47 protein-coding genes and 2 pseudogenes (1 of these 49 running past the window's edge) are annotated in these 57,512 nt (G+C 70.7%); 34 read left to right on the forward strand and 15 right to left on the reverse strand.

Annotated features, from left to right (window positions below; translation table 11 throughout):
• Window positions 1-207: 207 nt before the first annotated feature.
• From AB5J53_RS14605 to sucB, 3 genes are all read left to right on the forward strand, one after another.
• On the forward strand, window positions 208-1,728 hold the full coding sequence (locus AB5J53_RS14605) for a leucyl aminopeptidase (protein WP_369246072.1): 1,521 nt from the start codon (window positions 208-210) through the stop codon (window positions 1,726-1,728).
• A gap of 294 nt (window positions 1,729-2,022) precedes the next feature.
• On the forward strand, window positions 2,023-3,411 hold the full coding sequence (gene lpdA / locus AB5J53_RS14610; RefSeq protein WP_369246073.1) for a dihydrolipoyl dehydrogenase: 1,389 nt from the start codon (window positions 2,023-2,025) through the stop codon (window positions 3,409-3,411).
• 90 nt (window positions 3,412-3,501) lie between these two features.
• Window positions 3,502-5,307: a 2-oxoglutarate dehydrogenase, E2 component, dihydrolipoamide succinyltransferase gene (gene sucB / locus AB5J53_RS14615; RefSeq protein WP_369246074.1), complete on the forward strand. Its 1,806-nt coding sequence runs from the start codon at window positions 3,502-3,504 to the stop codon at window positions 5,305-5,307.
• A gap of 70 nt (window positions 5,308-5,377) precedes the next feature.
• Here the strand turns inward: sucB and AB5J53_RS14620 are convergent, their stop codons facing one another.
• The gene (locus AB5J53_RS14620) at window positions 5,378-6,106 is read right to left on the reverse strand and encodes a hypothetical protein (protein WP_369246075.1); all 729 of its coding nucleotides are present in this window, start codon (window positions 6,104-6,106) and stop codon (window positions 5,378-5,380) included.
• Window positions 6,107-6,384: 278 nt separating this feature from the next.
• Between AB5J53_RS14620 and AB5J53_RS14625 the strand changes: the two genes are divergently transcribed.
• From AB5J53_RS14625 to AB5J53_RS14640, 4 genes are all read left to right on the forward strand, one after another.
• The gene (locus AB5J53_RS14625; protein WP_189190486.1) at window positions 6,385-7,008 is read left to right on the forward strand and encodes a GntR family transcriptional regulator; all 624 of its coding nucleotides are present in this window, start codon (window positions 6,385-6,387) and stop codon (window positions 7,006-7,008) included.
• Window positions 7,009-7,308: 300 nt separating this feature from the next.
• Entirely contained in the window at window positions 7,309-10,011 is a 2,703-nt protein-coding gene (aceE, locus tag AB5J53_RS14630; RefSeq protein ID WP_369246076.1) for a pyruvate dehydrogenase (acetyl-transferring), homodimeric type, read from the forward strand.
• A 171-nt stretch (window positions 10,012-10,182) separates the two neighbouring features.
• Window positions 10,183-11,154: a helix-turn-helix transcriptional regulator gene (locus tag AB5J53_RS14635; protein WP_369246077.1), complete on the forward strand. Its 972-nt coding sequence runs from the start codon at window positions 10,183-10,185 to the stop codon at window positions 11,152-11,154.
• 182 nt (window positions 11,155-11,336) lie between these two features.
• Window positions 11,337-11,855 carry a DUF4240 domain-containing protein gene (locus AB5J53_RS14640; RefSeq protein ID WP_369252229.1) on the forward strand — a complete coding sequence of 173 codons (519 nt, stop codon included), beginning with the start codon at window positions 11,337-11,339 and terminating at the stop codon, window positions 11,853-11,855.
• A 144-nt stretch (window positions 11,856-11,999) separates the two neighbouring features.
• Here the strand turns inward: AB5J53_RS14640 and AB5J53_RS14645 are convergent, their stop codons facing one another.
• Window positions 12,000-12,215 (reverse strand): hypothetical protein, encoded by a 216-nt coding sequence (locus tag AB5J53_RS14645; RefSeq protein WP_369246078.1) that lies wholly within the window; start codon window positions 12,213-12,215, stop codon window positions 12,000-12,002.
• Between the two features lie 205 nt (window positions 12,216-12,420).
• Between AB5J53_RS14645 and AB5J53_RS14650 the strand changes: the two genes are divergently transcribed.
• Window positions 12,421-12,960, forward strand: a complete 540-nt coding sequence (locus AB5J53_RS14650) for a carboxymuconolactone decarboxylase family protein (RefSeq protein WP_369246079.1) — start codon at window positions 12,421-12,423, stop codon at window positions 12,958-12,960.
• Window positions 12,961-13,117: 157 nt separating this feature from the next.
• Here the strand turns inward: AB5J53_RS14650 and AB5J53_RS14655 are convergent, their stop codons facing one another.
• Window positions 13,118-13,870, reverse strand: a complete 753-nt coding sequence (locus AB5J53_RS14655) for a peptidoglycan recognition protein (protein WP_369246080.1) — start codon at window positions 13,868-13,870, stop codon at window positions 13,118-13,120.
• A 509-nt stretch (window positions 13,871-14,379) separates the two neighbouring features.
• Between AB5J53_RS14655 and AB5J53_RS14660 the strand changes: the two genes are divergently transcribed.
• Entirely contained in the window at window positions 14,380-15,564 is a 1,185-nt protein-coding gene (locus tag AB5J53_RS14660; RefSeq protein ID WP_369246081.1) for a MarP family serine protease, read from the forward strand.
• 45 nt (window positions 15,565-15,609) lie between these two features.
• Here AB5J53_RS14660 and AB5J53_RS14665 read toward each other — a convergent pair whose 3' ends face one another.
• A complete protein-coding gene (locus AB5J53_RS14665; protein ID WP_369246082.1) occupies window positions 15,610-16,098 on the reverse strand; it encodes an N-acetyltransferase family protein in 489 nt (162 codons plus the stop codon).
• A 72-nt stretch (window positions 16,099-16,170) separates the two neighbouring features.
• On the opposite strand from AB5J53_RS14665, the gene AB5J53_RS14670 reads away from it, so the two are divergent.
• Window positions 16,171-17,088 carry a TIGR01777 family oxidoreductase gene (locus AB5J53_RS14670; protein ID WP_369246083.1) on the forward strand — a complete coding sequence of 306 codons (918 nt, stop codon included), beginning with the start codon at window positions 16,171-16,173 and terminating at the stop codon, window positions 17,086-17,088.
• Between the two features lie 289 nt (window positions 17,089-17,377).
• Window positions 17,378-18,769 carry an FAD-dependent oxidoreductase gene (locus AB5J53_RS14675; protein WP_369246084.1) on the forward strand — a complete coding sequence of 464 codons (1,392 nt, stop codon included), beginning with the start codon at window positions 17,378-17,380 and terminating at the stop codon, window positions 18,767-18,769.
• A 14-nt stretch (window positions 18,770-18,783) separates the two neighbouring features.
• Here AB5J53_RS14675 and AB5J53_RS14680 read toward each other — a convergent pair whose 3' ends face one another.
• Window positions 18,784-20,223: a regulator gene (locus AB5J53_RS14680; RefSeq protein WP_369246085.1), complete on the reverse strand. Its 1,440-nt coding sequence runs from the start codon at window positions 20,221-20,223 to the stop codon at window positions 18,784-18,786.
• 348 nt (window positions 20,224-20,571) lie between these two features.
• Here AB5J53_RS14680 and lipB point away from each other — a divergent pair, with 348 nt between their 5' ends.
• The 4 genes from lipB to AB5J53_RS14700 all read left to right on the forward strand — a co-directional run bounded on the left by lipB (window position 20,572) and on the right by AB5J53_RS14700 (window position 23,875).
• A complete protein-coding gene (gene lipB, locus AB5J53_RS14685; protein ID WP_369246086.1) occupies window positions 20,572-21,369 on the forward strand; it encodes a lipoyl(octanoyl) transferase LipB in 798 nt (265 codons plus the stop codon).
• 220 nt (window positions 21,370-21,589) lie between these two features.
• Window positions 21,590-22,555 carry a lipoyl synthase gene (gene lipA, locus AB5J53_RS14690; protein WP_369246087.1) on the forward strand — a complete coding sequence of 322 codons (966 nt, stop codon included), beginning with the start codon at window positions 21,590-21,592 and terminating at the stop codon, window positions 22,553-22,555.
• Between the two features lie 336 nt (window positions 22,556-22,891).
• The gene (locus AB5J53_RS14695; protein WP_189190500.1) at window positions 22,892-23,089 is read left to right on the forward strand and encodes a hypothetical protein; all 198 of its coding nucleotides are present in this window, start codon (window positions 22,892-22,894) and stop codon (window positions 23,087-23,089) included.
• An 81-nt stretch (window positions 23,090-23,170) separates the two neighbouring features.
• Window positions 23,171-23,875 (forward strand): DUF4191 domain-containing protein, encoded by a 705-nt coding sequence (locus AB5J53_RS14700; RefSeq protein ID WP_369246088.1) that lies wholly within the window; start codon window positions 23,171-23,173, stop codon window positions 23,873-23,875.
• Between the two features lie 65 nt (window positions 23,876-23,940).
• Here the strand turns inward: AB5J53_RS14700 and AB5J53_RS14705 are convergent, their stop codons facing one another.
• Window positions 23,941-24,408, reverse strand: coding sequence for an RDD family protein (locus AB5J53_RS14705; RefSeq protein ID WP_369246089.1), 468 nt, complete (start codon window positions 24,406-24,408; stop codon window positions 23,941-23,943).
• A gap of 198 nt (window positions 24,409-24,606) precedes the next feature.
• Here AB5J53_RS14705 and glnA point away from each other — a divergent pair, with 198 nt between their 5' ends.
• From glnA to AB5J53_RS14720, 3 genes are all read left to right on the forward strand, one after another.
• Complete coding sequence (gene glnA / locus AB5J53_RS14710; RefSeq protein ID WP_369246090.1) at window positions 24,607-26,016, forward strand: type I glutamate--ammonia ligase; 1,410 nt, start codon at window positions 24,607-24,609, stop codon at window positions 26,014-26,016.
• Window positions 26,017-26,280: 264 nt separating this feature from the next.
• On the forward strand, window positions 26,281-27,201 hold the full coding sequence (gene htpX, locus AB5J53_RS14715; protein ID WP_369252231.1) for a zinc metalloprotease HtpX: 921 nt from the start codon (window positions 26,281-26,283) through the stop codon (window positions 27,199-27,201).
• Window positions 27,202-27,223: 22 nt separating this feature from the next.
• On the forward strand, window positions 27,224-27,811 hold the full coding sequence (locus tag AB5J53_RS14720) for a hypothetical protein (RefSeq protein ID WP_369246091.1): 588 nt from the start codon (window positions 27,224-27,226) through the stop codon (window positions 27,809-27,811).
• A gap of 15 nt (window positions 27,812-27,826) precedes the next feature.
• On the opposite strand, the gene AB5J53_RS14725 is transcribed toward AB5J53_RS14720, so the two are convergent.
• Window positions 27,827-28,120, reverse strand: coding sequence for a hypothetical protein (locus tag AB5J53_RS14725; protein ID WP_369246092.1), 294 nt, complete (start codon window positions 28,118-28,120; stop codon window positions 27,827-27,829).
• 270 nt (window positions 28,121-28,390) lie between these two features.
• Between AB5J53_RS14725 and AB5J53_RS14730 the strand changes: the two are divergent.
• Window positions 28,391-30,025: pseudogene (locus AB5J53_RS14730) on the forward strand (alpha/beta fold hydrolase); the annotation flags it as partial.
• 18 nt (window positions 30,026-30,043) lie between these two features.
• On the opposite strand, the gene AB5J53_RS14735 reads toward AB5J53_RS14730, so the two are convergent.
• Both AB5J53_RS14735 and AB5J53_RS14740 read right to left on the reverse strand, forming a co-directional pair.
• Entirely contained in the window at window positions 30,044-31,402 is a 1,359-nt protein-coding gene (locus tag AB5J53_RS14735; protein ID WP_369246093.1) for a DUF2252 domain-containing protein, read from the reverse strand.
• 5 nt (window positions 31,403-31,407) lie between these two features.
• On the reverse strand, window positions 31,408-31,893 hold the full coding sequence (locus AB5J53_RS14740) for an FxLYD domain-containing protein (RefSeq protein WP_369246094.1): 486 nt from the start codon (window positions 31,891-31,893) through the stop codon (window positions 31,408-31,410).
• Between the two features lie 156 nt (window positions 31,894-32,049).
• On the opposite strand from AB5J53_RS14740, the gene AB5J53_RS14745 reads away from it, so the two are divergent.
• Window positions 32,050-33,267 (forward strand): winged helix DNA-binding domain-containing protein, encoded by a 1,218-nt coding sequence (locus tag AB5J53_RS14745; protein WP_369246095.1) that lies wholly within the window; start codon window positions 32,050-32,052, stop codon window positions 33,265-33,267.
• A 174-nt stretch (window positions 33,268-33,441) separates the two neighbouring features.
• Here AB5J53_RS14745 and AB5J53_RS14750 read toward each other — a convergent pair whose 3' ends face one another.
• Complete coding sequence (locus AB5J53_RS14750) at window positions 33,442-33,750, reverse strand: hypothetical protein (RefSeq protein ID WP_369246096.1); 309 nt, start codon at window positions 33,748-33,750, stop codon at window positions 33,442-33,444.
• Between the two features lie 164 nt (window positions 33,751-33,914).
• On the opposite strand from AB5J53_RS14750, the gene AB5J53_RS14755 reads away from it, so the two are divergent.
• From AB5J53_RS14755 to AB5J53_RS14795, 9 genes are all read left to right on the forward strand, one after another.
• On the forward strand, window positions 33,915-34,274 hold the full coding sequence (locus AB5J53_RS14755) for an arsenate reductase family protein (protein WP_369246097.1): 360 nt from the start codon (window positions 33,915-33,917) through the stop codon (window positions 34,272-34,274).
• A 147-nt stretch (window positions 34,275-34,421) separates the two neighbouring features.
• On the forward strand, window positions 34,422-35,093 hold the full coding sequence (locus AB5J53_RS14760; RefSeq protein WP_369246098.1) for a hypothetical protein: 672 nt from the start codon (window positions 34,422-34,424) through the stop codon (window positions 35,091-35,093).
• A gap of 372 nt (window positions 35,094-35,465) precedes the next feature.
• Window positions 35,466-36,494: a glutamine synthetase gene (glnII, locus tag AB5J53_RS14765; protein ID WP_369246099.1), complete on the forward strand. Its 1,029-nt coding sequence runs from the start codon at window positions 35,466-35,468 to the stop codon at window positions 36,492-36,494.
• A gap of 82 nt (window positions 36,495-36,576) precedes the next feature.
• On the forward strand, window positions 36,577-37,497 hold the full coding sequence (locus tag AB5J53_RS14770) for a hypothetical protein (protein ID WP_369246100.1): 921 nt from the start codon (window positions 36,577-36,579) through the stop codon (window positions 37,495-37,497).
• Window positions 37,498-37,826: 329 nt separating this feature from the next.
• A complete protein-coding gene (locus AB5J53_RS14775; RefSeq protein WP_369246101.1) occupies window positions 37,827-38,405 on the forward strand; it encodes a winged helix-turn-helix domain-containing protein in 579 nt (192 codons plus the stop codon).
• 108 nt (window positions 38,406-38,513) lie between these two features.
• Window positions 38,514-39,494, forward strand: coding sequence for an SDR family oxidoreductase (locus tag AB5J53_RS14780; RefSeq protein ID WP_369252233.1), 981 nt, complete (start codon window positions 38,514-38,516; stop codon window positions 39,492-39,494).
• Window positions 39,495-39,749: 255 nt separating this feature from the next.
• A complete protein-coding gene (locus AB5J53_RS14785; RefSeq protein WP_369246102.1) occupies window positions 39,750-41,021 on the forward strand; it encodes a sensor histidine kinase in 1,272 nt (423 codons plus the stop codon).
• Entirely contained in the window at window positions 41,006-41,662 is a 657-nt protein-coding gene (locus AB5J53_RS14790; RefSeq protein WP_369246103.1) for a LuxR C-terminal-related transcriptional regulator, read from the forward strand. Before AB5J53_RS14785 ends, AB5J53_RS14790 begins: the two co-directional genes overlap by 16 nt.
• A 258-nt stretch (window positions 41,663-41,920) precedes the next feature.
• Window positions 41,921-43,474: a DUF1996 domain-containing protein gene (locus tag AB5J53_RS14795; protein ID WP_369246104.1), complete on the forward strand. Its 1,554-nt coding sequence runs from the start codon at window positions 41,921-41,923 to the stop codon at window positions 43,472-43,474.
• 84 nt (window positions 43,475-43,558) lie between these two features.
• On the opposite strand, the gene AB5J53_RS14800 is transcribed toward AB5J53_RS14795, so the two are convergent.
• Window positions 43,559-44,017 (reverse strand): hypothetical protein, encoded by a 459-nt coding sequence (locus AB5J53_RS14800; protein ID WP_369246105.1) that lies wholly within the window; start codon window positions 44,015-44,017, stop codon window positions 43,559-43,561.
• Window positions 44,018-44,173: 156 nt separating this feature from the next.
• On the opposite strand from AB5J53_RS14800, the gene AB5J53_RS14805 reads away from it, so the two are divergent.
• Complete coding sequence (locus AB5J53_RS14805; protein ID WP_369246106.1) at window positions 44,174-44,674, forward strand: tetratricopeptide repeat protein; 501 nt, start codon at window positions 44,174-44,176, stop codon at window positions 44,672-44,674.
• A 50-nt stretch (window positions 44,675-44,724) separates the two neighbouring features.
• A complete protein-coding gene (locus tag AB5J53_RS14810) occupies window positions 44,725-46,656 on the forward strand; it encodes a hypothetical protein (RefSeq protein WP_369246107.1) in 1,932 nt (643 codons plus the stop codon).
• Window positions 46,657-46,692: 36 nt separating this feature from the next.
• On the opposite strand, the gene AB5J53_RS14815 is transcribed toward AB5J53_RS14810, so the two are convergent.
• Window positions 46,693-48,204, reverse strand: a complete 1,512-nt coding sequence (locus AB5J53_RS14815; protein WP_369246108.1) for an FG-GAP-like repeat-containing protein — start codon at window positions 48,202-48,204, stop codon at window positions 46,693-46,695.
• Between the two features lie 171 nt (window positions 48,205-48,375).
• Between AB5J53_RS14815 and AB5J53_RS14820 the strand changes: the two genes are divergently transcribed.
• From AB5J53_RS14820 to AB5J53_RS14830, 3 genes and pseudogenes are all read left to right on the forward strand, one after another.
• Complete coding sequence (locus AB5J53_RS14820) at window positions 48,376-49,281, forward strand: metal-dependent hydrolase (RefSeq protein WP_369246109.1); 906 nt, start codon at window positions 48,376-48,378, stop codon at window positions 49,279-49,281.
• Window positions 49,281-50,333 (forward strand): annotated as a pseudogene (locus tag AB5J53_RS14825) (2Fe-2S iron-sulfur cluster-binding protein); the annotation flags it as partial. The gene AB5J53_RS14820 and the pseudogene AB5J53_RS14825, both read left to right, overlap by 1 nt.
• 56 nt (window positions 50,334-50,389) lie before the next feature.
• A complete protein-coding gene (locus AB5J53_RS14830) occupies window positions 50,390-51,091 on the forward strand; it encodes a TetR/AcrR family transcriptional regulator (RefSeq protein ID WP_369246110.1) in 702 nt (233 codons plus the stop codon).
• Window positions 51,092-51,094: 3 nt separating this feature from the next.
• On the opposite strand, the gene AB5J53_RS14835 is transcribed toward AB5J53_RS14830, so the two are convergent.
• From AB5J53_RS14835 to pulA, 3 genes are all read right to left on the reverse strand, one after another.
• Complete coding sequence (locus tag AB5J53_RS14835; protein ID WP_369246111.1) at window positions 51,095-51,448, reverse strand: 5-carboxymethyl-2-hydroxymuconate Delta-isomerase; 354 nt, start codon at window positions 51,446-51,448, stop codon at window positions 51,095-51,097.
• 79 nt (window positions 51,449-51,527) lie between these two features.
• On the reverse strand, window positions 51,528-53,141 hold the full coding sequence (locus tag AB5J53_RS14840; RefSeq protein ID WP_369246112.1) for a SpoIIE family protein phosphatase: 1,614 nt from the start codon (window positions 53,139-53,141) through the stop codon (window positions 51,528-51,530).
• Between the two features lie 77 nt (window positions 53,142-53,218).
• Window positions 53,219-57,512, reverse strand: partial view of a pullulanase-type alpha-1,6-glucosidase gene (pulA, locus tag AB5J53_RS14845; RefSeq protein ID WP_369252235.1) — the 3' portion only. 1,097 nt of this gene lie beyond the right edge of the window; only the last 4,294 of its 5,391 coding nucleotides appear in the window; the start codon falls outside the window, past its right edge; its stop codon occupies window positions 53,219-53,221.

Genomic DNA, 57,512 nt, shown 5'->3' on the forward strand with positions numbered 1-57,512 from the left:
AAAGGCTCAAGTAGCTCCGCTACGAGGACCTTCGTCCGGCACTCCGAGAGCACGCACCGAACGACGCGGGAACGCACCCGCACTTCCCTGAGGCCGCCACCCCGGTAGGGACCGCCCCCGCAGGCCGGATCTAGGGTCAGCCGTCGGGCCCGGTCGACCCACCCCACTCGGCCACAGCAACTTCAACGGAAGCGAGATTTCACCACCGTGACTGCTCTCACTCTCAGCACCGCCGCAGCGTCCGGTCTGCGGGCCGACGCGATCGTCGTCGGTGTCGCGAAGGGCCCCAAGGGCCCGGTCGTCGCACCGGGCGCCGAGGCCGTGGACAACGCGTACGACGGCTCACTCGCCGGAATCCTGGAGACCCTCGGCGCCACCGGGGCCGAGGGCGAGGTGACGAAGCTGCCCGCGCCCTCCGGTTTCAAGGCACCCGTCGTCGTGGCCGTCGGCCTGGGAGCGGTCCCGGAGAAGGACGACACGTTCGGCGCCGAGGCGCTGCGCCGCGCGGCCGGTGTCGCCGCCCGCGCGCTCGCCGGTGCCAAGAAGGCCGCCTTCGCCCTGCCGATCGCGGACGCCGCCGACGCCGGTGCCGTCGCCGAGGGCGCCCGCCTGGGCGCGTACGCCTTCGACGCGTACAAGGAGAACGGTAAGGACGCCAAGAACGGCAAGGCCCCGCTCGGCGAGGTCGCGCTGCTCGGCGGCAAGCCCCGCGACGCGGCGTACAAGGCGGCCATCGCGCGCGCCACCGCCGTGACCGAGGAGCTCAACCGCGCCCGCGACCTCATCAACACCCCGCCGAACGACCTCAACCCGGAGTCCTTCGCCGCCGTCGCCACCGCGGCCGGCAAGGAGCACGGCATCAAGGTGCAGGTGCTCGACGAGAAGGCGCTGGAGAAGGGCGGCTTCGGTGGCATCCTCGGCGTCGGCGTCGGCTCGGCCGCGGCTCCCCGCCTGGTCAAGCTGTCGTACACCTCTCCCAAGGCGACCAAGCACCTCGCCTTCGTCGGCAAGGGCATCACGTACGACTCGGGCGGCATCTCGCTGAAGCCCGCCGGGCACAACGAGACGATGAAGTGCGACATGAGCGGCGCGGCGGCGGTCTTCGCCGCCGTGGTCGCCGCCGCGCGCCTCGGCCTGGAGGTCAACGTCACCGGCTGGCTCGCGCTGGCCGAGAACATGCCGTCCGGGACCGCCACCCGCCCGGGCGACGTGCTGCGCATGTACAGCGGCAAGACCGTCGAGGTCCTCAACACGGACGCCGAGGGCCGTCTGGTCCTCGCCGACGCGCTGTGGAAGGCGTCGGAGGAGAAGCCGGACGCGATCGTCGACGTGGCGACCCTGACCGGCGCGATGGTGCTGGCGCTTGGCCACCGCACCTTCGGTGTGATGGCCAACGACGACGCGTTCCGCGCCTCGATCGTCGAGGCCGCGGAGGAGGTCGGCGAGGAGTCCTGGCCGATGCCGCTGCCCGAGCACCTGCGCAAGGGCATGGACTCCCCCACCGCCGACATCGCCAACATGGGCGAGCGGATGGGCGGCGGCCTGGTCGCCGGTCTCTTCCTGCGCGAGTTCGTGGGCGAGGGGATCACCTGGGCCCACCTCGACATCGCGGGCCCGGCGTTCAACGAGTCCGGCCCCTTCGGCTACACCCCCAAGGGCGGCACCGGTTCCGCGGTCCGCACCCTGGTCCGGCTCGCCGAACTGACGGCTGCGGGCGACCTGGGCTGAGGCCCTGACCAGTGAGAGCGGCCCCGGGTCCTGGTGACCCGGGGCCGCTCTCATGGTCGTACGAGGGTTTCGCCCTCGACGAAATCCGCAGGTTCCCACACATCCGCACCCCGTCGACGTGATGGATCAGACGTCTCACACACCGGCCCGGCGTCTCGATCGCCGCCGACAAGTGCGAAGATGGGTTCTCGGCAGGACAGGGCCCCCACCACAGGGCCGAAGAAGAGCGGCCGGACACCAGCCGCCGACCGGTCACTGGAGACCGGCGTGGCGCACATGCATGGAGGACGTGACGTGGCGAACGACGCCAGCACCGTTTTCGACCTAGTGATCCTCGGCGGCGGTAGCGGCGGTTACGCCGCGGCGCTGCGCGGAGCGCAGCTGGGCCTGGACGTCGCCCTGATCGAGAAGGACAAGGTCGGCGGTACCTGCCTGCACCGCGGGTGCATCCCCACCAAGGCTCTGCTGCACGCGGGCGAGATCGCCGACCAGGCCCGCGAGAGCGAGCAGTTCGGCGTGAAGGCCACCTTCGAGGGCATCGACGTACCTGCCGTCCACAAGTACAAGGACGGGGTCATCTCGGGCCTGTACAAGGGTCTGCAGGGTCTCATCGCGTCCCGCAAGGTGACGTACATCGAGGGTGAGGGCCGCCTCTCCTCCCCCACCTCCGTCGACGTGAACGGCCGGCGCATCCAGGGCCGCCACGTGCTCCTGGCGACCGGCTCCGTGCCGAAGTCGCTGCCGGGCCTGGAGATCGACGGCAACCGCATCATCTCTTCCGACCACGCGCTGGTCCTGGACCGCGTCCCGCAGTCCGCGATCATCCTGGGCGGCGGCGTCATCGGCGTGGAGTTCGCCTCCGCGTGGAAGTCCTTCGGCTCCGACGTCACGGTCATCGAGGGCCTCAAGCACCTCGTCCCGGTCGAGGACGAGAACTCCTCCAAGCTTCTTGAGCGCGCGTTCCGCAAGCGCGGCATCAAGTTCAACCTGGGCACCTTCTTCTCGAAGGCCGAGTACACCCAGAACGGTGTCAAGGTCACCCTCGCCGACGGCAAGGAGTTCGAGGCCGAGGTACTGCTCGTCGCCGTCGGCCGCGGCCCGGTCTCGGCCGGTCTCGGCTACGAGGAGCAGGGCGTCGCGATGGACCGCGGCTACGTCCTGGTCGACGAGTACATGCGGACGAACGTCCCGACCATCTCCGCCGTCGGTGACCTGGTCCCGACGCTCCAGCTCGCGCACGTCGGCTTCGCCGAGGGCATCCTGGTGGCGGAGCGTCTGGCCGGTCTGAAGACCGTTCCGATCGACTACGACGGCGTGCCGCGGGTGACGTACTGCCACCCCGAGGTCGCCTCCGTGGGCATCACCGAGGCCAAGGCCAAGGAGATCTACGGCGCGGACAAGGTCGTCGCTCTGAAGTACAACCTCGCGGGCAACGGCAAGAGCAAGATCCTGAACACCGCGGGCGAGATCAAGCTCGTCCAGGTGAAGGACGGTGCCGTGGTCGGCGTCCACATGGTCGGCGACCGCATGGGCGAGCAGGTCGGCGAGGCCCAGCTGATCTACAACTGGGAAGCGCTGCCGGCCGAGGTCGCCCAGCTCATCCACGCCCACCCGACGCAGAACGAGGCGCTCGGCGAGGCCCACCTGGCCCTCGCGGGCAAGCCGCTGCACTCGCACGACTGATCAGCCACCGGCTGTCCCCAGTCACCGCGTCGAGTAGGGCGCGACGACGACCACAGACTTCCGCACCATTCGTAAGGAGCAACAGAAACCATGCCGGTTTCCGTAACCCTTCCGGCGCTCGGTGAGAGCGTCACCGAGGGCACTGTCACCCGCTGGCTGAAGGCCGAGGGCGAGCGCGTCGAGGCCGACGAGCCGCTGCTGGAGGTGTCGACCGACAAGGTCGACACCGAGATCCCCTCGCCCGCCGCCGGTGTGCTCGCCTCCATCAAGGTCGCCGAGGACGAGACGGTCGAGGTCGGCGCCGAGCTGGCCGTCATCGACGACGGCACGGGCGCCCCCGCTGCCGCCCCGGCCCCGGCCGCCGCCGAGGCCCCGGCTGCCGCGCCGGCCGCCCCCGCCCCGGTCGCCGAGGCACCCGCGGCTCCGGCCGCCCCGGCCCCCGCCGCCGCGCCCGCCGCTCCGGCGGGCGGCGCCACCGGTACCGACGTCGTGCTGCCCGCCCTGGGCGAGTCGGTCACCGAAGGCACCGTCACCCGCTGGCTGAAGGAGGTCGGCGAGGAGGTCGCGGAGGACGAGCCGCTGCTCGAGGTCTCCACGGACAAGGTCGACACCGAGATCCCGTCGCCCGCCGCCGGCGTGCTGCTGGAGATCGTGGTCGGCGAGGACGAGACCGCCGAGGTCGGCGCCAAGCTGGCCGTCATCGGCGCGCCCGGCGCCGCTCCGGCCGCCGCCGCCCCCGCGGCTCCGGCTGCCCCCGCCGCCGCTCCGGCCGCGCCCCCGCGCGCCCGCCGCTCCGGCTCCGGCCCCCGCTGCTCCGGCCGCCCCGGCCGCTGCCGCCGCCCCGGCTCCGGTCCAGCCCGCGGCGGCTCCGCCCCCGTCGCGCCCGCCGCTCCGGCTCCCGCGCCGGTCGCCGCGCCCGCCCCCGTCACCCCGGCTCCGGCTCCCGCCGCGCAGGCCACCGACGAGGGTGCGTACGTGACCCCGCTGGTGCGCAAGCTCGCCGCCGAGAACGGCGTCGACCTGGCCGCCGTCAAGGGCACCGGCGTCGGCGGTCGTATCCGCAAGCAGGACGTCATCGCCGCCGCCGAGGCCGCGAAGGCCGCTGCCGCCGCTCCGGCGCCGGCTGCCGCCGCCCCGGCCGCCGCCAAGAAGGCGCCGGCCCTGGAGGTCTCCCCCCTCCGCGGCCAGACCGTCAAGATGCCGCGCATCCGCAAGGTCATCGGCGACAACATGGTCAAGGCCCTGCACGAGCAGGCCCAGCTCTCCTCGGTCGTCGAGGTGGACGTCACCCGCCTGATGCGCCTGCGCGCCCAGGCCAAGGACTCCTTCGCCGCGCGCGAGGGCGTCAAGCTCTCCCCGATGCCGTTCTTCGTGAAGGCGGCGGCCCAGGCGCTGAAGGCCCACCCGGCCGTCAACGCCCGGATCAACGTCGACGAGGGCACGATCACCTACTTCGACACCGAGAACATCGGTATCGCGGTGGACTCCGAGAAGGGCCTGATGACCCCGGTCATCAAGCACGCGGGCGACCTCAACATCGCCGGCATCGCCAAGGCCACCGCCGACCTGGCGGGCAAGGTCCGGGCGAACAAGATCACCCCGGACGAGCTGTCCGGCGCGACCTTCACCATCTCCAACACCGGCTCGCGCGGCGCGCTCTTCGACACGATCATCGTGCCGCCGAACCAGGTCGCGATCCTGGGCATCGGCGCCACGGTCAAGCGTCCGGCCGTCATCGAGACGGAGGAGGGCACCGTCATCGGCGTCCGCGACATGACGTACCTGACGCTCTCCTACGACCACCGCCTGGTGGACGGCGCCGACGCCGCCCGCTACCTGACGGCGGTCAAGGCGATCCTGGAGGCGGGCGAGTTCGAGGTCGAGCTCGGCCTGTAGTACTTCATCGCCTCAGCTTCATCGCTTGTGCGACGCCCCTGTCCGGGACCTTCCGGGCGGGGGCGTCGCGTCAGTGCGGCTTCAGCGTCTTGTCCGTCCACAGCACCAGCATCTCCACCCAGACGTTCGGGATCTCCGTCTGGTACGCGGGCGTCAAGTGCCGTGTCCGGTACGCCTTGAGGACGTCGTACGTGGCGTCGAGGCAGTCGCGGGAGCCGAGGTCGCCGGTCTTCGGGTCGACGCCGACGAGGAAACCGCGGCTCTCGACGGTACGGATCATGGCGCGCGCCGAGGCGACATCGCCGGCCGACGAGGACGTGCAGCGGTAACGGCTGTACGGGTGGGTCGACTTGCCGGGGTAGTGCGCGTCGCGGGACATGTCGCTGAGCATCTGCGCGTACGAGCCCTCGGCGTGCCAGGCGCCGATGTAGCCGCCGGGCGGGGTGTAGAGCGCGTTGGTCGGGTTCTCGACCGCGCCGTACTCCCAGCGGTCGGTGCCCGTGATGCGGAAGCCCCAGCCGGTGTGGCCGAACTTCTGGGCGCCGTCCGGCTTGACGAAGACGCAGGCGCCGCCGGGGCCCGCGGGCTGCCCGGCCGGGGCCGTACCGCCCGAACCCGTGCCGCCTGAGCTTGTGCCGCCCGAACCCGTGCCGGCCGAGGTGCCGATGGACTGCCCACCGCTCGGCTGCGCCGCCGCCCCCACGTCCGTCGGCTCGCATCCCGTCAGGCCCACGACCGTCCCGGCCACGACAGCCGCCATCGCCCAGCGCACCCCTCGTTTCCGTCCCCATCCGCTCATGCCATCCCCCTGGCGTTCACGGGGCGCCCCTCGCGGGAACCCCTGTGCCGACCCCCACGCCGTGCGGGCCTCGCGAGTTCACGGGGTGACACGGCCGTGACGCCTCCGGGCCCCGGCCGGTACGGGTCTTTACAGCCGCGGGCACTCTGACAGCGTGTAAGTCTCGTCTCACCTGCATGAAAGCGCCCCCGTGCGCCTCTCACCGGCGGGGGCGCGGCCTTATTGTCTAAACGTCAAACGCCCTTGGGGCCGGTGCGCCCCCTCCGTAAGGAGCCCTCATGACCGCGCCCGTCGTCCACTCGCTGCGCGAACAGATCCGCGAGCACATCGTGGAGGGGATCGTCAGCGGGCGCTGGAAGCCGGGCGAGCGGATCGTGGAGCGGCGGATCGCCACCGAGCTGGAGGTCAGCCAGACCCCGGTGCGCGAGGCGCTGCGCGAGCTGGAGTCGCTGCGGCTGATCGAGTCGGCGCCGAACAAGGGCGTACGGGTCAGAAATCTGACCGCCGCCGACCTGGAGGAGAGCTACCCCGTACGAGCCGGTCTGGAGGCCATCGCGGCGGAGCTGGCGGCCGAGCGGCTCGCCCAGGACTGCTCGGCCCTGGAGCCGCACGTCGCGGCGCTGTACGAGGCCGACCGGCTGTCGGACGGGACCGGTCAGGTGCGGCACACCGTGGCCTTCCACCGCGAGCTGGTGCGGGCCGCCGGGAACTCGGTGCTGCTGCACACCTGGGAAGGGCTGGGCATCGAGGTGTTCACCGCCCTGTCGATCCGGTGGCTCGGGACCGTGCAGCAGTCGTACGCGGAGGAGCACGAGGCACTCGTGGACGCGTTCAGGCGGCGGGATCCGCTGATCGCCGACCTCGTGAAGGCGCATGTGCTCGGCTGCGCCCCGCGCGCCTGACACAGTGGAGCGACTCCGCGCTCAAGCGTGCTCTCACCTGCGCAAACCTTCGATTTCAAGGCACCCGGTGCCTGTCTTGGAGGCACCCGGTGCCGACTTTCTCGATCTGAAGAGGTTTTGCCCCGCAACCCTTTGATCGATCATCGATCAGGGAGTTACAGTCACCGACGGGCCACGCGGCGGACGCCGCATGGTGTCACAGCACCAGAGCCCGCCGCCCTGTCCTGCCAAAGACCAAGGGCACCCCCGAAAACCCCTTACCGATGAGGGAACCCCCCTCCGTATCCGGAAGGCGGCGCAATGACCGACCCCACCGCAATCCAGCCGAGCGAGCTCGATCAGCTCCCGGACCGCGACCCCGAGGAGACCGCCGAATGGCAGGCCTCCCTGGACGCCGTCACCAAGGCGGCCGGGCCGCACCGTGCCGCGTACCTGATGCGCCGCACACTGGAGCGCGCCGAGGGCAACGGCATCGCGCTGCCCAAGCTGCTTGAGACGGACTACGTCAACACCATCCCCACCGCCGCCGAGCCCATCGTGGACGGCGACGAGGAGATGGAGCGGAAGATCACCGCGTGGAACCGCTGGAACGCGGCCGCGATGGTGACCCGGGGCAGCAAATACGGCGTCGGCGGCCACATCGCCACCTTCGCCTCCGCCGCCTGGCTCTACGAGACCGGCTTCAACCACTTCTTCAAGGGCAAGGAGGCCGACGGGTCCGGCGACCAGCTCTACATCCAGGGCCACGCCTCCCCCGGCATCTACGCCCGCGCCTTCCTCGACGGCCGGCTCAGCGAGCAGCACCTCGACCGCTTCCGCCAGGAGTCCGGCGGCAACGGTCTGCCGTCGTACCCGCACCCGCGCCGCCTCCCCTGGCTGTGGGAGTTCCCGACCGTCTCGATGGGCCTCGGCCCGCTGTCGGCGATCTACCAGGCGCGCTTCAACCGCTACCTCACCAACCGCGGCATCAAGGACGTCTCCCAGTCCCACGTCTGGGCCTTCCTGGGCGACGGCGAGATGGACGAGCCGGAGTCGACGGCCGCACTCGCGCTGGCTTCCCGCGAGGGTCTGGACAACCTGACCTTCGTCATCAACTGCAACCTGCAGCGCCTCGACGGTCCGGTCCGCGCCAACTTCAAGATCGTGCAGGAGCTGGAGGCCCAGTTCCGCGGCGCCGGCTGGAACGTCATCAAGTCGCTGTGGGGTTCGGCCTGGGACGAACTGTTCCAGCTCGACACCACCGGCGCGCTCGTACGCCGCCTGCGCGAGGTACCCGACGCGCAGGTGCAGACGTACCAGACCCGCGACGCGGCCTACATCCGCCAGGACTTCTTCGGCGCCGACCCGGCGCTCGTCGAGATGGCGAAGCTGATCAGCGACGACAAGATCCTGGAGTGCTTCCACCTCTCCCGCGGTGGTCACGAGTCGCGCAAGGTGTACGCGGCCTACAAGGCGGCCGTCGAGCACAAGGGCGCGCCGACGGTGATCCTGGCCCAGACGGTCAAGGGCTTCACGCTCGGCGAGGGCTTCGCGTCCAAGAACGCCAACCACCAGATGAAGAAGCTCACGACGGACGAGTTCAAGCAGATGCGTGACCTGCTCGAACTGCCCATCTTCGACGGCCAGTTCGTCGACGGTGTGGTGCCTTACGGCCACCCGGGCGCCGACGCCCCCGAGGTCCGTTACCTCCAGGAGCGCCGCGCGGCCCTCGGCGGCCCGGCCCCGGCCCGCCGTACGCACGCCCTCGCGCCGCTGCCCGCCCCGGCCGACAAGACCTTCGCGTCCTTCGACAAGGGCTCCGGTTCGCAGAACGTGGCGACGACCATGGCGTTCGTCCGCCTGGTCAAGGACCTGGTCCGCGACAAGGAGACCGGCAAGCGCTGGGTGCCGATCGTTCCGGACGAGGCCCGTACCTTCGGTATGGAGTCGCTCTTCCCGTCCCTCGGCATCTACTCGCCCAAGGGCCAGACGTACGAGCCGGTCGACCGCGACCAACTGATGTACTACAAGGAGGCCAAGGACGGCCAGATCCTCAATGAGGGGATCACCGAGGCCGGTTCCATGGCGGACTTCATCGCCGCGTCCACCGCGTACTCCACGCACGGCGAAGCGATGATCCCCTTCTACATCTTCTACTCGATGTTCGGCTGGCAGCGCACGGCCGATCAGATGTGGCAGCTCGGCGACCAGCTCGGCCGCGGCTTCCTGGTCGGCGCCACGGCCGGCCGTACGACGCTGACGGGTGAGGGTCTGCAGCACGCCGACGGTCACTCGCCGGTGATCGCGGCGACCAACCCGGCGGCCCTGTCGTACGACCCGGCGTTCGCGTACGAGATCGCGGCGATCGTCAAGGACGGTCTGCGCCGGATGTACGGCGAGGCCGCGCCCGGCGAGGACCCGAACGTCTTCTACTACCTGACGGTCTACAACGAGCCGATGCCGCAGCCCGCGAAGCCGGCAGGACTCGGCATCGACGAGGGCATCGTCAAGGGCCTGTACCGCTTCAACACGGCGGAGTCGGCCGGGCTTTCGCCGGTGGCCAACGCGCCGCGCATCCAGCTGCTCGGCTCCGGCACGGCGATCCACTGGGTCCTCAAGGCGCAGAAGCTGCTCGCCGAGGAGTGGGGTGTGGCCGCCGACGTGTGGTCCGCGACCTCCTGGACCGAGCTGCGGCGCGACGCGCTGGAGGCCGACGCGGCGCTGCTGCGCGGCGAGGAGCGGGTGCCGTTCGTCCGCCAGGCGCTGCACGGGGCCGAGGGCCCGGTCCTCGCGGTCTCCGACTACATGCGCCAGGTCCCGGACCAGATCGCGCAGTGGGTCGAGCAGGACTACTCCTCCCTCGGTGCCGACGGCTTCGGTCTGTCCGACACCCGTGAGGCGGCCCGCCGCCACTTCGGCGTGGACGCCCAGTCGATCGTCGTCGCGGCACTGGCGCAGCTCGCCCGCCGCGGTGAGGTCCAGGCGTCGGCGGTGAAGGAAGCCCGGGAGCGTTACGGGCTGTAGGAGCTCGGGGAGCTGACGCTCAGCTCGGCGAAGGGGCACGGCGACTGCCGTGCCCCTTCGGCGTCTTGCGCGACCCCTCTCCACCTTTCATGCCCCTTCGCCGTCTTGCGGGCCCCTTCGGCGTCGTTCGCACGTCTCTTCGTTGTCAGTGGTGCCCTGCATCATGAACCCATGCGCGCTGCCCGCCTGATCAAGATGGTGCTGCTGCTCCAGTCGCGGCCGTCGATGACCGCCGCCGAGCTGGCGCGGGAGCTCGAGGTGTCCGAGCGCACGATCACGCGGGACGCGCAGGCGCTCTCGGAGGCGGGGGTTCCGGTGTACGCGGACCGGGGGCGGGCCGGGGGGTACCGGCTGGTCGGGGGATATCGGACACGGCTGACGGGCCTTGCGCGCAGTGAGGCGGAGGCGCTGTTCCTGAGCGGGGTGCCGGGGGCGCTGCGCGAGATGGGACTTCAGGACACGGCCTCGGCCGCCCGCCTCAAGGTGTCCGCGGCCCTTCTCCCCTCACTGCGGGACGCCTCGCGGACGGCGGCGCAGCGGTTCCATCTGGATGCCCCCGCCTGGTTCAGCGAGCCCCAGACACCCCAGCTGCTGCCCGCGGTCGCGGACGCGGTGTGGGACGACCGGCCGGTCCTCGCGCGCTACCGGCGGGGCGAGGCGGAGGTGGAGCGCGCGCTCGAACCCTACGGGCTCGTCCTCAAGGCGGGCGTCTGGTATCTGTGCGCACGGGTGCCGGATGCGGGCTCCTTCCGGGTGTACCGCATCGACCGCTTCACCGCGGTCGACCTCGGCGAGGAGCGCTTCCGACGGGACGACGGGTTCGACCTGCCCGGGTTCTGGGAGGAGCGGGCCGAGGAGTTCGCCCGGTCCATCCTGCGCGCGGAGGTCGTCGTACGGCTGTCCCCGGGCGGTGTACGACGGCTGCCGTACGTCCTTGATCCCACGTCCGCCAAGGAGGCCCTGGACGCGCCCAATGCCCCCGACACCAGGGGCTGGGTGACCGTCACGCTTCCCGTCGAGTCGGAGGAGGTCGCCCATTCGCAGCTCACGGCGCTCGGGCCGGAGGTGGAGATACTCGCCCCGGCGGCGCTGCGGAAGCGCTTCGCGAAGGACGCGGCCCGGCTGGCGGCGCTTTACGGATGACGGCACGCTTGGGACCGGGTGACCGTGGCGTCGGGATGGAATGACCGTGGCTCCTGGGACCGAGTGACCGCACTCTTGAAATGCGTACGAACCCGACGGTTTTACCTTCGGCATGTGCACGCATAACAATCTGCGCCACTCCACGTGCGTCCCTCCCGTCCAGGCCCGATGCTTGACCCGTGATGGACGAGACGGAGTTCTGGGAGCTGGTGGACACGACCCGCGAGGCCGCCGAGGGCGACCCCGAGGAACAGGCCGACCTGCTCGTCGAGCGGCTCGTCCAGTTGGACCCGGACGCGGTCCTCGACTTCGCCCGGCACTTCGAGGCCCGCTACAACCGGGCGTACCGCTGGGACCTGTGGGGCGCGGCCTGGGTGCTGCTCGACGGCGCCAGCGACGACGCGTTCGACTTCTTCCGGTGCTGGTTGATCGGCCAGGGCCGTGAGGTCTTCGAGGGCGCGGTGCACGACCCGGACTCGCTCGCCGACCTCCTGGAGGACTTCGACGAGGAGATCGACGGCGACGGCGAGGAGCTGGGCTACGCGGCGGACGAGGCGTACGAGCAGCTCACCGGAACCGTCGCACCCGACCTGGGCATCCCGCCGGCGGCCGCGGAGCCCGAGGGCACGGCGCTCGACTTCGAGAACGAGTCGGTCATCGCGGATCGCTACCCCAAGCTGTGGGAGCGGTTCAAGGGCTGATACCGCAGCGGAGTTGCCGGGCCTCGCCACGATTCACGCCATCGCCTGTGCCGGTGTGCGTCGGCGTCATGCCGTGCTTCACGCCGCCGTGTGTTGGCGTGATGCCGTGCTTCACGCCGCCGTACGTCCGCGTGATGCCACGGTTCACGCCGCCGCGCGCCGGCGGCTGATGTCCGCGGGGATGTACGCCTGCGTCTGGTCGGCCCGCACGGCGTGGTGCAGCGGTGCCGCGTTGGCCTGGTCCAAGGCGGACGCCGTGACCGCCGCCGGGCCCAGGACGACCGTCGCCACCGCGCAGACCACCGTCCAGGGGCTGCGCGCGGCCTTCGCCCAACCGGCCGTCTTCTCCGTGGCTTCCATCCGACTGCTCCTCATGATCCCCACCTCCAGTCAGTGCGTACGACGACCGTAGGACGCACGGCTCTGGGGAGTCTGTGAGCCACCTGCGGTGTGACTGTGGCTGCCCGCCCGCGTCGCGAGGCGGGCGGAAGGCGGACGACAAGGCCTAGGGTCGGGGCTCCCGACCCTGTGAGGTCGTCGGAACTCCCAACCCTGTGAGGTTCCCGTGGCCCGTATCCCCTACCCCGACCGGCCCGCGGACGCTGTGGCGCGGCTGCCGGTGGCCCTGAATGCCTTCCGGATGCTCTCCCATGCCCCGGACCTGACCGGCCCGGTCATCGACCTAGGCTTCGCCATTCTCGGACAGACGCAACTCCCCACCGCCATCAGGGAGTTGGTCATCATGACGGTGGCCGCGCGGACGCGCTGCCGTTACGAGAGCGTGCAGCACACGCCGATCGCCCTGGCCGCCGGGGTGACGCCGGAGCAGCTCGCGGTGATCGGGGAGCTCCGGCCGTGTGTGCCGCCGGAGTTCACGGAGGCGGAGGCCGCGGCCCTGTCGGCCGCCGTCCGGATCACCGTCGAGCGCACCCTCGAGCCGGGCGAACTCGACGCCCTGCGCCGCCACTTCACCGACCGGGAGACGGTCGAGATCATCATGACGGCCGGGTACTACGCCATGCTGGCGGGCCTGATGAACGCCCTCGACGTGGACATCGATCCGTCGGGCGAGCGGTTCCTGAACGTGGACCCGCGCGCCACCTAGGTCCCACGAGTGGTTTTTCGCCCCCGCCGCCCCTACCCGTTCCCGTACCTGGGGGCTGCGCCCCCAGACCCCCTGGGTTGTTCTTTTGGGTGCCTGCCGGTGGGGGCATGTCGCGCAGTTCCCCGCGCCCCTTTCGGGGCGGAGCGGGCGAAAGAACTCACCGGCCCTGCAGGTGGGCCGCTCGGTCCCGTATGTCCGGGAGGCGGGCCGCCAGCGCCGCCCCGGGGCAGCTGGTCATGAAGGCCTCGTTGTGGCCCGCCACGGTGGGCAGCACGGCGCCGGCCCCCGCCCGGAACCGACTGAGACTGTTGCTGGACACCAACCGCACGGTGGCCCGCGGATCAACCCCGGACAACCCGAGCTTCCACGCAGCGAGCGCGGCAATCGCCTCGGTCATCGCCCGCGGCACCACCGTCCCCGCCGTGAACGTCCCGATGGCGGCGACCCCGGCGGTCCGATGGTTGAAGCCCTGCGTGTGCGCCCCGGTGACGGGCCGGTCGACGCCGCCCGCGCGTCCCTCATAGATCGTCCCGCAGCGGTCGACGAGGAAGTTGTAGCCGATGTCGTCCCAGTCCTTGGCGCCGGTCTGACCGGCGTAGAGGTAGCGGATGATGCGGGGCGTGTCGGCGCAGTCGTAACTGTTCGGCGAGTCGGTGTGGTGGACGAAGATCGCGACGACCCGGTCGTCGTAGCGGGGCGGCGGCTGAGCGTGCGCGCTCGCGGCGTCCAGCCATCGTGTCCGCGGCACGATGGTCGGCCGGGCCGCCGGGTGAGCGGCCGCGGCGGGCCGCGCGGCGACCGGCGGCCGGTCGGCCCCCGTACGGTCCACCCCGATCGCGCACATCACCAGTGCCAGCACGGCGGCGAGCCCGGGCACGCACCCGAGCGCGACGAGGGCCGCCCGCGGCATCCGCTCGCCCCATGGGAACCGCGCCGATCGCACGGCCCGCCCCGACGGCGTCGCCCGCACCTCCCGCGAAAGCCGAGCGGGCCACGGAAACCACGCCCATCCCAGGGCCCGCCCGGCCCGGGGCGCCCGCGCCCCCCGCGAAAGTCGCGTCCAGAGCCACGGCCGCTCCGTCCCCGACCGCCGTGCACCCCACGGCACACGAGCTCCACGAAGCCCACGAGCCTCACGAAAATCACGCGCCCGGAGCCCGCGCCGCGCCGCACGCGACACTCGTCCCCCGCCCCGGCTTCGTGCCCCCCGCGTCTTCCGGAAGACACGCATGGACCCACCCTGGCCCCGATCCGCTCCATCCGCGATGTGTGGTGTGCCACCCGGTGGAACCATCGTCCGGGTCCAGGACGTTTTTACAGGTCCACGCACGTGTGGCCGTTTTCGCGGCGCCACGCGCGCGTGCTTGATCACTGGGCCCGCCCCGCGCGTACTAAGGGGCCCGAGAGAAAGGCGGCTCCGTGGACGTGCTCGACCTCCTGCTGATGCTGGTGATCCTGGTCTACGCGGCGTCGGGCTACCGCCGCGGCCTGGTCGCCGGCTGTGTCTCGCTGGCAGGTTTCGTGGGCGGCGCCGTCATCGGCGTATGGGTGCTGCCGTGGGTGATGGACCTGGTCACGGCGGGGACCGCGGCGGCGACGGTGACGGCCGTGCTGACGGTGCTGGTGCCCGCGGTGGTGGGCCACGAGCTGGCGGGACGGCTGGCGCTGAAGCTGCGCCGCGAGCTGGACCGGGGACCGCTGCGGGTGGCGGACGGAATCGGCGGGGCCGCGGCGAACACGGTGGCCGTGCTGCTGGTCGCCTGGGTGGCCGCGAGTGTCCTGGGCGCGTCCTCTTCGACGGTGGTGACGCAGTCGATCCGCAGCTCGGCGCTGCTGGGCGCCGTGCAGAACGCGATGCCGGAGACCACGCCCACCTGGTTCTCCCGCGCGACCTCCGCGCTCACGGAGGCGGGCTTCCCACAGGTCTTCAACCCGTTCGAGAACGAGCCGACGGCGGGCGTCGCGAAGCCCTCCGGGGACAGCGTCACGGCGAGCGCGACGAACGCCGCCAAGCTGAGCACCGTGAAGGTCGAGGGCGTCTCCGGCAACCAGGGGCGGGAAGGCAGCGGTTTCGTCTATACGTCCGAGCATGTGATGACCAACGCCCACGTGGTGGCGGGCATCGACCGGCCGACCGTACGTGTGGGCGGCGTGGGCCGCTCGTACGAGGCCAGGGTCGTGCTCTTCGACGCGCAGAAGGACGTCGCGGTCCTGTACGTCCCGGGGCTGCGGGCGCCCGTCCTCGGCTTCGACGACAGCGCCTCGCGCGGCGACTCGGCGGTCGTGGCGGGCTACCCGCAGGACGGCGGCCTCGACCTCCAGGCAGCCACCGTCGCGGGCCGCATCGACGCGACGGGCCAGAACATCTACAACACGGACACCGTGACCCGCGAGATCTACTCGATCCGCTCCACCGTCCGCCCCGGCAATTCGGGCGGCCCCCTCCTCACCACCGACGGCAAGGTGTACGGCGTCGTCTTCGCCCGCTCGACCTCGGACGACGAGACGGGTTACGTCCTGACGGCGGACGAGGTCGCGGGCGACGCCCGGCAGGCGGCGAACGCCACCGCACCGGTCGACACGGGCGACCTCGTCACCTCCTAGGGCCTGTCCGGGGCCCAGAAGTGGGCTCCACGACGTGAGGGCTGATCAGAGAGAGCGCCCCATGAGTACGTCATCCACGTACTCGCCATCGAGCAGGAACTCCTCGGGCAGGATCCCCTCCACCACGAACCCCTCGGACTCGTACAGCTTGCGTGCCGGGGTGTTGTGCCCGAGGACGCGCAGCGTGATGCGCCGGGCGCCCTGTCTGCGGGCCTCCTCCTGCACGGCGCGCAGCAGCGCGCGTCCGGCCCCGGCGCCGCGCGCCTCGTCGGCGACGACGAGTCCCTGGATCTGGCGCACATGGGAGTTGGAGGCGAGGGGGGTCGGGAATCCCAACCGGATGTAGCCGACCACCGTGTTGTCGATCTCTGCGACGAGATGGTCCCGCGGGCCGAACCGATCGTTGTAGAAGGGCTCGTACGGCGGTCGGGGGCGCGGCATGACGGCGTGCAGGGGGGACCAGGTGTCGCGGTCGAGCCGGCCGAGCGCGTCCTCGTCGTCGAGGGTGGCGGTGCGTATGTACGGAGCTGGCATGCGGATCACTGTACGGCGGCCCGAGGGGGACCCGTCCCGCGATTTTCCCGGCCGCCCGGGCAGGATGGACCCATGAGCGACTCATCCCTTCCCCCCGGTTCCCGCATCGCGATCGCCGGTGCGTCCGGCATGATCGGTTCGGCGCTGACGCGCTCCCTGACCTCGGACGGACACGAGGTGGTCCGTCTCGTGCGCCGTGCGCCCCGCGCGAAGGACGAGGTCCAGTGGGATCCGCAGGCGCAGCGGATCGACGCGGCGGGGCTCATCGGTTGTGCCGCGGTGGTCAATCTCGCGGGTGCGGGGGTTGCTTCGCGGCGCTGGACGGAGGCGTACAAGCGGACGATCCGGGACAGCCGGGTGCTGGGGACGGCGACGCTCGCCGAGGCGGTGGCGTCGCTGGACGAGCCGCCGCGGGTGTTCGTGAACGGGAGTGCGATCGGCTTCTACGGCGACACGGGCGAGCGGGCGGTGGACGAGTCCGCCCCGCCCGGGGACGGGTTCCTTCCCTCTTTGTGCGTGGAGTGGGAGGAGGCCACGGGTGCGGCCCAGGAGGCGGGGATCCGCACGGCCTTCGCCCGTACGGGGCTGGTGGTGGCCCGCAAGGGCGGGGCCTGGGGGAAGCTCTTCCCGCTCTTCAAGGCGGGTGTGGGCGGGCGGATGGGGAACGGTCGACAGTACTGGAGCTTCGTTTCTCTCCATGACGAAGTGGCCGCGATTCGGCACGTCATCGACACGGAGTCGCTGTCGGGGCCGGTGAACGTGACGGCCCCCGATCCCCTGACCAACCGTGAGATCACCGAGGCGATGGGCCGCGTCCTGCACCGCCCCACCCTCTTCACCACTCCGGCTCCCCTCCTCCGCCTCGCGCTCGGCGACATGGCCGGCGACATCCTCGGCAGCCAGCGCGTCCTCCCCACTCGCCTCCTGGAGTCGGGCTTCACCTTCGCGTTCCCGTCGATCGAGGGGGCGTTGCGGGCGGCCGTGGGCTGACAGAGGTTTTTTCGCCCCCTCCGCCCCTGCCCGTCCCGTACCTGGGGGCTGCGCCCCCAGACCCCCGCTAAAAGATCGCGCAGTTCCCCGCGCCCCTGAAGGGGCGCGGGGAACTGCGCGAACAAGGGGGTCGGGACGGGTACATGCACCCCCCATGCACCCATGCACGCCCGCCACGCGACTTCCCCCCGCCGTCGGCACCCCACACCCTCGACCCGAACTCGGGTATCCCAGACGCTTGTTGGGGGCATGACGTCCCCACCGGCCGCGCAACCTCGAGGAGGGGCACGTGCTAGAGCCCGCACGCCAAGCCGCGGACATCGCGGAGATCGCGGAAGACGTGGACGTCGTCATCGTGGGAGCCGGAGTAGCCGGCCTCACGGCCGCCCTGCATCTGACCAGGGCGGGTCTCACCACCACTGTCCTGGAGGCCGCCCCGAACGTGGGCGGCCGTATGTCCACGGAGAAGGTCGACGGCTTCCGGCTGGACCGAGTGGGCCGGCTCCTGTCCACCTCGTATCCCGAACTGCGCCGCACCCCGGGCCTCAACGCCCTGACGCTGCGCACGTTCTCCCGGGGCGTCCTGCTCCACAGCGACGGCCAGCACCACCGCGCCGCCGCACCCACCACCCCCCGGAGCGCGAGGGGCGCACTCACCACCGCGCGCGCCCTCGCGAGCGCCCCCCGGCTTCCCCTGGCCCGTCCTCAGCGTGGAGCGCCACGCCCTGGCCCCCTCGGCGGCCCGCTCGACCAGTCGCGTCTCGCCACCGCCCTCGCCCGCCTCGCCACCACCCCACCGGACCGCCTCCTCGCGCGCCCGGACCGCACCGCCGCGCAGGCGTTGACCACCCGGGGCCTCCCGGCCCGCACGGTCGACGGTTTCCTGCGCCCCCTGCTCGCCGCGCTTCTGTGCGATCCGGCCCTGCAGACGTCGAGCCGTTGCGCGGACCTCGCCCTGCACTCCTTCGCGACGGGCCGTCTGTGTCTGCCTGAGGGCGGCGCGGACGCCCTCCCCGAGCTCCTCGCGGCCGAGCTGCCGCCGGGCACGGTCCACACGGGCGTCCAGGTCACCGCGGTCTCCACGACCGCCGTGACTACCAAGGAACACGGCGAACTCACCTGTCGCGCCATCCTGCTCGCGACCGGAGCCCGCGCCGCGGCCGAGCTGTTGCCGGGTCTGCGCGTTCCCGCCTTCCACCCGGTCACTGTCCTGCACCACACCACGGACGAGCCCCCGCTCACCGACCCGGCCCTGCTCCTGGACGCCGACCGAAGCGGCCCGGTGGCGCACACCGCGGTCATCAGCCAGGTCGACCCCACACGGGCTCCCGCGGGCCGCGTCCTCATCTCCTCGACCGTGCTGGGCACGCCACCGGCGGCGGCCCACCTGGACGCGACGGTCCGCGCCCAACTGGCCCGCCTCTACGGCACGTCGACCTCCCGCTGGGAACTCCTCGCGGTCCACCACGACCCCGAGGCGGTCCCGGCGATGCCCCCTCCGCACGACCTGCGCCGCCCGGTACGGCTGCTGGCGGGCCTGTACGTGTGCGGTGACCACCGGGACACGAGCACCGTCCAGGGGGCGCTCCACTCGGCCCGCCGGGCCGCCCATGCCCTGCTCATGGACGTGGGCGTCCAGCCGACTGCGTTGGAGGAACCCTTGGAGACCGCCGCGGCCTGAGCCGCCTCGGCGCCTCAGGCCAGCGCCGCCACCTTGTCCCGGTATCCGCGTGCGGGCGCCGCGTCCTTGTAGGGCTCCAGGCGGCGCTCGAAGTCCCGTACGTACTCGATGGCCCGCACCGACCGCATCTCCACCGCCTGCCCGGCGGCCTCCGCCGCCAACTGGCAGGCCTGGTCGAGCTCCCCGAGCCCGAGCCGTGCCGAGGCGAGCACCACGCGGCAGAACAGCCGGCTGCGCGCATAGCCGGGCGCTCGCAGTTGCAGCGAGCGCTCGGCGTGCTGCGCCGCGGCCCGGAACTGCGACAGGTCACGGTGGCAGTGCCCGAACTCGTCGGCGAGCTGGGCCTCGTCGAAGAACCGGGCCCAGTAAGGGACTTCGTCGCCGGACCGGGACGCCTCCAGCGCGCGCTCGGCGCGGACGAGGGACGCCGTACAGGCCCGTACCTCCCCCAGCACCCCGTGCCCGCGTGCCTCGACGGAGTGCAGCAGCGCCTGCACCACGGGCGGCACCGCCGATCCGACGCCCTGCTGGGCGACCCGCGCCAGCTGCACGGCCTCCCGCCCGTGGCCCAGGTAGACGGCCTGGCGGCTCATCGTCACCAGCACATACGAGCCGTACGCCCGGTCCCCGGCGGCCTGCGAGAGGCGCAGCGCCTGGACGAAGTACCGCTGCGCGAGTCCGTGCGCGGCGATGTCGTACGAGGTCCAGCCGGCGAGCCGGGTGAGGTCGGCGGCGGCGGCGAACAGGCGCCGCCCGGTCTGCTCCCCGTACGCGCCGCGCAGCATCGGCTCGGCCTCGTGCTCCAGATAGCGGACCAGGGCCTGGCGGGCGTGGCCGCCGCCGTACGCGTGGTCGAGGGCGCGGAAGAGCTCCCCCACCGAGCGCAGCGCGGCAATGTCGCCGCCGGTGACCTTCTGACCGGGGCCGCGCTCGGTCTGGCTGCGCTGCCGGGGTACGGCGGGGCGTCCCTGCGCGGGGATGCGCGAGGGCCCCGGGTCGCCGCGGCCGACCCGGTCGTCGGCCCGCCCGATCAGCCAGTCCCGGCTGGGGACGACGAGCCCCGCCGGGGTGAAGGCGATCTTGCGCAGCTCGGCGTGGCTGCCGGAGTCCTTGCGCCACAGCCCGCTGACGATGTCGACGGCCTCTTCAGGGGTGGCGGCGAACTCCAGACCGGCGTACACCGGGGCGCACGCGTCGAGCCCCAGGTCCTGCGCGGTGAGCCGGCGCCCCAGACGCCGGGTGAACACCTCGGCGATGAGCGCGGGCGTGGTCCCGCGGGGCTGCTGCCCGCGCAGCCACCGCGTCACCGATGTCTTGTCGTATCTCAGGTCGAGTCCGTGTTCGAGGCCGAGCTGGTCCACGCGACGGGCGAGACCTGCGTTGGAGAACCCCGCTTCTGCGATGAGCGCGGCGAGCTGGCGGTTGGGGGTGCGCTGCGCGGGTCGTTCCGTCATCTGCGGTGCGGTCTCCTGCCTTTCGGGTCCCCCAGCGGCCTCGGCGAGGTGCGTGCGTGAACCTCTTCGGGGGCGCCGGGTGCCCGGATTGCCTGTGAGCAGCCCTTATGGCCTCGTGAACGGCGCGAATGTAGCGGAGCGTAAGCACCTCATCGCACACTTCGACGTTCATTCATCCGATCGTGTGAGGATTGGCCCCAGAGCTGACGGCCATCGGCCGGACGTACAGTTGCGTGGGCGCGCTACGTACCTGACGAAGGGTCCCCAGGTACGGGGCGAAAGCTTCTTTCGCGTGCCCCGCACGGGCACCGCCGTGTGCCCGACGAAGCTTTGAGGGAGGCGCTTGCCGTGAGTGAGTTGCGGTTCGTCCGCATGGGATTCGGTGCCGAGGCCGTCGAGTACCAGGAGGCGTGGGACGAGCAGCGCCGTGTGCATGCCGCCCGTTTCCTGGACGAGGTCCCCGACACCTGTCTGCTCCTGGAGCATCCGCCGGTCTATACGGCGGGCCGGCGCACGGCGGACAACGAGCGGCCCCTCGACGGCACGCCCGTCATCGACGTGGACCGCGGCGGCAAGATCACCTGGCACGGCCCGGGCCAGCTGGTCGGCTACCCGATCCAGAAGCTGCCCCGCCCGGTGGACGTCGTAGCACATGTACGCCGCCTGGAAGAGGCACTTATCCGTACGTGTGCGGAGTTCGGGCTCGAGACCAGCCGTGTCGAGGGCCGCAGCGGTGTCTGGGTGCTCGGCGACCCGGTCGAGCAGCGCCCGTCGCTGGGCGGGCTGTCGCTGGACTTCGACCCGCGCCTGCAGGACGAGGAGTTCGATCCCCGGCTCAACGGGCCGGAGTACGCCCCGTCCAACGCCGGGCAGCGGCGCGAGGACCGCAAGATCGCCGCGATCGGCATCCGCGTCGCCAAGGGCGTCACGATGCACGGCTTCGCGCTGAACGTGAACCCGGACAACGCCTGGTTCGACCGCATCATCCCGTGCGGGATCCGCGACGCGGGTGTCACGTCGGTCGCCAACGAGCTGGGGCGCGACGTGCCGATCGCGGACGTCCTGCCGGTGGCCGAGCGGCACCTCCGGGACGTGCTGGAGAACGCGGACCTGAGGCCGCGCGTGGTGGAACGGGCGTCGGCGTAGGGTTTTTTCGCCCCCTCCGCCCCAACCCATTCCCGTCCCCCGGGTTGTGTTTCGGCTGCGGGTGGGTGGGGGCTGGTCGCGCAGTTCCCCGCGCCCCTTATGGGGGCGGCAGCCCTCTGGGAATGCACCCCCGCTCCCCAAGGTTGCCCACCCCGGGGACCGAGAACCGCACGGGCGTACCCTGGTGTACGCCGAAGAATCGAAGCTACAGGGAGCCGATGTGTCCGCAGTCGCACCCGACGGACGCAAGATGCTGCGCCTGGAGGTCCGGAACAGCCAGACCCCCATCGAGCGCAAGCCCGAGTGGATCAAGACCCGGGCGAAAATGGGCCCCGAGTACACGAAGATGCAGAGCCTCGTGAAGAGCGAGGGCCTGCACACGGTCTGCCAGGAGGCGGGCTGCCCCAACATCTACGAGTGCTGGGAAGACCGCGAGGCCACGTTCCTGATCGGCGGAGACCAGTGCACGAGGCGCTGCGACTTCTGCCAGATCGACACCGGCAAGCCCGAGGCACTGGACCGTGACGAGCCGCGGCGTGTGGGTGAGTCCGTGGTCACCATGGACCTCAACTACGCCACCATCACCGGCGTCGCCCGCGACGACCTGGAGGACGGCGGCGCCTGGCTGTACGCGGAGACGGTCCGCCAGATCCACGCCCAGACCGCGAACCGCGAGGCCGGCCGCACGAAGGTCGAGCTGCTCGCCCCCGACTTCAACGCGGAGCCCGACCAGCTCGCCGAGGTGTTCTCCTCGCGCCCCGAGGTTTTCGCGCACAACGTCGAGACGGTCCCGCGGATCTTCAAGCGCATCCGCCCCGGCTTCCGCTACGAGCGCTCGCTCAAGGTCATCACCGAGGCCCGGGACTACGGTCTGGTCACGAAGTCGAACCTGATCCTCGGCATGGGCGAGACCCGCGAGGAGATCAGCGAGGCGCTCCAGCAGCTGCACGAGGCGGGCTGCGAGCTCATCACGATCACGCAGTACCTGCGCCCCTCCGTGCGCCACCACCCCGTGGAGCGCTGGGTGAAGCCGCAGGAGTTCGTGGAGCTGAAGGAGGAGGCCGAGGAGATCGGCTTCTCCGGCGTCATGTCCGGCCCGCTGGTCCGTTCCTCGTACCGCGCCGGCCGGCTGTACCAGATGGCCGTCGAGAAGCGCGGCGCGTACATCGCCTCGCAGGCCGTCTGAGACGACGTACGACCGGTCCGAGACGTCGTACGACCTCGTACGGTCCAGGCGATCCGACACGCCGTACAACGAAAGCGGTGGCACTGAGTGCCACCGCTTTTGTGTGAATCGGCGCACAAGCAACTCCCCCTTCACTCCGGACCGTTCGCCTCGGCCCCGGCCGTCCCCGCAGATGGGGACGCCGTTTGGAGCACGTCAAGGTGCGCGCCCGCCACATCAAGGTTTCATTGGTGTTTGACCGGTCGGTCACGCCCTGGTAACACCAATCAGTGACCCTGGTCTTACGCCACGTATAACCCCAACCAGAGCCGCCGATCCCGAGGGGGGACCTCCATCATGCAGGCCGCGCCCGTACGCGCCACCGCCATCCCGTCGTTCACCGATGCACTCCGTGCCGTCGAGTCGCTGCTCATGAGCAGCGGCCAGCGCACCGCCCGCCGCAATGCCTGGACCTCCGTCCTGGAGGACCGCCGCCGTGCCAAGGACAGGGTCGAGGCGCAGCGCGTACTGGAAGCCGTCGCGACGCGTTCGTGAGCGCCGCTCCCCCCGGTACCGCGGGCCGCTCCCCCGGTACTGCCGTCGTCGGCGCCTCCCGGGCCACGTAGACTTCGTGGCATGGCGAGGAAGGAAACCGCAGCGGACGCCGCTGCCGAACCCGGGCGACTCAAGCAGATCGCCCTGACGTACAAGATGACCCGCAAGGCCGACTCCAAGATCGGTCTTGTACTCGCGGCTGTCGGAATTCTCACCCTCGGTGTCTTCCTCGCGATCGGCTTCTTGATCGGCCACCCGGTCTATCTCGGCATTCTCGGCCTTCTGCTCGCCTTCCTCGCGACGGCGATCGTCTTCGGGCGCAGGGCTGAGCGAGCCGCCTTCGGGCAGATGGAGGGACAGCCGGGCGCGGCCGCGGCCGTTCTCGACAACGTCGGCCGAGGCTGGACCACGACCCCCGCGGTGGCGATGAACCGAAGCCAGGACGTGGTGCACCGGGCCGTCGGCAAGGCCGGCATCGTGCTGGTCGCCGAGGGCAACCCGAACCGGGTGAAGAGCCTGCTGGCCGCCGAGAAGAAGAAGATGGCGCGGATCGTCTCGGACGTTCCGGTGCACGACATTCTCGTGGGCTCCGGCGAGGGCCAGGTGGAGCTCAAGAAGCTCCGCACGACGATGCTCAAGCTGCCGCGCGTCCTCACCGGCCCGCAGGTCACCGCGACCAACGACCGGCTGCGTGCGATGGGCGACCTGATGAGCAACATGCCGCTTCCCAAGGGTCCGATGCCGAAGGGCATGCGGATGCCGCGCGGCGGGCCGAAGACCCGCTGACAATCCCTCCTACGCGAAAGGGGGCGCCCGGATCTCTCCGGGCGCCCCCTTCGTCGTACAGACGCCTAGATGCGGACCTCGACCGTGCCTGCGGCACGGTCGTGCAGGCCGCGGCCGTCGCGGTCCCAGATCAGGGGCGGCAGGGCGAGGAACAGCAGGACCGTGCGCAGCACGGCGCGCAGCGGGTTGACGCGACCGGTGTCCAGGGACACCACCCGCAGGCCGAAGAGCCGCTTCCCGGGGGTGAAGCCGAGCGAGCCGACCGTGAGGATGATCAGCACGAAGAGAATGAGCGGCGCCCAGACCTGGGCCGCCCGGGTATAGCTATCCGTGAGCAGCCCGTATGCGATCAACAGGCACAGGGCCCAGTCGACGGCGAGGGCGCCGAACCGGCGCCCCGGGCGGGCGATCGAGCCCGGTCCGTGCTCCGGCAGACCGAGCTGCTCGCCCCGGTATCCGAAGTCGACACCGGCTTCCTCCGCGGCCGCGCGGGGTCCGGAGAGCCACGATCCGATTGCTTGCCTGTTGTCCACCCGTCCACGGTACTGCGCCCGTTTTGGCATGCGGACAGGAGGGGCCGGACCCGCCCGGGTCGGTTAACTTGGGCGAAACAAATGGGTCACGCTTGAGAAATCCCCCGTCCCTATGGTCGGCTCCAGCGTGTGCCACCGCACTGGCCGCACGAACGAACTACCACCCCGGTCCTAGTGGGCGGGAGTAGGAGGAGCTGGATGTTCCAGAACGCCGACGAGGCCAAGAAGTTCATCGCGGACGAGGACGTCAAGTTCGTCGACGTCCGCTTCTGCGACCTGCCGGGCGTGATGCAGCACTTCACGATTCCGGCGGAGGCCTTCGACCCGGCCGAGGAGCTGGCCTTCGACGGCTCCTCGATCCGCGGCTTCCAGGCCATCCACGAGTCCGACATGGCGCTCCGCGCCGACCTGTCCACCGCGCGCGTCGACCCCTTCCGCCGCGACAAGACGGTCAACATCAACTTCTTCATCCACGACCCGATCACGGGCGAGCAGTACTCCCGTGACCCGCGCAACGTGGCGAAGAAGGCCGAGGCCTACCTCGCGTCGACCGGCATCGCCGACACCGCGTACTTCGGCCCCGAGGCCGAGTTCTACGTGTTCGACAGCGTGCGCTTCGACACCAAGTCGAACGAGGCCTTCTACCACATCGACTCCGAGGCCGGCGCCTGGAACACCGGTGCCCTCGAGGACAACCGCGGTTACAAGGTCCGCTACAAGGGCGGTTACTTCCCGACCCCGCCGGTCGACCACTTCGCCGACCTTCGTGCCGAGATCTCCCTGGAGCTGGCCAAGTCCGGCCTCCAGGTCGAGCGCCAGCACCACGAGGTGGGCACCGCCGGCCAGGCCGAGATCAACTACAAGTTCAACACGCTGCTCGCCGCGGCCGACGACCTCCAGCTCTTCAAGTACATCGTGAAGAACGTCGCCTGGCGCAACGGCAAGACCGCGACCTTCATGCCGAAGCCGATCTTCGGTGACAACGGCTCGGGCATGCACGTCCACCAGTCGCTGTGGGCCAACGGCGACCCGCTGTTCTACGACGAGGCCGGTTACGCGGGCCTGTCGGACACCGCCCGCTTCTACATCGGCGGCATCCTCAAGCACGCCCCGTCGCTGCTGGCCTTCACGAACCCGACGGTGAACTCGTACCACCGCCTGGTCCCCGGCTTCGAGGCCCCGGTCAACCTGGTGTACTCGCAGCGCAACCGCTCCGCGGCCATGCGTATCCCGATCACGGGATCGAACCCGAAGGCCAAGCGCGTCGAGTTCCGCGCGCCCGACTCCTCCGGCAACCCGTACCTCGCCTTCTCGGCGCTGCTGCTCGCGGGCCTCGACGGCATCAAGAACAAGATCGAGCCGGCCGAGCCGATCGACAAGGACCTCTACGAGCTGGCCCCCGAGGAGCACGCGGGCGTCGCGCAGGTCCCGACCTCGCTCCCGGCCGTCCTCGACCGCCTTGAGGCCGACCACGAGTTCCTGCTCGCGGGCGACGTGTTCACGTCCGACCTGATCGAGACGTGGATCGACTACAAGCGCACGAACGAGATCGCGCCGCTGCAGCTGCGTCCGCACCCGCACGAGTTCGAGCTCTACTACGACGTGTAAGTCGTCGTAAGCCCACGCGGCTTTCGGTACGGAGCCCCGTCATCGCCTTCGGGTGGTGGCGGGGCTCCGTCGTTGTGTGTCCATGGTGTGTGTCCATGCCGTGTACCCATGGTGGGCGCGCGCCCATGGTGTGCTCCGCATAAATAAGTGGCTCTTGACAGGGGAGTTCTTTGCCCGTCGTGGGGCCGATCGGGGCCTGTTCATGGGGCAGCACGGGCGCACAATGGAAGGCGGGACGAGTGCCTGAGTGCGGGGTGATGCATGATGCAGAGCCGGTTCCGGAGTGATCGGCAGCTGACCGTGCGGATGACGGTCACGTTGTTTCTGCTCGGATTGCTGTACGTGGCGTTCGTCGCCGCGCTGATCGTGCTGCTGAAGTCCTGGGTGCTGGTCGTCGTGATCGCGGCCGGGCTGCTCGGCGCGCAGTACTGGTTCTCGGACCGGATCGCGCTGTATGCGATGCACGGTCGGATCGTGGAGCGGGAGGAGTATCCACAGCTCCACGGGGTCGTCGACCGGCTGTGTGCTGTCGCTGACATGCCCAAGCCGCTGGTGGCCGTGTCCGACCTCGATATGCCGAACGCGTTCGCGACCGGGCGCAATGCCGATCATGCCGTGCTGTGTGTGACGACCGGGCTGCTGCGGCGGCTCGAGCCCGATGAGCTCGAAGGTGTGCTGGCGCACGAGCTGTCGCATGTGGCGCACAAGGATGTCGCCGTGATCACCGTGGCGTCGTTCCTCGGAGTGCTCGCCGGGCTGATCGTGCGGTTCGCCTTCTACTCGCAGCTCTTCGGCGGGGGACGGAGGGATCAGAACACGGCCATCGTGTTCATGGCCGTCATGAGTGTCTCCGCGGCCGTGTACGCGATCAGCTTCCTGCTCATCCGGGCGCTGTCCCGGTATCGCGAGCTGGCCGCCGACCGGGCCGCGGCCCTGCTCACAGGGCGGCCCTCGGCGCTGGCGTCCGCGCTGACCAAGGTCACCGGGGACATCGGGCGGATTCCGACCAAGGATCTGCGGACGGCGCAGGCGTTCAACGCCTTTTACTTCACCCCCGCCTTCGGTGCCGAGCCGGGCATCTCCAAGCTGTTCTCCACCCACCCGAGTCTGGAGCAGCGGCTCGAACAACTGGCCCGCATCTCCGCCGAGCTGGGCGAGGCGGCGACCCCCGGAAACGCCACCTGACTCCCCCGGAAAGGCCATCTGCATGGGGTTCCTGGACATCCTGCTCGGCCGCACCAAGGCCGCCCTGCCCGATCTCGACCAGCTCTTCGGGCTGCCGTCGGCGGCCGTGACCCTGCAGGCGGCCGCCGGGTTCACACCCACCGGGACGGGCGCGGTGTGCTTCGCGTCCGTCGAGGGCGCGGCCTTCGCCGAGGCGCACCAGGAGGTGCAGGCGCTGCTCGACGCGGACGCCGAGCGGCACGGGCCGCCGGTGGAGCTCACCCGGGACGAGTACGGGTACTCGTGGCTGGTCTCACGGCGGGAGCCCGATGATCTGCCCGCCCTGGTGAGCGATCTGCACGCGGTGAACAGCGCGCTGGAGGGCAGCGGCTTCGGGCCGCAGCTGCTCTGCTCCGTGGCCGCCTTCGAGAACACCGAGCGGCAGCGGCGGCTCGGGCTCGTCTATCTCTACAAGCGCGGGACCTTCTATCCCTTCGCGCCGCTGGCCGGTGACGGCCAGCGGCGCGACAACGCGCTGGAGCTGCAGATCAAGGCGGTACTTGCCGACGATCTGCGGATCGAGCAGGACCTCGGCCGCTGGTTCCCGATCTGGGGCGCGCCCGGTCTGTGAGCCGGTGGCCGGAGGTTACTTGCTCTGTTCCCGTGCCTGGCGGCGGGACTCCAGGGGGCGTTCGCGGCGGTAGCGACGCTCCCACTTCGCCTGACGGTCACGGCGGTCGCGGTATGCCTTGTACGACGCGGGCGTGGCCGCCGACGGGGCTCCCGAGGGGGATCCGCCGCTCGACGAGGACGCCGAGGACGAGCCGCGCCCATACTGCATGTACATGAAGAGCACGGCGACCGCGGCGAGCCACCAGATGTGATTGCCGAATCCCAAGACGACCAGGACAACGGTCCCGGAAATGATGATGGTGCCCATGACGGGCCTCCGTGGGCGTGGGTGATGACTGGGTGGTGTCCGATGTGTCCGACGGGGCGCTGGGGGTGGGCGGCCGCCAGTCGGTGCGTAGAGAGTAGCCCTGGCTCCGCCGAGTGATGCCTGTCCGGCGGAAAGCGGTGGTGAGCGGCTCCGTAACGCATGTCCAGCGTAGGGATACGGTCACTCCGCGTGCATCTCATTTTCGAGCAGGCGGCCGACGACAAGGCGATCCCCCACCTCGCCCGGTACGGCGGCGTGAGTAAATGAGGGGTGCTTTCCCCCTTCACGTACGACCACGACGGTGAACGACTGAGCTGCGTCAGCGGCGGTAGCGACATCGATGGCGATCGAGGGCCGGCCACCGCCGTTCTGCTGCACGGCGCGGGCAACGGAAGCAAGGAGCGGCTGCTCCCGCTGCTCGAGGAGTTCGTCGCGCACGGCTGCCGGGGCCTCGCCCTCGACTTCTCCGGGCACGGCGAAAGCACGGGCGAGCTGCGGGAGTTGAGCCTTCAGCGGCGTTTCGAGCAGGCCGTCGCCGTCATCGACGCGACGGCTGCGGCACAAGCTCCACTGATCCTCGTCGGGTTCAGCATGAGCGGCCAGACGGTGGCCGATCTCGCGGGGCACTACGGGGAGCGGGTGGCGGCGCTCGGGCTGTGCGCACCCGCGGTGTACGGCGCCGAGGCATGGCCGGTACCGTTCGGCGACGGCGACAGCCGCTTCAGCGAGATCATCCGTACGCCGGGCAACTGGCGCCGGGCTCCGGCGCTCGGCATCCTGCGGGCGTACGCGGGGCGCGCGGTGCTCGCCGTGCCGGGCACGGACACGGTGATCCCGCCCGCGGTGACCGAGGCCGTGACGGACGCGCTCGCCACCGACGCCCAGTTCACACGCTTCGAACTGCCCGACGCCGAGCACATGCTGGGCCTCTGGTTCCGCGACCACCCCGAGGACCGGCAGCGGTTCGTGGACCTCGTCCTCACCGGGCTCGGCGACCAGGGGTGGACGGCGACCCGGGCCTGGGTGGCCAAGCGGCTTCCGGACGGCCGGACCGTACGGGAGTCCACGCCCCTGCGCGGCGGCTGGAGCTCCCAGATGCGCCGGCTCACCCTCGACGACGGCACCGGCCTGGTCCAGCGGTCCTTCGTCAAGCCCTTCTACCGGCGGCACGCGCCGGGGCTGCTGACCCGTGAGGCGTCCGTCCTCACCCTGCTCGCCGGCCACGACGCAGTGCCCGCGCCCGAGCTGTACGCCGTCGACGCCACCGCCGAACACTGCGACCACCCCACGCTGTTGATGTCCTCGCTGCCGGGCACGGTCCGGCTCGACGAGGAGGATCTGGAGCGACGCCTCGACCTGCTGGCGCGTCAACTCGTCCGCATCCACGAGGTGGTTCCCGCCGAGCGTCCGCGCCCCTACCAGCCGTGGACGTCTCCCGAGCGCGTCCGTACGCCCGCGGGTGCGCCGTGGGACCGGGCGGTCGACGTGATCCGGCGCGATCCGCCCTCGTACGAAGGGTGTTTCCTGCACCGGGACTTCCACCCCGGGAACGTGCTGTTCACCGGCGCGGGCGACACCCTGCGCATCAGCGGGGTCGTCGACTGGGTGGAGACCTCCTGGGGCCCTGCCGACCTCGACGTCGCCCACTGCTCCACGGCCCTCGCGCTGCTGTACGGGGAGACGTACGGGCTGGGCTTCCGTGAGCGGTACGAGGCACATGGCGGACGCCAACTGGCCGACGGCGCCGACCACTTGTACTGGCGGCTGCTGGACGCGCTGGCCTACTCCCCCGACGCCGAGAAGGTCGCCGTGCCCTGGCGCGAGCTGGGACGCACGGATCTGACACCGGAGGTGCTCAGCGGACGGCTCGGCGCGTATGTGGCGGGACTGCTGGAGCTGTACGGGTACGGCGGACGGCCACGGTCAGACGCCCGGTGCCGCCGGGACCACTCCCGCCACCACGGCCGCGCCCAGTGCCGCGTGGTCGGCGAGGTTCTGGTCCGCGTAGCGCAGCGCGAAGTCCGCGACGGCGCGGTCGAAGGTGTCGGCGCCGCCGAGGTACCCGGCGATCGCGACGCGGTCGCCGGAGCGGGCATGGGCGCGGGCCAGCGCGGTGCCGCACAGGCCCGCGTAGTTCTGGAGCCGGCGGGGGCTCATGCCGCCGACATCCGCGGAGCCCTTCATGTCGCGCAGCTGACGCCAGTAGAACGCCCGCCCCTCCGGCCCGGTCATCCAGCCCAGGAAGATGTCGCTCGCCGCCTGCAGCAGCCGCTGACCGGCGACGACGCGATGGCCCTGATGGACGTACGGGCCGCTGGGCAGATGGTCTTCGAGTACGGGCTTTCCCGCCTCCTTGATCTGCAGGAACAGCCGGTCGTCCGTGTCCCGTCCGGCGAGCAGCACGACGAAGCAGCGGGTGCCGACGCTGCCGACGCCGACGACCTTGCGGGCGGCGTCGACGAAGCGGTAGCGGTCGAGGAGGAGGCGGCGCTCCTCGGAGAGCGTGGAGCGGTAGTCGCTGAAGATCTTGCGGAGCGAGGCCGTGTCGGGGGCTCCGGCCGGTTCCAGCAGGGGTGGGTCGTGGACGATGCGGAGGCGTCCGTCGACGGTCTCGGTGAGTTTGCCCAGCGTGTGCAGGCTGGTGCGGCGGCGCGCGCGGGTGAGGTTCGACTCGGCCTGCTTGCGACGGCGGGCGGAGCGGATCAGTGGGAGCAGCTGATCGGCGTCGATGCGCTCATGCCAGACGGCCAGCTCGCCCTGCCCGGCGAGCCGCCGTATGGCCGTGCGGTACGCGCCCGCCGCGGCCTGCGCCGCACGGCGGACCTGTTCCTCGGGGTGCCCGTTCTCGCGGGCCGCGACCGCGACGCTCGCCGCGAGCCGTTTGACGTCCCACTCGAAGGGGCCGGGAAATGTCTCGTCGAAGTCCTTGAGGTCGAAGAGCAGGGTGCGTTCCGGAGAGGCGTACAGGCCGAAGTTCAGCAGGTGCGCGTCGCCGCAGAGCTGCACCATGAGTCCGGTGTGCGGCTGGGCCGCCAGGTCGGCGGCCATGACGGCGGCGGCGCCGCGCAGGAACGCGAACGGCGACGCCGTCATCCGCCCGTACCGGATCGGCAGCAGCTCCTGGAGCCGGTCCTTGCCCTGCCGTTCCAGCACGGCGACGGGGTCGGGGCGCTCGGCGGCGGGGATCCACCCGGCGTGCGAGGAACGGGGGGCGCGTTTGCGGGCCGCCTTGCCCTGGGCGGCGCGGTCCGCCGGGGTGACGGCGGTGCCGTTCTGGACCACGGCCGTCAGTTCCGCACGGCTCGGGCGACGTCGGCGGTGACGTCGCCGGAGAGGGTACGGGTGCTGCGGGCGGTGGCGTCCTTGGAGGCGCCCGCCGCGACGTCGCTCACCGTGACGACGACCGTGTCGAGGAGGTTGCCGTCCTTGTCGCGGAAGTCGACCTGGACGGCGTACGACTTCTCGGAGGAGGCGGAGTTGGTGACGGTCACCTTGGCGGTGGAGCGCCCGCTGGAGTCGGTGGTGACGTGGCTGTCGAGATTCACATCGCCCTTGGCGTTCACGCCGTTCTTGAACTGGTCGAACTTCCGGCCGGCCTCGGCGGTCGCGGAGGCCAGCGCTTCGCCGGCCGCGGACGCGGCGGACGCGGCTTTGGAGGCGGTGCTCGCTGGGGTGTTGTCGTCCGAGCAGCCGGTCAGGGGCGCGGCCAGGGCCGTCGTCGCGGCCGCCGCCAGGATCAGCCCTCGTATGCCGTGCCTGCCGTGCCTCTGCATGGGGTCTCCCGACGTGCTCCTCGTTCGTTCTCCTCCGGAATCCGCTCGGTCTCAGTCAACGCTGTGAGCAGGGCGTACGCATGCCGGGTACGGCGAATGGGTGACTGGCGCCCGCTACTGGTCGAGTATTCGAGAGGATGAGGAGCACTGGACATCGTGGGAGCGGCTGGAGGCGGAGTGGGCGGGAAGCTGCGGCGCATCGGGGTGGCGGAGCGGCGGGCCCGGCTCGCGCTGCGGCAGCGGCTCGCGGTCGCCGCGCGGGCGGCGCGTCCCGAGGAGGTCGCGGATTCGCTGGTCGCGCTGCACGGCACCGATCCGGCGACGGTGTACCTGGCGGTGGGCGCGCGGCTGGCGGATGCCGGGAAGACGGTGGCGGAGGTGGACCGGGCGCTGTACGAGGTCCGGACCCTCGTCAGGATGCACGGCATGCGGCACACCGTTTTCGTGTTCCCCACCGAACTGGCCGCCGTGGTGCACGCCTCGACCGGGCTCGCCATCGCCGCGAAGGCCCGGGCCGGGCTGATCAAGGACATGGCCACCGGCAGCGACGGGCGGCTGACCGAGGAGTGGCTGGCGCAGGTCGAGGCGTCCGCGCTCGCCGCGCTGGCCCGGCGCGGGCAGGCCACGGTGAACGAACTCACCCGGGACGAACCGCGGTTGAAGGAACAGTTCACCTACGGCGCGGGCAAGAGCTACGAGAGTCCGCAAACCGTGTCGTCCCGCCTGATGCGGGTCCTCGGCGTCGAGGGCCGGGTGGTGCGCGGGCGGCCGATGGGGTCGTGGACGTCCAGCCAGTTCCGCTGGGCGGTCGCCCCGCCGCATCCCGAACTGCCAGCCGCCGAGGCGCAGTCCGAGATGCTGCGGCGTTGGCTCGCGGCGTGCGGGCCTGCCACGGAGGCGGATCTGAAGTGGTGGACGGGATGGAAGGTGACGGAGGTTCGGCGGGCGCTGGCCTCTGTCGGGGCGGTGGCCGTGTCGCTCGACGACGGGGTCACCGGGTACGTGACGGACGGCGATCTCGAACCGGTCGCCGGCCCCTCCTCCCCCTGGGCCGCGCTGCTGCCCGGGCTCGATCCGACGGCCATGGGGTGGCAGGAGCGCGACTGGTACCTCACGCCGTCGCTGCGGCCCGTCCTCTTCGACGGCAGCGGGAATGTCGGGCCGACGGTCTGGTGGGACGGGCGGGTGGTCGGGGGGTGGGCTCAGCGGGGCGACGGTGAGGTGGTCTGGCGGCTGCTGGACCCGGAGGGACTCGGGCGGGACGCCCGCGACGCCATCTCCGAGGAGGCAGCGCGTCTGCAGGCGTGGCTGGGGACGACCCGGGTGACCCCACGCTTCCGGACACCACTGGAACGGGAGCTGTCGTCGGGGTGAGTTTTCCCGCCCCCTCCGCCCCTGCCCGACCCGTACCTGGGGGCCCAGGAGCGCCCCGTAAGGGGCGCGGGGAACTGCGCGGCAAGCCCCCACCACCCGCAGCCGAAAGGCTGGTACGGGACGGGTAGGGGCGGAGGGGGCGAAACACCGCCCTGGCGCCCCGCCCCCACCCGCTCAGCGCGAGTACCTCATCAACGCCCGCACCATGTGGCACGTGGTGTCCGACGGCGGGTGGACGCCGATGAGTTCCGCGGTGCTGCGTATCTTCTCGTTGCGAGCCTGGTTCGGCATGTAGACACCGGAGTCGAGCAGAGCGATCGCAAGGCGCAGCGCCTTGAGCCGGCGATTGTGCGTGACATACCACTCGCGGGGACGCCCCGGCGGCAGCGGGCGCTTCTCCACGGGCTCGTACGGCAGGTCCAACAGGACCGCCCTCTTGGACGTGGACTGAGTCGGCAGCGGCTTCAGTGCGGCAGCGGGCACAGGCATCCTCCTGTCGCGGTCAGGGCCCCGTCCGGACCCCCCGGCGGCACCCTCGAACACTGCTTCTATTCTACTGCCGACCACTGACAAAAGCCGCTGGCCACAAGGGCTTTGGGGGTGCCGTGACACCAGCAGAAGAGGGTGTCTCACGTAACGTGTGCGGCATGGAGATCTGGATCAACCCCGCCTGTTCGAAGTGCCGCAGCGCCCTGAGCCTGCTCGACGCGGAGGGCGCCGACTACACGGTGCGCCGCTACCTGGAGGACGTACCGACCGAGGACGAGATCCGCGGCGTACTCGATCGCCTCGGACTCGAACCGTGGGACATCACACGGACCCAGGAAGCCGTCGCCAAGGAGCTGGGGCTCAAGGAGTGGGCCCGGGACGCCGGTTCGCGGGACCGGTGGATCACGGCACTGTCCGAGCACCCCAAGCTCATCCAGCGGCCGATCGTCACCGCGGACGACGGGACGGCGGTCGTGGCGCGCACGGATGAGGCGGTACGGGACGCATTGGCCCGTTAGGCGCACCGGAAGCCCCGGAGTCCCCGACCGGAGTCGGCAACTCCCGTGTGACCTACCTTACTTCAGTGACTCCTGTAACTATTGAGTAACCCCGTTCGGTATCTCGTACATAGCGACGTACCGCTCCCCCTCACCCAGGAGGCGCGCATGTCGCGTAGGAGAACTCTCAGCACCAAGAAGAAGCTCGCACTGCTGGTCAGCGCCGCGGCCGTGGCCGGAGGCGGGGCCTTCGCCCTGGCCGCCACCTCGAACGCGGCGTCGGTGCAGAACGCGCAGAGCTCGACGGTCTGCAAGGGCCTTGCCACCGCGCTCGGCAACAACCAGAAGTTCATCGACGGCCAACGGGCCAAGCCCGACGCGCAGTCGGCGGCCCGGATCGCCAACCGCGAGGCCGTCATCGCACAGATCAAGGTCCAGCAGGAGGCGTCGGGCTGCACGGTCGGGGAGTCGGCTCAGGACTCCCAGGCCGGCACGCAGCCCGCGCAGTCGGCTCCGGCGGCGTCGGCTCCGGCGCAGTCCGCGCCCGCGCAGAGCGCACCCGCGGACAACGCCGGTGGCGGCGCTGCCACCGGCCAGCAGGTCTGTGCTGGTTCGACCGTCACGCTCTCCGGTGAGGGCGGCGCCCCGGCGGCGTCCAGCAACCAGTTCCCGGCCGGGACGAAACTCAAGGTCACGAACCTGGACAACAACAAGTCCACGACCGTGGAGGTCACCTCGGTCTCCGGCAGCTGCGTCCTGCTGAACAACGCGGCGTTCGAACAGGTCCGGGAGCCCGGCAAGTTCCTGATCCGCAAGGCCCGTATCGAGAAGGTGGGGTGACAGCCGGCAGTCCGGTACACCCTCGTCGGCCCTGTCGCTCCCCGCCGGGAGCAACAGGGCCGACGCGTGAGAATTCGCCCGTATCGCGCTCACTCTCATCGCATACGAGCCGTCGCTCGGCGAAGCAGCGGGACCAACGGGATCGGCCCGGCCGCCGATCGCGGTCGCGAACGCTCTCGCGCAAACACTCCCGTTGGGAACGGGTGAGTGAGAACGGGCACACACAGCCCAGGTAACACGGGGTTCACATTCGGGCAATGATCGGGAAATCGCCTGTTGACAGGCTGCCGGGCATCCCCAGCGGCGCCCCAGTGCCGCAGCGCCGCAGCACCCGCAAGTGCGACTGAAGACCCACCCCGAAGGATGTGGCCCGTGACCTTCAAGGCTGAGTACATCTGGATCGACGGCACCGAGCCGACGGCCAAGCTCCGTTCGAAGACGAAGATACTGGCCGACGACGCCAAGGGTGCCGAGCTGCCGATCTGGGGCTTCGACGGGTCCTCCACGAACCAGGCCGAGGGTCACGCCTCCGACCGCGTACTCAAGCCGGTCGCCACCTTCCCGGACCCGATCCGCGGCGGCGACGACGTGCTCGTCATGTGCGAGGTCCTGAACATCGACATGACGCCGCACGAGTCCAACACGCGTGCCGCGCTGGCCGAGGTCGCGGAGAAGTTCGCCACGCAGGAGCCGATCTTCGGCATCGAGCAGGAGTACACCTTCTTCGAGGGCGACCGCCCGCTCGGCTTCCCCGTCGGTGGCTTCCCGGCCGCGCAGGGTGGCTACTACTGCGGCGTCGGCTCCGACGAGATCTTCGGCCGTGACGTCGTCGAGGCCCACCTGGAGAACTGCCTCAAGGCGGGTCTGGGCATCTCCGGCATCAACGCCGAGGTCATGCCCGGCCAGTGGGAGTTCCAGGTCGGCCCGCTGGCGCCGCTGGAGGTCTCCGACCAGCTGTGGGTGGCCCGCTGGCTGCTCTACCGCACCGCCGAGGACTTCAAGGTCTCCGCGACCCTCGACCCGAAGCCGGTCAAGGGCGACTGGAACGGCGCGGGCGCGCACACCAACTTCTCCACCAAGGCGATGCGCGAGGGCTACGACGCGATCATCACCGCGTGCGAGTCGCTGGGCGAGGGCTCCAAGCCGATGGACCACGTCAAGAACTACGGCGCGGGTATCGACGACCGTCTGACCGGTCTGCACGAGACCGCCCCGTGGAACGAGTACTCCTACGGCGTCTCCAACCGCGGCGCCTCGGTCCGTATCCCGTGGCAGGTCGAGAAGGACGGCAAGGGCTACATCGAGGACCGTCGCCCCAACGCCAACGTCGACCCGTACGTGGTGACGCGTCTGCTCGTCGACACCTGCTGCACCGCCCTGGAGAAGGCCGGCCAGGTCTGATCCGTCCTGCTTGAGTGAGGGGCGTCCACCGTCGCGGTGGGCGCCCTCTCGCGTTGTCAGTGGCGCGTGCCATGGTGTGCCCATGGAGATCGACGAGTCCCTCGCCATCAAGGTCGAGACGGAGAACTGGCAGACGCACGCGCGGATTTCGGCGGAGCAGCTGCGCGAGCTGGTGCGCCGGATCGGGGGCGAGGACGACCACTATCTGGTCGTGCAGCGGATACCGGATCTTCCCGACGTGTTCGCGCAGGTGTGGCACGAGGAGGGCGGGGACTACCGGCTGGAGCACCGGTCCGGCGAGGACGAGTTCTTCGGTACGAACCTCACGGACCCCGGCCGGGTGGCGGACCTCCTGACGGGCTGGGCGCTGCAGGAGGCCGGCTGGGGCGCGGGCGTCGCGTGGGAGCCGGTCGGCCTCGGGCCCCGGGAGGACGTTCCGGAGCTGCCGGACGAGGTGCGGCAGAAGGTCGAGGAGCGCGTGCGGACGCGGCTGCGCTGCGGCTACGACAGCCGGAAGGTGCTGGCCGAGATCGCCGAGGACCATCTGGTCGACGGCGACGACCGGCCGGTGTCGCGCGCTCAGGCGTCGCGGCTGGTGGACCGGTTGTGGCTGGACCGGCTGGCCGAACAGGAGACCTGGGAGGGCGTCACCGATCCGGAGCGGCTCACGCGCGCCTTCGAGACGCTGGAGGCGAGCGGCATCACAGCCCGGGAGAACTTCACCTGCTGCCGCGGGTGCGGCCTGGCGGAGATAGGCGCGGAACGGGAGGACGCGCGCGGTTTCGTCTTCTTCCACCAGCAGGTCACGGAGCACGCCGCCGACGGGTACGGACTCGCCCTCCACTACGGCGGGTTCGACGAATCGGCCCAGACCACGACGGCCGTCGGACACGAGATCGTCACCGCGCTCACCACCGCCGGGCTGTCCACGGAGTGGGACGGGAATCCGGACAAGGCGATCGAGGTCACCTCGCTGACCTGGCACAAACGACTGGTGGGGTGAGGTGCGCAACGCCAAGTTCACGCCAAGGAAGCGTCCGACCCGTGAGAGGAGTCTCCTGCCCGGCTCCGGCTTCTGCTTCAATGGGGTCATGGCCAGCTTTCAGAAGTACACCGCGACGGGTCGCCATGACCTCGAGCCCTTCTGGCCTTCCCGTCAGCACCACGACTTCGACCGGGTGTGTTGCCGCGCGATGAACGCGCCGGCCCTCTAAAGCCGTACACCCCGGCCTTCGGCCAGCGCGCACGACGTACGTCCTCGACGGCCCCGACCACGAACTCGCGGTCGTCGACCCTCCCGACGAACTTCTCGCGCGAAAGAGCTGACCTCTCATGGCGACCACTCGTTCCTTCTCCTCCGTCGCGACCGCTCCTACCCCGTCCTCCTCACCGTCCCGGCATCGACTCCGTGCCGTCGACCGGGACGAGGTGGTCGACGTCGCCGACTTCCTGCCGCCGGGCGCCACCTGGCTGCCCGCTCCCCAGCACGCCCTGCCCGTACTGCCGGGGCAGCCGCCGATGATCGGCTACCTGGTCCTCGTACCGGCCGACCAGCAGCCCGTGCTGCCGGTCGCCGTGCCGGACCGGCCCGAGCCGGCGGCGGCCGCCGCCGGTGACGACCCGCTCGTCCGCGTCGACGCCGTGCAGCGCACCGCCGAGGTGGACGGCCGGCCGCTCGACCTCACCTACCTGGAGTTCGAGCTGCTCGCGCATCTCGTCGCACACCCGAACCGGGTGCACACCCGCGACCAGCTGGTCACCACGGTGTGGGGCTACGGGCACGTGGGCGACGGGCGGACCGTCGACGTCCACGTGGCGCGGCTGCGGCGCAAGCTCGGGGCACAGCACCGGCAGGCGATCCAGACCGTGCGGCGCGTCGGGTACAAGTACGCGCCGTCGATGGGGCGTTGACCGTGCGCCACGGCTGAGAGCCCCTCGCGGCGGATCTTCTGTCAGCAGATTGCGGTTCCGTCCGGTGGGGTGCCCGTGCAGAGTCGTCGTATGACACGGAGACTTCTGATGCTGGGCGGTACGGAGTTCGTGGGGCGGGCTGTCGCGGAGGCGGCGCTCGGCCGCGGCTGGGACGTGACCGTCTTCCACCGCGGGCGGCACGAACCCCCCAGTGGGGTGCGGTCGTTGCACGGTGACCGCACCGCGCCCGACGGGCTCGCGGCGCTTGCCGAAGGTGAGTGGGATGTCGTCGTCGACACCTGGTCGGCGGCGCCGCGGGCCGTCCGGGACACGGCGCGGCTGCTGGCCGGCCGGGTTTCTCGCTACGTGTACGTGTCGAGCTGCTCCGTGTACGCGTGGGCGCCGCCCGCCGGGTACGCCGAGGACGCGCCCCTCGTGGAGGGGGCGGTCGCTGATGCGGAGCAGACCGACTACGCGCGGGACAAGCGCGGCGGGGAGCTGGCGGCGCTCGACGCCTTCGGCGCCAAGGGGTCGCTGCTGGTGCGGTCCGGGTTGATCCTCGGGCCGTACGAGAACATCGGGCGGCTGCCGTGGTGGCTGAACCGGATCGCGCGGGGTGGTCCCGTTCTCGCGCCCGGGCCGCGTGATCTGCCGCTCCAGTACGTCGATGTCCGTGACCTCGCCGAGTGGGTTCTCGGGGCCGTGGAGGCGGGGCTGGGCGGAGCGTACAACCTCGTGAGTCCGCGGGGGCATACGACGACGGGTGGTCTCCTCGACGCGTGCGTTCGGGCCACTGGGGCCCAGGTGGAGCTCCGGTGGACCGAACCCGACGTCGTGCTCGGCGCCGGGATCGAGCCGTGGACACAGTTGCCGGTGTGGGTGCCGCCCGGGAGTGACCTCCATGACGCCCTTCACACGGCGGATGTCTCCCGGGCGGTCGGGGCCGGGCTCCGGTGCCGGCCCGTCTTCGAGACCGTCGCCGACACGTGGGACTGGCTCCAGAGCCTCGGCGGGGTTGCGCCCCAGCGTCCCGATCGGCCGACAGTGGGGCTGGACCCGGCGGTCGAGGCGAAGGTACTCGGGGCGTGACCTTGAGTTTCTCGCCCCCTCCGCCCCTACCCGTCCCGACCAGCCTTTCGGCTGCGGGTGGGTAAAAGGGGCGCGGGGAACTGCGCGATCTTTTAGGGGGGTCTGGGGGCGCAGCCCCCAGGTACGGGAATGGGCAGGGGCGGAGGGGGCGAAAAAACCGCCCGGACCGGCAGCAGAGGGGTGCTGTTAGCACCACCCCCGGCCGGGGTGCCCAGCCCAGTGACCAGGCCGGGCTGGTCGGTGAGACTGAGGGGTATGGAGACGGAGAGTGGCGGGGTTCGGGGGCGAGGGCGCGCGGCCGTCGTGGCCGGGGTGCGGGCGCTCGGGGTCGCCGTGGCGGGGCTGGCCGGATCGATCACCCTGTTCGTGCTGGCCGTCGTGTCGATCGCCCTGGTGCCGCTCGGCATAGGAATCGTCACGACACCCTGGGTGCTGAATGGCGTGCGGGCCTTCGCGAACGCACGGCGGATCGTCGCCGCCGAGTGGTGCGGGGTGAGGATTCCGGCCGCGTACCGGCCGGTCCCCGAGGGGGCCAACCCCTGGACGCGGTGTTTCGGAATGCTGTCAGACCCCGCCACTTGGCGGGATCTGGGCTGGCTGCTGGTCGACATGACCGCCGGGTTCGTCACCGCGTTGCTGCCCGCCGCGCTGGTCTTCTACCCGGTGGAAGGGTTCGCGCTCGCCCTGGGACTGTGGCGGGTCTTCACGGACGGCACATATGTCGGGTGGTGGTACGGCTTCGTCCCGGTCTCGGGGCAGGGATCCGCCCTCCTCGCCGGCGCCCTCGCCGCCGTACTCCTCGTCGGCGCCTACTATCTCTCCCCGGCCCTCCTGCGCCTCCACTTCCAGCTCACCCGCTCGGTGCTCGCCTCCGGTCAGGGCGAACTCGCCGAGCGGGTGCGCGTGCTGACCGAGACCCGGCGCGACGCCGTCGACACCTCGGCGGCCGAACTGCGGCGCATCGAGCGGGACTTGCATGACGGCGCGCAGGCGCGGCTCGTCGCGATGGGCATGGATCTGGGGACCGTCGAGGCGCTGATCGAGAAGGACCCGGCCAAGGCGAAGGAGCTGCTCGCCCAGGCCCGGCAGTCCTCCGCCGACGCGCTCACCGAGCTGCGGGATCTCGTCCGGGGCATCCATCCGCCCGTGCTCGCCGAGCGTGGACTCGGCGATGCCGTAAGGGCGTTGGCCCTGCGGCTGCCCCTCGCGGCCGAGGTGGACGTCAGCCTCCACGGCCGCGCGGAGGCGCCCGTCGAGTCCGCCGCCTACTTCGCCGTCAGCGAGGTCCTCACCAACTCCGTCAAGCACTCCGGCGCCGACCGCGTCTGGGTCGACGTCCACCACGCCGACGGCATGCTGCGCATCGCGGTCACCGACAACGGCAAGGGCGGCGCGCGGATCGGCGCGGGCTCGGGCCTGGCCGGAGTCGAGCGGCGACTCGGTACATTCGACGGCGTCCTGGCCGTCAGCAGCCCCGCGGGCGGTCCCACCATGGTCACCATGGAGATCCCTTGCGCGTTGTCCTAGCCGAAGACCTGTTCCTGCTGCGCGACGGACTGGTCCGGATGCTCCAGGCGTACGACTTCGAGATCGCCGCGGCCGTCGAGAGCGGGCCCGAACTCAGCCGTGCGCTGGCCGAGTTGGAGCCGGACGTGGCCGTGGTCGACGTACGGCTGCCGCCCTCGCACACGGACGAGGGGCTGCAGTGCGCGCTTCAGGCCCGGCGCAACCGGCCCGGGCTTCCGGTGCTCGTGCTGTCGCAGCACGTGGAGCAGTTGTACGCACGCGAGCTGCTGGCCGACGGCACGGGCGGGGTCGGCTATCTGCTCAAGGACCGGGTGTTCGACGCGGAACAGTTCATCGACGCCGTACGACGGGTCGCGGCGGGCGGTACGGCGATGGACCCGCAGGTCATTCAGCAGCTGCTGTCGCGCCGGTCCACCGTCGACCAGCCGCTCGGGCGGCTCACCCCGCGCGAGCTGGAGGTGCTCGAACTGATGGCGCAGGGACGGTCGAACGCGGCGATCGCCGCCCAACTCGTGGTCACGGAGCGGGCGATCGCGAAGCACACCTCCAACATCTTCGCCAAGCTGGGCCTGGAGGTCTCGGACGACGACAACCGACGCGTCCTCGCGGTGCTCGCCTATTTGGATCAGGGCGCCCGTTGAAATGGGATCAGGCACGAGGGATCACAGATGATGGATCAGGTCGCTGAATATCAGTCAAAAACCGTCGGCAAACCTGATTTGGGAGATCAACTCCCGGAGAAACGCGGGCTTCTGAGCCCATTGTGCCGGAATTGACCTCACGAACTTCTAAGATTTTCCGAGGTTTCTGAACGCCTCACCTGCCCCCTGCGTATGGAATGGAGCCGCTTCACTCCTGTCGGGCGCCTCGCTGCCCCGCAAGGAAGTCAGAGGAGTTCCATGGGACGCAACATACGAAAACGCCGTTCGCCGCTGGCCGTTCGCGCCGTTGCCGCGTCGGCAGCTCTCGCGATCGGCGGGGGCGGGCTGATCTGGGCGAATTTCTACGCCTCGGCACACGAGGAGAACAACTCCCCCAACACCACGAAGGCCGCCGCCGCTCAGGTGGCCACGATCAGCTGCCCCGATGTCGGGCAGAAGCTTTCCGACGTGCCGAACCAGGCGCGCACGGAGGTCGACGGCGAGCTCGCCACGCTCGACCAGCAGATCACCGACGCGTACCAGCGCCTGGCCACCACGCGGGACGCACAGGCCAGAGACGCCAGTTTCGTCCAGAATTCCGTGCTCGGGCCGCTCAAGGACCGGCGCGCGGCGATCATCGACCGGATCCAGCTGGAGATCACCCGGGTCGGCGGCACCGCACCGGACTCGCTGGACGGTCTCGCCACCTGTACCGGAACCACCGCCGACCAGGCCCAGACCAACGCGGGCGGCGGCTGGAACAACAACGGCGGCCAGAACAACGGCGGCGCCACGGCCAGCGCGGCCCCGAGCGCCTCGGCCAGCCAGCCCGCCGGCAACGGCGGCCAGCAGAACGGTAATGGCGGTCAGCAGGCCGGCAATGGCGGTCAGGCCGGAAACGGTCCCGTAGCCGCCGACTTCGTGGACATCACGAAGGTCCAGCCGAATGTCGCCCAGAAGGCCCGGACCCGGGCCGGCGGCTCGTCCGGCACATTCACGACCCTGTGCGGTGTGAACGCCAACAAGAAGTTCAACACCGACAACGTGATCGTGGCGCCCGGTGTGACCAACGGCGCGCACCACCTGCACGATTACGTCGGCAACCAGTCGAACGACGCGTTCGCCAACAACGACACGTTCGCGGCGGCCCAGACCAGCTGCCAGAACCAGGGCGACAAGTCGTCGTACTACTGGCCGGTCGTGCGTATCCAGAACGGTACGCAGGACTTCGACCAGAACAACGACGGCGGTGGCAAGGAAGGCAACGTCGGCGCGATCCAGCAGGTCAAGCAGGCGCAGATCAAGTTCGTCGGTAACCCGAAGAGCAAGGTCGTCGCGATGCCGAAGTTCCTGCGGATCATCACCGGTGACGCGAAGACCACGACCAACGGCCTGGCGAACGCCAACGCCCACTGGAGCTGCACCGGCTTCGAGAACAAGGTGCAGCTGACGACGCAGTACCCGATCTGCCCCCAGGGCAGCAGTGTGGTGCGCTCGTTCAAGTTCCAGAGCTGCTGGGACGGCCAGAACATCGACAGCGCGAACCACCGTACGCACGTGGCCTTCGCCGACGCCCAGGGCAACTGCGCCAACGGCTTCAAGGCGATCCCACAGCTGACGATGCGCCTGGTGTACAACGTGCCGGCGCCGACCATCCAGAACGGGCAGGTCAAGAACGCCTACGCGGTGGACGGCTTCCCGGAACAGCTCCACAAGCCGGCCACCGACCACGACGACTTCATCAACGTCTTCGACGAGAACCTGATGAACAAGGTGGTCAACTGCATCAACAACGGCCAGCGCTGCAAGTAGTAGTGCCCCACTGATGAAGGCCGGTGGTGGGATCTCCCACCACCGGCCTTCGTCAATTCGGAAAGACCCCCAAGTCCTGCGCGGTCAGCCGCTGTGGTGACCGGAGTGCTCGGTCTCGGTTCCCCCACCACCGCTACTCCCCGAGTGGTGCGAGGCCCCCTCCTCCACGGTCCCGCCGAGCTGGCCGCGCAGCGTCGCGACCATCTTCTGGTCGCCCACGGCGACCCACTTGGCGCCGACGAGGTAGGAACCGCCGTAGTCCTTGGCGCCGTTGAGCCACTCGCGCTGGCCGCGGTCGGTGGCGAAGGTCGCCAGGATGAACTTCCCGTCGCTGATCTTGCAGACGCCCTGGCGGATCTCGTCGGCGTCCGTCTGGATGTCCGGCTTGCACTTCACCTCGGCCGCCAGGTCCTCCAGGCTGCCGGTCGCGGTGGCCGGCACCTTGTCGTCGGTGGCCGCCTTGTCGCCCGATCCGCCGCAGCCGGTCAGCGCCAGCAGGGCCACGGCCGCCACGGGCAGAAGCTTCTCGCGTGTCAACCTCATACGTTCCTCCGGTACCTGTCGGCGCTCACGCCGATAAGAGCCCCGGCGGGGACTCTGCCTTCGATACGGCTCCCGGGCGCCCCGTGCTCAATCGACCGCTGTTCGGCGGCGTGAAGCCGAAGCCACCGGGGGCACAGGTGTGCGAGGGTGTCCCACGTGAACGAAGACTGGGAAGAGCGTACGGCGGCCGCCTGGGCCACGTTCGACGACTATGAGGAAGCGGACGCGGCGGACTTCCGGGCGGTGATCGACGCGCTGGTGGCCGAACTGCCCGCCGACAGCCCTCTCAGGCCGTTCGAGCAGGCCAGCGCCTGGGACTCGACGGGCCACTCGGACAAGGCCGCGCCCCTGTACCGCGAGGCGCTCGCACGCGGCCTCAGCGGCTACAAGGGCCGGCGCGCCAAGATCCAGCTCTCCAGCTCGCTGCGGAACATCGGACAGGCGGACGAGGGGGTCAAGCTCCTCACCCCGGAGCTCGACGCACCCTCCGACGAGTTGGACGACGCGATACGCGCCTGTCTCGCCCTCTGCCTGTCCAGCCTGGGCCGCGACCGCGAGGGCCTCTCCCTCGTCCTCGGCGCCCTCGCGCCCCATCTGCCGCGCTACCAGCGGTCGATGGCGAACTATGCACGGCTGCTCGTGGAGCCCGAGGAGTAACTCTCCGGGGGAACAGGTGACCATCCACCGATTCGCTCGTTTTGCTGAACGTGCAGTCACAGGATGTAGCCCCGCGCCCCGCACCCGCCTCCGGACCGGTCGTCGACGTCGAGCAGGCCGAGGCCGCGCTCGTCGAGCACTATCCGCGGCTGGTCCGGCTCGCCTATCTGGTGCTGCCGCCGAGCCTCGGCCGCAACCGCCGGGTGCTGACCGCGCACGCCCTCACCCAGCGCGCACTGCCCCGGGGCCGTACGTCCGGTGACGCGTCGGTCATCCCGGCCCAGCAGACCGCCGACGGCCGCGACGGCGACCCGGGCTACACCTTCGTACGCCTCCAGGTGGTACGTACGGCCCTGGAGGCGGGCCTGCCGCTGAAACGGCGGGCGTGGCCCAAGCGGTCCCAGCTTCCGCCGCTGCTGCCCCAGGTGTGGGGCCTCAGGCTCTTCCCGCGCTCGGGCGGTGCCGACGAACTCGCCCTGGACCAGCGGTTGTCCGCGCTCTCCGCGCCCGCCCGCGCGGCGTATGTGCTGCGCGGGCTGGAGAAGCTGTCCGACGCGGACGTACGGAAGGTGCTGACGGCGGTGGGGGTCGGGGACCCGCGTGCGGCGCTCGCCGAGGCCGGTGGTGTCGAGGCCCAGGACTCCCTCCTCGACTCCCCCGAGTTCGACCCCTGTTCACTGCACGCCCGGCCCACCGACCTGATGCGGCGCAGGCAGCACATGAAGGCCGCGCTCGCCGCCACCGCGGCGGTGGCCGTGTGCGGCGCTCTGCTCGGCCTGCCCGGCGACGGGTGGGGCCCCGACGGCGCCGCGGCACCCTCGTACGCGCAGAATCCGGCGGCCGAAGCCGCCCTGAATCCAGCCCGGTTGACCAGGGTGGCGGCCACGGCCTGGGAGTCCTCCGCGCGCACCGACTTCTCCGTGTGGCCGGCCCGCGGCAACCTCGTCAAGGACACCGCACTGCTGCGCCGCGCCCTCGCCGTGTGGGCCCGGCCCGGCGAGTCCGTGCAGGTCTCGGCGACGCCCGGCACCCCGTCGGGCGCCCCGCCCGGACCGCCGCAGCTGCTGTACGCGGGCGATGTCGACCAGGCGCGAGTGGTGATCCTGTACGACGGTCTGCGCATCGCGCGGTACGCCGAGCCGAAGGACGGCACGAGCGGGGCGGCCCTCGACTTCGCGCGCGTCGACGGGGCGAGGGGGGCCGAGGCGGACGCGGTGGTCCTGGACCGGGCCGACGGCAACGTCCGTTATCTGACGGCTCCTTGGGTGACCAAGGCCGCCGAGCGAGACTTGCTGAAGCCGTCCTCCGGAGCGATGGACCTCACCCTCTCGGCCGACGGCGTCACCTCCCCGCTGGCCAGCCCGGCCCAGCGGACCGGCGCCTGCGCCTCGTGGAACGTGCTCCAGCTGAAGGACGGCAAGGGCACCCACCTGATGACCGACCTCGGCGAGCTGACCCCGGCCCACCTCACCTCGGGCCGCCCCTCGGCACCCCGCGAGACGTCCGGCGCCGCGGCCCTGCGCAACTGGTCGCCCTTCGCCTGCTCCCTCGCCTCCGTGCGCTCCCAGGGCGTGCGGTCCGTGAACGCCTGGCAGTACGCCGAGCAGCCGCTGCCCGACGCGAGCGGCAGCGCCGAGTGGGTGTGCACCCGGGCCGACACCTGGCGGGGCGGCGGCACACGGGTGCTCGCCCAGTTCCACACCCCGGGCAGCGCGTACGGGGCGGTCGCCGCGAAGGCCGAGAACTCCCCCGCGTGCGGCTCGCGCGACCCCCACGTACTGGCCGGGGTGCTGTGGAAGTCGGCGTCGGGGTCCTGGTACCTGCTGGCGGCGGGCAGCCGGGACACCGACGCGATCCGGGCGACGGGCGGGGCGCGCGGGGCGTCCCAGGGCAACCTGCTGGCCGTACGGACCAAGCAGGGCGTGCAGGCGGGCCTGAAGGGGACGCTGAGCGACGGCAGGCAGATCAGCGGACTGCGCTAGTCGCGGCGCGTCGCGGCCTTCAGGCCCGGCCGTTCGTCAGCGGTTGAAGGACTTGCCCACCTCGAACATGCTGGTGTCCGCGAAGCCGAGGCTGGTCGGCGGGAAGGCCTTGGAGCCCGTTGCCGTGGTGCCCGTGGCGCTGCCCGGGAACGCCCACAGACCGCCGGTGTAGCCGTCCGCGCCTCCGGGGTGGACGGTGAAGACGCCGATCAGCGCGTCGGCGCGGCCGTCGCCGTTGACGTCGGTGGCCTTGGCGCTGCTGCCGAAGCCGCCGTACCGGATGGACTCGCCGGGCACCCCCGGCGTGTTCTGGGTGAACGCAGTGGCGCCGCTGCCGGTCAGCCCGCCGGGGCCGCCGCGCAGGACGGTCACCTTGCCGGGGTCGGACAGGTTGCTGTGGTTCTCGCCGGGGCTGGTCGCGATCACGTCCAGGTAGCCGTCCGCGTTGACGTCCCCGACGGCGACCTGCTTGCCGAAGTGGTCGGATCCGACGTCGGAGTTGCTGTCGGGCACACCGGGCGTGTCCTGGCTGAAGTGGACCGGCTTGCGAGCCGGGTCCTGGCCGTTCGTGCCGCCGTAGACAACGAGGAACTCGCCTTTGTGGTCCAGGGCGAAAGGCTGCGGGACGACCACGTCGTCGCGGCCGTCGCGGTCCAGGTCGCCGATGGCCAGGCGCTCGCTCTCGCGGTGGTTGATCTGGCTGCCGCCCGCGTCCTTGAGCACGCCGATGTCCGTGAGTCCCCCGGAGCCGCCGCGCAGCACATGGATCCCCTGCGTCGTATCCAGCGTTCCGGTGTCCCACGACACCAGCAGGTCGGTCACACCGTCGCCGGTCAGGTCCCCCGTGGCCAGCATGGTCTCGGCGTAGTAGGGCGTACCGGTGGCGACTCCCAGCGGCTTGCGGGACGCGGCCGAACCGGTGCGGGTGAAGGGGCCGAGCAGCAGCGTTCCGGCCTCGCCGCCGCGGCCGTTGCCGACCACCAGGTCCCGCTTGCCGTCACCGTTGAAGTCGCCGGAGGCGAGGTCGATGCCGACCAGTTGGCGATCGGCCGTGGGGGTGCCGAGCTTGACGGTGGTGCCACCGTGGTGGGTCAGGCCGTCGGGGCCGCCCCAGATCAGCGTCACCTGGCCGGCGTCGGTCCAGGTGGTGTCGCCGGAGACATAGCCCTCACGGGGGGCCGACACGGCCAGGTCGGCGTAGCCGTCGCCGTCGAAGTCGCCGGTCGTGGAGGCATGGCCGAACCAGTCGACGGACTCGGCGGTGCCGGGCACCCCGGCGGTGTTCTGGGTGATCAGCTTGCGGTGTGTGCTGCTCAGGCCGCTCGCCGAGCCGTAGAGCACCATCGCCGCGCCGCTCAGGTGCCGTGTCGACGTGGAGTGGAACGGCAGATTGAGGACGACGTCGCGGTAGCCGTCGCCATTGAAGTCGTCGGCGAGCTGCTGGGCCGGGGCCGCGGTGGCCTCGGGCGAGGTGGTCAGCGCGAGACCGCCGGCGGCGAGCGCGGCCGTGGCAGCACAGGCGAGGACACGTCTGAGGGGCAGGTGCACCGAAGGGTCTCCTGTTGGCGTTCGTGCGGGTTGGCGCGTAAGTGACCTGTGTGCCGTGGATTTGGTTGTACGGAACCCATGAGTCCGTCTCCGCAAACCCCCGCCGCACGCCTGCGAGTCCGTCGCTGCATGAGGGTTCCCCACGGACTTACCCGTCAGTACATTGACACCATGTCTAACAAGCAGGCCCGGCTGCCCCGGCCCGTCGAGTCCGAGCGGATACCGCTCAAGGCCCGGAAGGTGTCGTTCTCCTGGGAGGACACGCCGCTGCACTGGGTGCCGGAGGACCCCTTCGCCACGCACACCATCAATGTGCTGCATCTGCTGCTGCCGGCCGGCGAGCGCTGGTTCGTGCATGTGTACAAGCAGGTGCTGCCCTACATCCGGGACGAGCGGCTGCGCGAGGACGTCATCGGGTTCATCGGCCAGGAGGCCATGCACTCGCAGGCGCACGACGAGGTACTCCCCCGCCTCAAGGAACTCGGCCTGGACCCGACGCCGTACACCGCCCAGGTCGACTGGCTCTTCGAGAAGCTGCTCGGCGACCGCACGCTGCCGCCGGGCAAGGCCCGGAGGTGGTGGCTGATGGAGCGGGTCGCCATCATCGCGGCCATCGAGCACTACACGGCGTTTCTCGGCAACTGGGTCCTGAACGCCGAGGAGCTGGACCGGCGCGGCGCCGACCCGACCATGCTGGACCTGCTGCGGTGGCACGGCGCGGAGGAGGTCGAGCACCGGTCCGTGGCGTTCGAGCTGTTCATGCACGTCGACGGGAGCTACCGGCGGCGCGCGCGGACCTGGGCGACCGCGTTCACGGCGCTGGTCTTCCTGTGGCAGCGCGGGGCGCGGTTCTTCATGGAGAACGACCCCACTCTGGCGGCGGGCAGGGCGAGCTTCAAGGACTTCTACCTGAGCGGGAAGCAGGGCGTGCTGCCGTCGACCGGGGACATGCTCAAATCCATACCCCGCTACCTCAGCCGCGCCTATCACCCGTCGCAGGAAGGGTCGACCGAGCAGGCCGTCGCCTATCTCGCCACCTCCCCGGCGGCGACCGCGGCGGACCGGAGGGTGGCCTGATGCCCCGGCTGCGGACCGTCGTGGCCGTCGCCGGTGCGGCCCTGCTCGTCAGGCGCGCCATGCGCCGCCGGATCGAGGCCTCGCCGCTGTGGCCGCTGCCCGCCCTGGAGAACCCCGTCTCCGGCCGGCCGCGTTCCCGGGCGCTGCGGCTGCTGGTCGCCCGGCACGAGCGGGTTGCCGACGGGGTCGTACAACTGCGCCTGGAGGGGCGGGACTTGCCGGGCTGGGAGCCGGGCGCGCACCTCGATCTGGTGCTGCCGTCGGGGCTCGTACGGCAGTACTCGCTGTGCGGGGACACGGAGGACACCTCGTCGTACACCGTCGCGACCCGGCTGGTCGAGGACGGCCGGGGCGGCTCGCGCGAGGTCCACGAGCAGGTGCGGGAGGGCATGGAGGTCGAGGTGCGCGGGCCGCGCAATCGGTTCGCCCTGGTGGACGCTCCCGCGTACGTCTTCGTGGCCGGCGGCATCGGGATCACTCCGATCCTGCCGATGCTGCGGGCTGTCCAGCGGGACGGCGCGGACTGGCGGTTGTTGTACGGCGGGCGCACGCGGGACTCGATGCCGTTCCTGGAGGAGATCGAGAAGCTTCGGGGCGGCAGTGTCATCGTCGTCGCCGAGGACGCGGACGGACGGCCGGACCTCGACGCGCTGTTCGCGGACGTTCCCGAGGGCGCGGCGGTCTACTGCTGTGGTCCGGAGGGGCTGATGCGGGCGGTCGAGACCCGCGTCCCGGAGGCGGCGACACTCCACGTGGAGCGTTTCTCACCGCACACGTCGAGCGAGGGCAACGGCGCCTTCGAGGTCGAACTGCGCCGCAGCGGACGTACGGTGACCGTTCCCGCCGACTCCACCGTGCTCGCCGCCGTACGGGCACAGCTGCCGGGCACCGTCTACTCCTGCGAGCAGGGATTCTGCGGAACCTGCCAACAGCGGGTCCTGGAAGGGGAGATCGAGCACCGGGACGAACTGCTGACGGACGCGGAGCGTGGTGACTCGATGCTGATCTGTGTTTCGCGGGCGCGCGGTGAGCGAATCGTGTTGGACATGTGAACATCCGTGGCCGGACCGGCCCGTTCCGGGCCGGATCCGATCGGTAAGGTGTTCGTATGACAACCGGGGTACGCCGCAGGATGGGTGTCGACGAGCGGCGGCAGCAGTTGATCGGCGTCGCCCTCGAACTGTTCAGCCGACGCTCGCCCGACGAGGTCTCCATCGACGAAATAGCCTCGGCCGCGGGCATCTCGCGGCCGTTGGTCTACCACTACTTTCCGGGCAAACTCAGCCTGTACGAGGCGGCGTTGCAGCGCGCGTCGGACGATCTCGCGAGCCGGTTCGTGGAGCCCCCGGAAGGCCCGCTGGGGGCGCGGCTGCTGCGGGTGATGCGCCGGTTCTTCGACTTCGTGGACGACCACGGGCCCGGTTTCGCCGCGCTGATGCGAGGCGGCCCCGCGGTCGGCTCGTCCACCACCAACGCGCTGGTCGACGGCGTACGGCAGGCCGCGTACGTCCAGATGCTCTCGCATCTGAAGGTCGAGAACCCGCCCGCCCGTCTGGAGCTGGTGATCCGCTCCTGGATCTCGCTCGTCGAGTCGACGGCGCTGATCTGGCTGGACGGGCGGCGGATTCCGCGCGGCGAGCTGGAGGTGCAGCTCGTGCACGACTTCGCGGCGCTGGCGGCGGTGAGCGCCGCGTACGACGAGGAGTTGAGCGAGGTGCTGCGCAAGGGGCTCAAGGACGAGCCGGGCGACGGGCCGTTCAGCGACCTCGTCGTCCGGCTGATCGCACTGGCCTCACCACCGGCGGCGTAAGAACTACGCCTCGAACTTCCGGTACGACGGGTCGAGGTCGCGCACCTCGGCGGACACGTGCAGCGCCAGCCCGTCGGTGGGCTCGATGTACTTGCGCAGCAGCTCCAGCGCGGACTCGGTGAGCCGTGCCTTGGTCTCGTCGGTTCGACCGGCGAGCAGGGCGATCGTGACGTTGACGATCGCCTGCCCGTCCGGTTCCCCTCCCACCACGTCGTCCTCGGTCCGCAGGGTCCGCGTCTTGCACGCCTCGAGCCGCGCGGCCGCGGTCTCCACGACCACGGGGTGCAGCTCGAGCGCGAACCCGCGCCAGTCGACGTGGTCGAGCGCCGAGGAGAACTCGACGGTGATCTGCGGCATGGGCACTCCTGTTCCAGGGATCTCCCGATCACCCTAACCGCAGTGCGCGAAGGTCACCCCAGCCGCAGCGCGCGAACTCTCACCCCAGCCGCAGCGCCAGCAGCGCGATGTCGTCCTCCCTGTCCTGGCCGAAGCAGTGCAACAAGGTGTCGCAGAGGGCGGCCGTGCCGCGCGGTGCGGCGGCCCCGGCGGTGCGGAGCTGCTCCATGGAGACCTCCAGGTCCGTGCCGCGGGTCTCGATGAGGCCGTCGGTGACCATGAGGAGCCGGTCCGTGGGCGTCAGGACGACTTCGGAGGGCGTAGGGCGGTCCAGGCCGAGGCCGAGCAGCGGGCCGCCGGCCTCGACGTAGTCGGCGGTGCCGCCGTCGTCGACGATCAGCGGCGGGATGTGGCCCGCGTTGGCGATCCGGGCCCGCCCGCTCGCCGGGTCGACCAGGGCCAGACAGACGGTGGCCGTGACGTCGGGGTGGTAGTGCTGCAGCATCCGGTCGAGCCGCCGGGCCAGTACCCCGGGGTCGCAGTCCTCGACGCAGTAGGCGCGCAGCGCGTGCCGGATCTCGACCATCACGGTGGCCGCCTCCAGCGAGTGTCCGACGACGTCGCCGACCGCGGTGAGCACCCCGGTCGAGGTGCGCAGCGCCGCGTAGAAGTCGCCGCCGATCTCGGTCTGCCGGGAGGCGGGCACATAGCGGACCACGACGTCGACGCCCGGCATCTCGGGCAACTCCTGGGGCAGGAAGCTGTGTTGCAGGGTCAGCGCGACATGGCGTTCCGCCTGGTACATGAGCAGCGGCTCGGCGGCCAGTGCGGTGGCGCGGGCGAGCCGGGCCACCAGGGTGTCGGCCTCCGGCGCCGCGTCGCGGTCGGCGTGCGCGGGTGTGGCCAGGCACACCGGCGTCCTGCCGTCCTGGGTCCGGGCCATCACGAGCCGCGCGTCCTCGGACGCGCCGGGCCGGAAGAAGCCCGCGGGCCACAGCGGGGCGGGTACCACGGTGCGGCGCAGTCCGGTGCGCCCGGCCGTGGCGTGCCGGATCAGCCGGGCCACGGCCTCGTGCGCACCGCGGTCCGGCAGCGCCGCACGCACCCTGCTCCGGGACATTCCGCGGTACAGCTCGCCGTCCTCGGCCAGGACGAACACGGCGGCGGGCGAGCCGGTGAGCCGGGCGGTGCCCTCGGCCGCCGCGTCGGCGAGTTCCCGCAGGCAGCGCGCCGTCTGTACGGTGGCGATCGTCTCCGACAGCAGTGTCAGCCGTCGTACCAGGGTCTCGGCTCCCGTGCGCATTCTGGCTCCGCGCACCGCGGCCCGTACGACCGCCTGGATCTCCTCGGGTTCCGCGGGCACCGCCAAGTACCCCTCGCCGCCCGCGTCCAGACCCCGGCAGCGGTAGGCGGGCCCGGCGGACACGGCGGAGAAGTGCACCACGGGCAGGGCGGCCATCGGCGGCTGCGCCTTGAGTCTGCGGCACAGCTCGAAGCCGTTCATGTCCGGGAGCCCGACGTCCACCAGCGCCACATCGGGGAGGGCGCCCGCGCGCAGCCGTACGTCGAGTTCGACCAGCGCCTCACCGGCGCTGGCCACGGGGACGACACTGTGCCCGGCGCGGCTGAGCACGGCGCCCAGCGCGTAGCGGTTGGCCGCCGTGTCGTCGACCACCATGACGGTGGACTCGGTGTCGGTGTCGTTGCCTTCCATACGCACAGCCCCTCGGGGCACGGGTGATGGGGACAGGCCAGGGTGTTCTGGCCTGCCCCCACCAAATTAGTGCGCTGTCACGAGGCCCGGGTGAAAACCGCCACCGTACGACCCGGAACGGCGAACGTGCCCGATTCAGCCACGTACGACGAGGGCTTGACGATAGGGTCCGCACCCGATGCCTGCACCGGATGCAGCGCGTACGCCGTCCCGGCCACGGCACCGATCGTCTGTTCCTGCTTCTCGGGCGTCGCGTTGAAGACGACGACCAGGTCACCGAGTTCCATGGTGATCACCCCTGGCGTCTCGTCCTTCCCGGACAGCGGGAAGGAGAGCTTCGACTGCACCTGGTCGGCCGTGCCGAGCCCGAAGACGCTCTCGCTCGAACGAATCTTCAGAAGCTCCTGGTACGCGGCCGAGGCCCCCTCGATCTGGTCGCAGCCCACCTTGACGGACTTCAACAGCGGTGTGGCGTAAGGCCACTTGGAGGCGTTGTCGGCCGCCATCGGCAGCCCACGCCCGAAGCCGTTGCCGTCCTGGCAGTTCCAGTGGATGGCGTTGAACCAGTCGCCGCTGTCGTAGGAGTTGCGGTCGAGCGACTTGGAGCGCAGCAGGTCCGAGCCCGCCTGGGAGAGGGCCGGGCCCTGCGAGAGGGTGGCCGTCGCCATGGCGAGGACCTGCATACGCGCCCGGTCGCCGGCGTTCGTCGTGGCGGGCAGCTTGTAGGTGAGCGCGTCGTACAGCGACTCGTTGTCGTGCGCGTCGGCGTACGCGAGCGCGTCACCCGGCGCGTCCGCGTATCCGGCGGGCTGGCCGTTGTAGTCGACCTCGGAGCCCTTGACCTCCTTGCCGTCGGAGTCCGTGAAGTGGTACTTCGCGAGGTTTCCGGTCAGGCCGACCTTGATGAGGTCCTGGTAGTGCAGGAGCCTCGCCTTCTGCTGCGCGGACGTTCCGTTGGCGGTCGAGGAGTTGGGGTCGGTGTAGAGACCGGACGCGAAGCCCTGGATTCCCGGGTCGCTGTCGAACGGGCCGCCGCCGCGTACGGCGTCACGTGCCCGGTCGGAGAAGGTCGCGATCCCGGTCCCCGCCATGTTCTTCTGGGTGGCCTGCACGAAGCGGGCGTCGTCGGCGACCTCGCCGAAGTTCCAGCCCTCGCCGTACAGGATGATCTTCTTGCCGTCGACGCCGTCCTTGTCGAGGGTGAGGGCGTCGAGGGCCTTCCTGACGGCCAGGATGTTGGCCTTGGGCTGGTGGCCCATGAGGTCGAAGCGGAAGCCGTCGACCTTGTACTCCTTGGCCCAGGTGACGATCGAGTCCACGACGAGCTTGCCCATCATGGCGTTCTCGGTCGCGGTGTTGGCGCAGCAGGTGGAGGTGGCCACGCTGCCGTCGGCCAGCAGCCGCTGGTAGTAGCCGGGCACCACCTTGTCGAGCACGCTCGTGTCGGCCTGGCCGCTCGCCGCGGTGTGGTTGTAGACCACGTCCATGACGACCCGCAGACCGTCCTCGTTCAGCGACTTGACCATCTTGCGGAACTCGACCGTGCGCCCGGTACCGTCGGGGTCGGTCGCGTACGAGCCTTCCGGCACCGTGTAGTGGTACGGGTCGTAGCCCCAGTTGTACGCGTCCTTCGCGGCGATCTTCGCCACGCACTCCTGCTGCTTCTCGGAGTCGGCCGCGTAGGAGGCGAGATCGCAGTCGGTGGTCGCCTGATCCGCCTTCTTCTCGGGGATGGTCGCGATGTCGAACGCGGGCAGCAAGTGCACATACGACGTACCGGACTTGGCCAGCTGCTTCAAGTGCCGGGAGCCGTCGCTGTCCTTGTCGGTGAAGGCGAGGTACGTGCCCTTGTCCTTCGCGGGAACGGTCTTGTCCGCCACCGAGAAGTCCCGGATGTGCAGCTCCTGGATCTGGGCGTCCTTCAGCGCCACGGCCTTGGGCTTCTTGAGGTTCGACCAGCCGCTCGGGGCCAGGGACTTGGCGCCGAGGTCGACGACCAGGCTGCGCTCGGAGTCGGCGGTCAGGGCCACCGAGTACGGGTCGGTGACCTTGTTGGTGACGAGCTTGTGGACGGTCGGCGCCCACACCTTCACGACGTACCGGTAGGGCTTGTTCGTCCAGGACTTCTTGCCGGTGACGGACCAGACGCCGGTGGTGTCGTTGCGCTTCATCTCTATGGCGGAGCCGTCCAGCTCCAGGGAGACGCTCTGGGCGGTGGGTGCCCACACGGCCAGCGTGGGACGGCCGTCCCGGAAGGTCGGACCGAGCTCCGCCTTCGTCGCGTCGTACAGATCGTCCAGTACGCCGGCGATCTGGACGCCCGTCGCCGCCAGCACCGCGCCGTTGGCGGACCTTTGCGAGGCGACGATCTGACCGCTCAGCGCCTCGCGCACCCGGTCGCGGTCGCGCGGGTCGACGGACCAGGCGGTGTAGTCCTTGAGGTAGGGGAACTTGGTCTTCTGGGCGTCGGTGAAGGTGCTCTTGGACAGGCGGAGCCAGCGCTCGTCGTCGCTGGTCAGCGTCCCGTCCTTCACCGCGATCGAGCCGTCGTGCGAGGAGAGGAGCTGCGTGGACACCGCCGCGTCGGAGCCGTTCCAGGCGACCGTGTTCCGGTCGATCCAGACCGCCTTGGACGTGGTCAGGTCGAGCGCGGCCGCGCTGCCCGCGGGCTGCGGGAGCAGATACTTCTCCTGGCCGTTCAACAGCCACACCTCGTAGCCGTTCGCCGAGAGGTCGAGCGACTGGTCGGCGGAGAGATCCTTCGCGTCGCCCTTGTGGATGATGTAACTGAGGCTGGTGGCACCCTCGGCGAGCGGCACCTCGAAGACGGCGCCATAGGCGTCGGTCTTCACCGGCTCCAGGGGCTTCGACCAGTCCGTGGGCGTCGCGGCGCCCGTCCAGACGTGAAGGCCCCAGCCCGTGTAGTCGCCGTCGGCGCGGTGGTAGTGGATGACCGCCTTGGTCTTGTCCTGCGCCGGATAGTCGGGCCGCTCGGTCTGTACGGCCTCCTTGCCCTGCTCGACCCAGACCTCACCGGTCTTGGTGACGTCGATCGTGCGGTCGGCGGCGACGTCCTTGTTGCCGTCCTTGTCGATGACGAGGAAGCCGACACTGGAGGCGCCCGGCTTCAACTTCACGTAGGCGAAGGCCCCGTAGGCGTCGCGGCCGATGAAGTCGTGGCCCGCGGGCCAGGTCGTCGACTCGCCGTCGGCGAGGTCGCCCCAGGCGTAGAGCCGCCAGTCGGTGTAGTCGCCGTCGGTGCGCTTGTAGTGGACGATCGCGTAGTCGCGCGAGGAGGCCGTCGGGACCTCTTCGGCGGGCGGGGTGCCACTCGTACTGGCGGCCGTCGCGCTGGAGGTGCGCCCGGCAGAGTCGATCACCACCGCCTTGTAGCGCAGGGCGGTTCCGGCCGGTACGTCCTTGCCGATGGCCTGGGTGACCTTGTACGGGGCGTGGTCGGCGGAGCCGAGGGTCTGCCACTTGCCGTTGCCGACCTGGGCGGCGAAGACGACACGGTTGAGCCGGCCGCCGTCGACGTCGGCGCTCAGTTCCACGGTGCCGGTGGCTCCCTCGGAGGGGGCCTTCAGCGTCAGCGAGGGCTTGGAGGCGGGGGCACCGAGCCTGCCCGCGGCCTTGAGGACGACCGCCGAACCGGCGGGCACGGTGACCGTGACCTTCTTGTCCGCGTCGCTCCTGACGGACGTGTCGGTCCCGTAGATCCCCCGGAACGTCATGTCGGCGGAACCGGTCGCGAACGTCGCCGTCTTCGCCTCGTCGGCGTTGTTGAGCGCGACGACGTACTCGGTCCTGTCGGTGCCCGTACGGGAGAAGGCGTACACGCCCGCGCCGTCGGCGGCGTACCGCTCCGTCTGGACGCCGTCCGTGAGGGCCGGGTTGTCCTTGCGGAGCTTGGAGAGAGCGCTGATCTCCTTGTAGAGCGGTGCACTCGTGTCGTACGCGTCACTCGCGTGCGTGCGAGCGGTGCCGATCTCGTCGTCGTCGAGGTAGTCGGCGACCTTCGAGGCGAACATCGTCTGGCGGGCGTCCTTGTCGCCGCCTGAGCCGGTGAAACCCTGCTCGTCGCCGTAGTAGACGACGGGGTTGCCACGGCTGAGGAACATCAGCTCGTTGGCGAGCTCGTCCTTCTTCACCAGCTCGGCGTCGGTCGCCTTCGGGTTGTCCTGGTTCAGGAAGTACCCGATGCGGCCCATGTCGTGGTTGCCGAGGAAGGTGACCTGCTCGTACGCGTTGGCCTTGTCGGTCGTGTACTTGTAGTCGTCACCGAAGACCGAGGCGAGCTTCTTGGCGCTGCCGCCCTGGGAGGCGTACGAGCGTGCCGCGTCCTGGAAGGGGAAGTCGAGCGTGGAGTCG

The organism is Streptomyces sp. R41, from assembly GCF_041053055.1.
GTDB lineage: Bacteria > Actinomycetota > Actinomycetes > Streptomycetales > Streptomycetaceae > Streptomyces.

Excerpts from the sequence above, each read along its gene's own strand:
- sucB (WP_369246074.1), top strand. The coding sequence starts at position 3,502 with ATGCCGGTTTCCGTAACCCTTCCGGCGCTCGGTGAGAGCGTCACCGAG.
- AB5J53_RS14620 (WP_369246075.1), bottom strand. The coding sequence starts at position 6,106 with ATGAGCGGATGGGGACGGAAACGAGGGGTGCGCTGGGCGATGGCGGCT.
- AB5J53_RS14625 (WP_189190486.1), top strand. The coding sequence starts at position 6,385 with ATGACCGCGCCCGTCGTCCACTCGCTGCGCGAACAGATCCGCGAGCAC.
- aceE (WP_369246076.1), top strand. The coding sequence starts at position 7,309 with ATGACCGACCCCACCGCAATCCAGCCGAGCGAGCTCGATCAGCTCCCG.
- AB5J53_RS14635 (WP_369246077.1), top strand. The coding sequence starts at position 10,183 with ATGCGCGCTGCCCGCCTGATCAAGATGGTGCTGCTGCTCCAGTCGCGG.
- AB5J53_RS14640 (WP_369252229.1), top strand. The coding sequence starts at position 11,337 with ATGGACGAGACGGAGTTCTGGGAGCTGGTGGACACGACCCGCGAGGCC.
- AB5J53_RS14645 (WP_369246078.1), bottom strand. The coding sequence starts at position 12,215 with ATGGAAGCCACGGAGAAGACGGCCGGTTGGGCGAAGGCCGCGCGCAGC.
- AB5J53_RS14655 (WP_369246080.1), bottom strand. The coding sequence starts at position 13,870 with ATGCCGCGGGCGGCCCTCGTCGCGCTCGGGTGCGTGCCCGGGCTCGCC.
- AB5J53_RS14665 (WP_369246082.1), bottom strand. The coding sequence starts at position 16,098 with ATGCCAGCTCCGTACATACGCACCGCCACCCTCGACGACGAGGACGCG.
- AB5J53_RS14670 (WP_369246083.1), top strand. The coding sequence starts at position 16,171 with ATGAGCGACTCATCCCTTCCCCCCGGTTCCCGCATCGCGATCGCCGGT.
- AB5J53_RS14680 (WP_369246085.1), bottom strand. The coding sequence starts at position 20,223 with ATGACGGAACGACCCGCGCAGCGCACCCCCAACCGCCAGCTCGCCGCG.
- AB5J53_RS14695 (WP_189190500.1), top strand. The coding sequence starts at position 22,892 with ATGCAGGCCGCGCCCGTACGCGCCACCGCCATCCCGTCGTTCACCGAT.
- AB5J53_RS14700 (WP_369246088.1), top strand. The coding sequence starts at position 23,171 with ATGGCGAGGAAGGAAACCGCAGCGGACGCCGCTGCCGAACCCGGGCGA.
- glnA (WP_369246090.1), top strand. The coding sequence starts at position 24,607 with ATGTTCCAGAACGCCGACGAGGCCAAGAAGTTCATCGCGGACGAGGAC.
- htpX (WP_369252231.1), top strand. The coding sequence starts at position 26,281 with ATGCAGAGCCGGTTCCGGAGTGATCGGCAGCTGACCGTGCGGATGACG.
- AB5J53_RS14720 (WP_369246091.1), top strand. The coding sequence starts at position 27,224 with ATGGGGTTCCTGGACATCCTGCTCGGCCGCACCAAGGCCGCCCTGCCC.
- AB5J53_RS14725 (WP_369246092.1), bottom strand. The coding sequence starts at position 28,120 with ATGGGCACCATCATCATTTCCGGGACCGTTGTCCTGGTCGTCTTGGGA.
- AB5J53_RS14740 (WP_369246094.1), bottom strand. The coding sequence starts at position 31,893 with ATGCAGAGGCACGGCAGGCACGGCATACGAGGGCTGATCCTGGCGGCG.
- AB5J53_RS14755 (WP_369246097.1), top strand. The coding sequence starts at position 33,915 with ATGGAGATCTGGATCAACCCCGCCTGTTCGAAGTGCCGCAGCGCCCTG.
- AB5J53_RS14760 (WP_369246098.1), top strand. The coding sequence starts at position 34,422 with ATGTCGCGTAGGAGAACTCTCAGCACCAAGAAGAAGCTCGCACTGCTG.
- AB5J53_RS14770 (WP_369246100.1), top strand. The coding sequence starts at position 36,577 with ATGGAGATCGACGAGTCCCTCGCCATCAAGGTCGAGACGGAGAACTGG.
- AB5J53_RS14775 (WP_369246101.1), top strand. The coding sequence starts at position 37,827 with ATGGCGACCACTCGTTCCTTCTCCTCCGTCGCGACCGCTCCTACCCCG.
- AB5J53_RS14780 (WP_369252233.1), top strand. The coding sequence starts at position 38,514 with ATGCTGGGCGGTACGGAGTTCGTGGGGCGGGCTGTCGCGGAGGCGGCG.
- AB5J53_RS14785 (WP_369246102.1), top strand. The coding sequence starts at position 39,750 with ATGGAGACGGAGAGTGGCGGGGTTCGGGGGCGAGGGCGCGCGGCCGTC.
- AB5J53_RS14795 (WP_369246104.1), top strand. The coding sequence starts at position 41,921 with ATGGGACGCAACATACGAAAACGCCGTTCGCCGCTGGCCGTTCGCGCC.
- AB5J53_RS14800 (WP_369246105.1), bottom strand. The coding sequence starts at position 44,017 with ATGAGGTTGACACGCGAGAAGCTTCTGCCCGTGGCGGCCGTGGCCCTG.
- AB5J53_RS14820 (WP_369246109.1), top strand. The coding sequence starts at position 48,376 with ATGTCTAACAAGCAGGCCCGGCTGCCCCGGCCCGTCGAGTCCGAGCGG.
- AB5J53_RS14830 (WP_369246110.1), top strand. The coding sequence starts at position 50,390 with ATGACAACCGGGGTACGCCGCAGGATGGGTGTCGACGAGCGGCGGCAG.
- AB5J53_RS14835 (WP_369246111.1), bottom strand. The coding sequence starts at position 51,448 with ATGCCGCAGATCACCGTCGAGTTCTCCTCGGCGCTCGACCACGTCGAC.
- AB5J53_RS14840 (WP_369246112.1), bottom strand. The coding sequence starts at position 53,141 with ATGGAAGGCAACGACACCGACACCGAGTCCACCGTCATGGTGGTCGAC.